The 57,671-nt window shown below is 41.7% G+C and carries 55 protein-coding genes and 5 pseudogenes (1 of these 60 running past the window's edge); 24 read left to right on the plus strand and 36 right to left on the minus strand.

Translation table 11 applies throughout. The annotated features are described in order from the left end of the window. The first annotated feature begins 85 nt into the window (after window positions 1-85). Complete coding sequence (locus D7V92_RS02910) at window positions 86-2,161, plus strand: BT4734/BF3469 family protein (protein ID WP_087346596.1); 2,076 nt, start codon at window positions 86-88, stop codon at window positions 2,159-2,161. Window positions 2,162-2,346: 185 nt separating this feature from the next. On the opposite strand, the gene D7V92_RS02915 is transcribed toward D7V92_RS02910, so the two are convergent. Continuing rightward, complete coding sequence (locus tag D7V92_RS02915) at window positions 2,347-2,955, minus strand: type 1 glutamine amidotransferase family protein (protein WP_121772237.1); 609 nt, start codon at window positions 2,953-2,955, stop codon at window positions 2,347-2,349. Between the two features lie 317 nt (window positions 2,956-3,272). On the opposite strand from D7V92_RS02915, the gene D7V92_RS22370 reads away from it, so the two are divergent. The 6 genes and pseudogenes from D7V92_RS22370 (at window position 3,273) to D7V92_RS02945 (ending at window position 7,263) form a co-directional block, all read left to right on the plus strand. Next, window positions 3,273-3,458, plus strand: a complete 186-nt coding sequence (locus D7V92_RS22370) for a hypothetical protein (protein WP_233572781.1) — start codon at window positions 3,273-3,275, stop codon at window positions 3,456-3,458. A gap of 109 nt (window positions 3,459-3,567) precedes the next feature. After that, on the plus strand, window positions 3,568-3,804 hold the full coding sequence (locus tag D7V92_RS02925) for a hypothetical protein (protein WP_233572778.1): 237 nt from the start codon (window positions 3,568-3,570) through the stop codon (window positions 3,802-3,804). A gap of 36 nt (window positions 3,805-3,840) precedes the next feature. Further along, window positions 3,841-4,000 (plus strand): annotated as a pseudogene (locus tag D7V92_RS02930) (ATP/GTP-binding protein); the annotation flags it as partial. A gap of 487 nt (window positions 4,001-4,487) precedes the next feature. Further along, window positions 4,488-5,066: a metallophosphoesterase gene (locus tag D7V92_RS02935; protein ID WP_121772239.1), complete on the plus strand. Its 579-nt coding sequence runs from the start codon at window positions 4,488-4,490 to the stop codon at window positions 5,064-5,066. A gap of 384 nt (window positions 5,067-5,450) precedes the next feature. Beyond that, window positions 5,451-5,771 (plus strand): helix-turn-helix domain-containing protein, encoded by a 321-nt coding sequence (locus D7V92_RS02940; protein ID WP_036617556.1) that lies wholly within the window; start codon window positions 5,451-5,453, stop codon window positions 5,769-5,771. Between the two features lie 118 nt (window positions 5,772-5,889). Next, the gene (locus tag D7V92_RS02945) at window positions 5,890-7,263 is read left to right on the plus strand and encodes an ATP-binding protein (protein WP_008778614.1); all 1,374 of its coding nucleotides are present in this window, start codon (window positions 5,890-5,892) and stop codon (window positions 7,261-7,263) included. 61 nt (window positions 7,264-7,324) lie between these two features. Here D7V92_RS02945 and D7V92_RS02950 read toward each other — a convergent pair. The 3 genes and pseudogenes from D7V92_RS02950 to D7V92_RS02960 form a co-directional block, all read right to left on the minus strand. Next, window positions 7,325-7,498: pseudogene (locus tag D7V92_RS02950) on the minus strand (site-specific integrase); the annotation flags it as partial. A 117-nt stretch (window positions 7,499-7,615) separates the two neighbouring features. Then, complete coding sequence (locus tag D7V92_RS02955) at window positions 7,616-8,494, minus strand: helix-turn-helix domain-containing protein (protein WP_121772240.1); 879 nt, start codon at window positions 8,492-8,494, stop codon at window positions 7,616-7,618. Between the two features lie 385 nt (window positions 8,495-8,879). Next, on the minus strand, window positions 8,880-9,479 hold the full coding sequence (locus D7V92_RS02960) for a hypothetical protein (protein ID WP_036633165.1): 600 nt from the start codon (window positions 9,477-9,479) through the stop codon (window positions 8,880-8,882). Window positions 9,480-10,209: 730 nt separating this feature from the next. Here D7V92_RS02960 and D7V92_RS22660 point away from each other — a divergent pair. From D7V92_RS22660 to D7V92_RS02980, 4 genes and pseudogenes are all read left to right on the plus strand, one after another. After that, window positions 10,210-10,587 (plus strand): annotated as a pseudogene (locus tag D7V92_RS22660) (AAA family ATPase); the annotation flags it as partial. Further along, a complete protein-coding gene (locus D7V92_RS22665; protein WP_370035848.1) occupies window positions 10,561-11,502 on the plus strand; it encodes an ATP-binding protein in 942 nt (313 codons plus the stop codon). The pseudogene D7V92_RS22660 and the gene D7V92_RS22665, both read left to right, overlap by 27 nt. 17 nt (window positions 11,503-11,519) lie before the next feature. Next, a complete protein-coding gene (locus D7V92_RS02975) occupies window positions 11,520-12,137 on the plus strand; it encodes a hypothetical protein (protein WP_032539502.1) in 618 nt (205 codons plus the stop codon). Between the two features lie 97 nt (window positions 12,138-12,234). Continuing rightward, window positions 12,235-12,510, plus strand: a complete 276-nt coding sequence (locus D7V92_RS02980) for a hypothetical protein (RefSeq protein ID WP_032539556.1) — start codon at window positions 12,235-12,237, stop codon at window positions 12,508-12,510. A gap of 132 nt (window positions 12,511-12,642) precedes the next feature. Here D7V92_RS02980 and D7V92_RS02985 read toward each other — a convergent pair whose 3' ends face one another. The 4 genes from D7V92_RS02985 to D7V92_RS03000 all read right to left on the minus strand — a co-directional run bounded on the left by D7V92_RS02985 (window position 12,643) and on the right by D7V92_RS03000 (window position 18,350). After that, complete coding sequence (locus D7V92_RS02985) at window positions 12,643-16,068, minus strand: hypothetical protein (RefSeq protein WP_121772241.1); 3,426 nt, start codon at window positions 16,066-16,068, stop codon at window positions 12,643-12,645. A gap of 19 nt (window positions 16,069-16,087) precedes the next feature. Further along, window positions 16,088-16,765: a hypothetical protein gene (locus tag D7V92_RS02990; RefSeq protein WP_032539499.1), complete on the minus strand. Its 678-nt coding sequence runs from the start codon at window positions 16,763-16,765 to the stop codon at window positions 16,088-16,090. 5 nt (window positions 16,766-16,770) lie between these two features. After that, complete coding sequence (locus D7V92_RS02995; RefSeq protein WP_032539497.1) at window positions 16,771-17,811, minus strand: CHC2 zinc finger domain-containing protein; 1,041 nt, start codon at window positions 17,809-17,811, stop codon at window positions 16,771-16,773. A 317-nt stretch (window positions 17,812-18,128) separates the two neighbouring features. After that, a complete protein-coding gene (locus tag D7V92_RS03000; protein ID WP_121772242.1) occupies window positions 18,129-18,350 on the minus strand; it encodes an antitoxin VbhA family protein in 222 nt (73 codons plus the stop codon). 124 nt (window positions 18,351-18,474) lie between these two features. Here D7V92_RS03000 and D7V92_RS03005 point away from each other — a divergent pair, with 124 nt between their 5' ends. From D7V92_RS03005 to D7V92_RS03025, 5 genes are all read left to right on the plus strand, one after another. Continuing rightward, a complete protein-coding gene (locus D7V92_RS03005; RefSeq protein ID WP_032539496.1) occupies window positions 18,475-18,678 on the plus strand; it encodes a helix-turn-helix domain-containing protein in 204 nt (67 codons plus the stop codon). 1 nt (window position 18,679) lies between these two features. Further along, window positions 18,680-21,910, plus strand: a complete 3,231-nt coding sequence (locus D7V92_RS03010) for a type I restriction endonuclease subunit R (RefSeq protein WP_121772243.1) — start codon at window positions 18,680-18,682, stop codon at window positions 21,908-21,910. A gap of 5 nt (window positions 21,911-21,915) precedes the next feature. Beyond that, window positions 21,916-23,574, plus strand: a complete 1,659-nt coding sequence (locus D7V92_RS03015) for a class I SAM-dependent DNA methyltransferase (RefSeq protein ID WP_121772244.1) — start codon at window positions 21,916-21,918, stop codon at window positions 23,572-23,574. 94 nt (window positions 23,575-23,668) lie between these two features. Beyond that, the gene (locus tag D7V92_RS03020; protein WP_121772245.1) at window positions 23,669-24,670 is read left to right on the plus strand and encodes a virulence RhuM family protein; all 1,002 of its coding nucleotides are present in this window, start codon (window positions 23,669-23,671) and stop codon (window positions 24,668-24,670) included. 127 nt (window positions 24,671-24,797) lie between these two features. After that, window positions 24,798-25,385 (plus strand): restriction endonuclease subunit S, encoded by a 588-nt coding sequence (locus D7V92_RS03025; RefSeq protein WP_233572780.1) that lies wholly within the window; start codon window positions 24,798-24,800, stop codon window positions 25,383-25,385. Here D7V92_RS03025 and D7V92_RS03030 read toward each other — a convergent pair. The 3 genes from D7V92_RS03030 to xerA are packed head-to-tail and all read right to left on the minus strand — an operon-like array spanning window position 25,365 to window position 28,345. Further along, window positions 25,365-26,135, minus strand: a complete 771-nt coding sequence (locus D7V92_RS03030) for a DUF2971 domain-containing protein (RefSeq protein WP_121772246.1) — start codon at window positions 26,133-26,135, stop codon at window positions 25,365-25,367. The genes D7V92_RS03025 and D7V92_RS03030 overlap by 21 nt on opposite strands. A 2-nt stretch (window positions 26,136-26,137) precedes the next feature. Beyond that, a complete protein-coding gene (locus D7V92_RS03035; protein ID WP_121772247.1) occupies window positions 26,138-27,304 on the minus strand; it encodes a restriction endonuclease subunit S in 1,167 nt (388 codons plus the stop codon). 48 nt (window positions 27,305-27,352) lie between these two features. Further along, window positions 27,353-28,345 carry a site-specific tyrosine recombinase/integron integrase gene (gene xerA, locus D7V92_RS03040; RefSeq protein WP_121772248.1) on the minus strand — a complete coding sequence of 331 codons (993 nt, stop codon included), beginning with the start codon at window positions 28,343-28,345 and terminating at the stop codon, window positions 27,353-27,355. Window positions 28,346-28,494: 149 nt separating this feature from the next. On the opposite strand from xerA, the pseudogene D7V92_RS22375 reads away from it, so the two are divergent. Then, a pseudogene (locus D7V92_RS22375) lies at window positions 28,495-28,953 on the plus strand (restriction endonuclease subunit S); the annotation flags it as partial. A 226-nt stretch (window positions 28,954-29,179) separates the two neighbouring features. On the opposite strand, the gene D7V92_RS03050 reads toward D7V92_RS22375, so the two are convergent. The 6 genes from D7V92_RS03050 to D7V92_RS03075 form a co-directional block, all read right to left on the minus strand. After that, a complete protein-coding gene (locus D7V92_RS03050; RefSeq protein ID WP_036928685.1) occupies window positions 29,180-29,578 on the minus strand; it encodes a hypothetical protein in 399 nt (132 codons plus the stop codon). A 34-nt stretch (window positions 29,579-29,612) separates the two neighbouring features. After that, on the minus strand, window positions 29,613-30,554 hold the full coding sequence (locus D7V92_RS03055) for a relaxase/mobilization nuclease domain-containing protein (RefSeq protein WP_121772249.1): 942 nt from the start codon (window positions 30,552-30,554) through the stop codon (window positions 29,613-29,615). Further along, window positions 30,544-30,852: a MobC family plasmid mobilization relaxosome protein gene (locus D7V92_RS03060; protein ID WP_049703211.1), complete on the minus strand. Its 309-nt coding sequence runs from the start codon at window positions 30,850-30,852 to the stop codon at window positions 30,544-30,546. Before D7V92_RS03060 ends, D7V92_RS03055 begins: the two co-directional genes overlap by 11 nt. A 139-nt stretch (window positions 30,853-30,991) precedes the next feature. Further along, window positions 30,992-32,077 carry a DUF6371 domain-containing protein gene (locus D7V92_RS03065; protein ID WP_036928694.1) on the minus strand — a complete coding sequence of 362 codons (1,086 nt, stop codon included), beginning with the start codon at window positions 32,075-32,077 and terminating at the stop codon, window positions 30,992-30,994. Between the two features lie 77 nt (window positions 32,078-32,154). Next, on the minus strand, window positions 32,155-33,531 hold the full coding sequence (locus D7V92_RS03070; RefSeq protein WP_121772274.1) for a DUF3987 domain-containing protein: 1,377 nt from the start codon (window positions 33,529-33,531) through the stop codon (window positions 32,155-32,157). Between the two features lie 11 nt (window positions 33,532-33,542). Further along, window positions 33,543-33,908, minus strand: coding sequence for a helix-turn-helix domain-containing protein (locus D7V92_RS03075; protein WP_121772250.1), 366 nt, complete (start codon window positions 33,906-33,908; stop codon window positions 33,543-33,545). Window positions 33,909-34,014: 106 nt separating this feature from the next. Here D7V92_RS03075 and D7V92_RS03080 point away from each other — a divergent pair, with 106 nt between their 5' ends. Beyond that, entirely contained in the window at window positions 34,015-34,800 is a 786-nt protein-coding gene (locus D7V92_RS03080) for an HNH endonuclease (RefSeq protein ID WP_121772251.1), read from the plus strand. Between the two features lie 2 nt (window positions 34,801-34,802). On the opposite strand, the gene D7V92_RS03085 is transcribed toward D7V92_RS03080, so the two are convergent. From D7V92_RS03085 to D7V92_RS03110, 6 genes are all read right to left on the minus strand, one after another. Then, window positions 34,803-35,684, minus strand: coding sequence for a mobilization protein (locus D7V92_RS03085; RefSeq protein WP_121772252.1), 882 nt, complete (start codon window positions 35,682-35,684; stop codon window positions 34,803-34,805). Between the two features lie 182 nt (window positions 35,685-35,866). Next, a complete protein-coding gene (locus D7V92_RS03090) occupies window positions 35,867-36,229 on the minus strand; it encodes a lipofamily protein (protein WP_121772253.1) in 363 nt (120 codons plus the stop codon). Window positions 36,230-36,237: 8 nt separating this feature from the next. Continuing rightward, complete coding sequence (locus tag D7V92_RS03095) at window positions 36,238-37,344, minus strand: site-specific integrase (RefSeq protein ID WP_121772254.1); 1,107 nt, start codon at window positions 37,342-37,344, stop codon at window positions 36,238-36,240. 84 nt (window positions 37,345-37,428) lie between these two features. Beyond that, window positions 37,429-38,331, minus strand: a complete 903-nt coding sequence (locus tag D7V92_RS03100; protein WP_121772255.1) for a helix-turn-helix domain-containing protein — start codon at window positions 38,329-38,331, stop codon at window positions 37,429-37,431. A 248-nt stretch (window positions 38,332-38,579) separates the two neighbouring features. Further along, window positions 38,580-39,965: a tRNA uridine-5-carboxymethylaminomethyl(34) synthesis GTPase MnmE gene (mnmE, locus tag D7V92_RS03105; protein ID WP_121772256.1), complete on the minus strand. Its 1,386-nt coding sequence runs from the start codon at window positions 39,963-39,965 to the stop codon at window positions 38,580-38,582. An 8-nt stretch (window positions 39,966-39,973) separates the two neighbouring features. Continuing rightward, complete coding sequence (locus D7V92_RS03110; RefSeq protein WP_008780034.1) at window positions 39,974-41,092, minus strand: DUF362 domain-containing protein; 1,119 nt, start codon at window positions 41,090-41,092, stop codon at window positions 39,974-39,976. 77 nt (window positions 41,093-41,169) lie between these two features. On the opposite strand from D7V92_RS03110, the gene D7V92_RS03115 reads away from it, so the two are divergent. Next, window positions 41,170-42,354, plus strand: a complete 1,185-nt coding sequence (locus D7V92_RS03115; protein ID WP_121772275.1) for an AAA family ATPase — start codon at window positions 41,170-41,172, stop codon at window positions 42,352-42,354. Between the two features lie 21 nt (window positions 42,355-42,375). Beyond that, window positions 42,376-43,122: a nitroreductase family protein gene (locus D7V92_RS03120; RefSeq protein ID WP_005854358.1), complete on the plus strand. Its 747-nt coding sequence runs from the start codon at window positions 42,376-42,378 to the stop codon at window positions 43,120-43,122. On the opposite strand, the gene rpiA is transcribed toward D7V92_RS03120, so the two are convergent. From rpiA to D7V92_RS03145, 5 genes are all read right to left on the minus strand, one after another. Then, window positions 43,112-43,816 (minus strand): ribose 5-phosphate isomerase A, encoded by a 705-nt coding sequence (gene rpiA / locus D7V92_RS03125; protein WP_008773560.1) that lies wholly within the window; start codon window positions 43,814-43,816, stop codon window positions 43,112-43,114. The genes D7V92_RS03120 and rpiA overlap by 11 nt on opposite strands. A 13-nt stretch (window positions 43,817-43,829) precedes the next feature. Further along, complete coding sequence (locus D7V92_RS03130) at window positions 43,830-44,699, minus strand: nucleoside phosphorylase (RefSeq protein WP_005864339.1); 870 nt, start codon at window positions 44,697-44,699, stop codon at window positions 43,830-43,832. A gap of 88 nt (window positions 44,700-44,787) precedes the next feature. Then, the gene (gene floA, locus D7V92_RS03135; protein ID WP_005854361.1) at window positions 44,788-45,780 is read right to left on the minus strand and encodes a flotillin-like protein FloA; all 993 of its coding nucleotides are present in this window, start codon (window positions 45,778-45,780) and stop codon (window positions 44,788-44,790) included. Window positions 45,781-45,790: 10 nt separating this feature from the next. Next, window positions 45,791-46,279: an NfeD family protein gene (locus D7V92_RS03140; RefSeq protein ID WP_009275728.1), complete on the minus strand. Its 489-nt coding sequence runs from the start codon at window positions 46,277-46,279 to the stop codon at window positions 45,791-45,793. 8 nt (window positions 46,280-46,287) lie between these two features. Continuing rightward, window positions 46,288-47,736 carry a tetratricopeptide repeat protein gene (locus D7V92_RS03145; protein WP_121772257.1) on the minus strand — a complete coding sequence of 483 codons (1,449 nt, stop codon included), beginning with the start codon at window positions 47,734-47,736 and terminating at the stop codon, window positions 46,288-46,290. A 111-nt stretch (window positions 47,737-47,847) separates the two neighbouring features. On the opposite strand from D7V92_RS03145, the gene D7V92_RS03150 reads away from it, so the two are divergent. Together D7V92_RS03150 and D7V92_RS03155 are read left to right on the plus strand one after the other, a co-directional pair. Next, window positions 47,848-48,594: a tRNA 2-thiocytidine biosynthesis TtcA family protein gene (locus D7V92_RS03150; protein WP_008773556.1), complete on the plus strand. Its 747-nt coding sequence runs from the start codon at window positions 47,848-47,850 to the stop codon at window positions 48,592-48,594. Between the two features lies 1 nt (window position 48,595). Further along, a complete protein-coding gene (locus D7V92_RS03155; protein ID WP_005854365.1) occupies window positions 48,596-48,967 on the plus strand; it encodes a DMT family protein in 372 nt (123 codons plus the stop codon). Between the two features lie 127 nt (window positions 48,968-49,094). Here the strand turns inward: D7V92_RS03155 and miaA are convergent, their stop codons facing one another. Both miaA and D7V92_RS03165 read right to left on the minus strand, forming a co-directional pair. Next, entirely contained in the window at window positions 49,095-49,994 is a 900-nt protein-coding gene (miaA, locus tag D7V92_RS03160) for a tRNA (adenosine(37)-N6)-dimethylallyltransferase MiaA (RefSeq protein ID WP_011966695.1), read from the minus strand. Beyond that, window positions 49,994-50,554 carry a hypothetical protein gene (locus D7V92_RS03165; RefSeq protein ID WP_005854369.1) on the minus strand — a complete coding sequence of 187 codons (561 nt, stop codon included), beginning with the start codon at window positions 50,552-50,554 and terminating at the stop codon, window positions 49,994-49,996. Before D7V92_RS03165 ends, miaA begins: the two co-directional genes overlap by 1 nt. Before the next feature lie 72 nt (window positions 50,555-50,626). On the opposite strand from D7V92_RS03165, the gene D7V92_RS22595 reads away from it, so the two are divergent. Together D7V92_RS22595 and D7V92_RS03170 are read left to right on the plus strand one after the other, a co-directional pair. After that, entirely contained in the window at window positions 50,627-50,752 is a 126-nt protein-coding gene (locus D7V92_RS22595; RefSeq protein WP_255202305.1) for a hypothetical protein, read from the plus strand. Between the two features lie 121 nt (window positions 50,753-50,873). Beyond that, window positions 50,874-51,806, plus strand: a pseudogene (locus tag D7V92_RS03170) (Rpn family recombination-promoting nuclease/putative transposase). Window positions 51,807-51,907: 101 nt separating this feature from the next. Here the strand turns inward: D7V92_RS03170 and lpxA are convergent. The 6 genes from lpxA to D7V92_RS03200 form a co-directional block, all read right to left on the minus strand. Next, window positions 51,908-52,693 (minus strand): acyl-ACP--UDP-N-acetylglucosamine O-acyltransferase, encoded by a 786-nt coding sequence (lpxA, locus tag D7V92_RS03175; RefSeq protein ID WP_008773552.1) that lies wholly within the window; start codon window positions 52,691-52,693, stop codon window positions 51,908-51,910. Between the two features lie 17 nt (window positions 52,694-52,710). After that, the gene (locus D7V92_RS03180; protein ID WP_005864349.1) at window positions 52,711-54,096 is read right to left on the minus strand and encodes a bifunctional UDP-3-O-[3-hydroxymyristoyl] N-acetylglucosamine deacetylase/3-hydroxyacyl-ACP dehydratase; all 1,386 of its coding nucleotides are present in this window, start codon (window positions 54,094-54,096) and stop codon (window positions 52,711-52,713) included. 6 nt (window positions 54,097-54,102) lie between these two features. Beyond that, entirely contained in the window at window positions 54,103-55,146 is a 1,044-nt protein-coding gene (lpxD, locus tag D7V92_RS03185) for a UDP-3-O-(3-hydroxymyristoyl)glucosamine N-acyltransferase (protein ID WP_121772258.1), read from the minus strand. Between the two features lie 89 nt (window positions 55,147-55,235). Next, the gene (pyrF, locus tag D7V92_RS03190) at window positions 55,236-56,078 is read right to left on the minus strand and encodes an orotidine-5'-phosphate decarboxylase (protein WP_005864353.1); all 843 of its coding nucleotides are present in this window, start codon (window positions 56,076-56,078) and stop codon (window positions 55,236-55,238) included. A 32-nt stretch (window positions 56,079-56,110) separates the two neighbouring features. Further along, a complete protein-coding gene (prfA, locus tag D7V92_RS03195) occupies window positions 56,111-57,220 on the minus strand; it encodes a peptide chain release factor 1 (protein ID WP_121772259.1) in 1,110 nt (369 codons plus the stop codon). Between the two features lie 9 nt (window positions 57,221-57,229). After that, window positions 57,230-57,671, minus strand: the final stretch of a protein-coding gene (locus D7V92_RS03200) for an AIR synthase related protein (RefSeq protein WP_005864354.1). Its footprint extends 725 nt past the window's final position; only the last 442 of its 1,167 coding nucleotides appear in the window; its start codon lies beyond the right edge, outside the window — the gene reads right to left on this strand; its stop codon occupies window positions 57,230-57,232.

Raw genomic sequence — 57,671 nt, forward strand, 5'->3', positions numbered from 1 at the left:
ATGCTCATGTTTTTTGCGCATAATAATTACACATTTTATTGTTATTGAATGTGTCTACCTATATCAGTATAAGACAATATTAGACATGAAAATAACCAAGCAAACAGCCTATCGACATACCGTCGCACAACGGGCGATGCGTATGGAGGAGATCGTGGCATGGGTAAAGGATGAGCGGACGAGGGATAAGCTTGCGCTCTTTCGAGAGAAATTAAGGCGGGCTTATCCCGACAAACGGTATCCGTTTACCCGGAAATTACCTCAGTTGCTCTTTGCCGGAACTTTTCGAAAAGGCGAGTTGAAGGAGTATAATGGCTGGATTTTGCTGGAGATCAATCGATTGAAGAGCATAGAAGAGGCTTTGTCCTTGAAACAAAAAATAGTGGAATATCCGCAGACACTGTTCGCTATGATCGGCTCTAGCGGACGGAGCGTGAAGTTCGTGGTGGCTTATACCTATCCCGACGGGTCGCTTCCCCGTTCGTGTACGGATGCCGAGGTTTTTCATGCGCACGCTTACCGACATGCGCTCAAGACGTATGAGCCTCGCCTTTCTTATCCCATCGAGCTGAAACGTCCGGTGCTGGAGATGGGTTGCCGCCTCAGTTATGATGCCGATGTGTATTACAATCCGGATGCCCTTTCCATTCATTTGGAGCAGCCTGTGGCTATGCCCGACGAAAGCGCCTACCAGGAACGGTTCGAAAAACGGGTGCCGGTACCGGTAGAGAGTGCCGGACAGACGCTTTATGACCAATACCGTTACGTTGCCATCCAATATGAATTCGCTTTGCAGCGGGCTTTGGAGGAACATGGAAGTTTGAGCATAAAGGTGGACTTCAAACCTTTGTTGGTCACTCTTGGAAGACTTTGTTTCGCGGCGGGGGTAGAAGAGGAGGATTGTGTGAAGTGGACGATGCTCTATCTGGGGAATCTGATCTCGGAAGTGGAGATCCGGGAGACCTTGAGGCAGTCTTACCGCTTAGCTTCCGATTCTGATTTTGGCAGTACGTCCCTTTACAAGCCGGAGCAGCTACAGAGCTTGAAAATGGAGGAGTTTATGAACCGTCGTTACGATTTCCGGTACAATCTGATGTCCGGCGGACCGGAATATCGGGAGAAAAACACCTTCTGTTTTGACTATCGCCCCGTGACGGATCGTGTGCTGAACAGTATCGCCCTAAATGCCCAGAAAGAAGGATTGCAGCTATGGGACAGGGATGTACGGCGTTTTGTCTTTTCAGATCGCATCCCGGACTATGCGCCTATCGAGGACTATTTGACCCGCTTGCCCGTGTGGGATGGCAAGGATCGCATCCGTCCGCTGGCCGCACGCATCCCTTGCGACAACGTACGGTGGGAACAGTTGTTTTACACTTGGTTCCTGTCGATGGTAGCGCACTGGCAGGGACGTGACAAACAGCATGGCAACAGCCTTTCCCCGCTCTTGGTGGGCGGGCAGGGGTGCGGGAAGTCCACGTTCTGCTTCAACCTGTTGCCACCGGACTTGAATAAGTATTACACGGACAGCATCGATTTCAGCAAGAAGCGGGATGCCGAGCTGTATCTTACCCGTTTCGGATTGATCAATATTGATGAGTTCGACCAAGTGAGCGCGAGGCATCAAGGCTTCTTGAAGCATCTGTTGCAGAAGCCGGTCGTAAATGTACGCAAGCCTCATGCTACGCAGGTGGAATCGGTGAAACGTTACGCTTCCTTTATCGCTACGAGCAACCATACGGATTTGCTGGGCGATCCTTCCGGCAGCCGCCGTTTCATTTGTATCGAGGTGAAAGGGATGATAGACAATGCCCAGCCTATCGATTATCTCCAGCTCTATGCGCAAGCGGTTGCCGCCTTGAATAATAACGAGCGTTATTGGCTGACGCATGAGGAAGAGGTCTCGCAGATGCAAGCGAACGAGGCGTTTCAACAACGTCCTTTGTTCGAGGATCTGTTTTTTCAATATTATCGTCCTGCTTCGCATAAGGAGGAAGGTTTGAAGATCTCTGCCGGAGAGATCTACCTATCGCTGCAAAAAAAGAGCGGCGTAAAACTTCCGATGAGCAATGTCTCCGTCTTTGGTCGCTTCTTGAAAAAGATAGGGCTTAAGACGCAGTTAGCGAGTAGGGGACGGTTGTATTTAGTGGTCGAAAAGTAGTAAATGGTGGTAGATGTAAGTTGTTGGTGGTAGATGTTTATTATCTACCACCATTAGATAAGTGATTTATAGCAAGGAACTTTTAAGGGCAATGGTAGATGTGGTAGATGATTTCGTATTATTTAAATTCATACACATCTTATGGGATACATCCCCGGCTTTCAGCTATAAACCGCGATAATAATTTATCCCACTTCTGGATCTTCCCAAACACCTGTTTTGTTCATTCGATAGCTTCTCTCTATCTTTTGGGAAGAGTCTGCCTCCAGCGCATAGAGTATTTCACGACAGAACTCCAGAGTGGCAAATCCGTTGGCGGTAATAATGTTCCCGGCTCTGACGGCTGGTTCATTTATATAAAGACTTTCACCTGTATAATTTGTCCCAGCGAATTGTTTGAGGTAATCCAATCCGTTACTGGTATGATTTACATGGTTCAAGAAACCGTGCCTGCCAAGAAAGACGGAGGCGTTACAAATTCCGGCTACCAGCCTCTTCTTCTCTATGGCCTCTTTAACCAGAGGGACAATGGTTTCGGCTTCCGGAGTGAACCAGCTCATGCCACCTATTAATACGATCCCTGCATAATCGGCCGGAATGTCATGGATCCCATAGTCGGGGAGCACCTTGAACCCTCCGATCGATACAACCGGCTCTTTCCTGACAGATACGGTTTTAACTATATATTTGCTTTCACTTCCGGGCTCAACACCTAAATTGAGGTTGGGAGCGATATAAGCCCCTTCCCAATCGGCAAAGTCTTTTAACAAGACGAATAGAATTTCTTTTTTCATTATTTATTGTATTTATCGAAGTTATACTTCTTTCTAATCTCGTTTTGCTCGTCAGGCGAAAGAGATTTGAAATATCCTTTCCAGCCTGGGCAGAAGTTTATGTGCCAACGCCAAAAGCGTCCCATTAATGACTGAGGGCTTTTATCGTATTTTTTCCTTAGGGGGCAGTTGTTGCAGTTACTTTTTTGCATGGATGTTACAGAATGCTTGTTGTTTACAAAGGTAATGCTTTTATTGGAATTGCTTTATTTCAATCTTTGTTTATTATGATAATATACCCCATCTGATATAATTGCCAATATTTATCGTAATTTTGCATTATTCGTGCAGATGGTAGTTGTTATGAGCATCCTCATTGGTTTGAATTGGCAAAGGATAAATGGGCGCAGGTTTATAAAACTACGGGAACTCCATGTAGTTGTTGGATGTGTAGAGGGGAGGAGTACGACCGCAAAGGATATAAGCAAGAGACTTTGCGTATTATCAAAGAATCAGAATATTAGATGTTTAATGAAAAGGAAGAAAAGATGTTGAAAGGTAAAACAATTCTTGATGGTTTGTAAGTGTTTAATAGAGCCGTACACCGTTATAGGCTCAAAAATCTTACAAACAATGAGTAGAAGTAGAAAGAAAACTCCTGCCAGTACCATTGCGTGCTGTAAATCACAAAAGAAAGACAAACAAATGTGCAATCGTCTTTTCCGTAGTAAGTCCAAGCAATATATTCGTGTAGGTAAGGACCCCCCTTGCAGGCTTCGTGAAGTGATGAATGTTTGGAACTTTGCCGGTGACGGTAAAGTTTACTGGGGATATGATTGGCAAGGAGTTGAGAAATTGATGAGAAAGTAATTAAACATCTTCCCCTTTGCGCTTTCGTACAGAGGGGAAGATTTGCTTAGAAAAGATAATATCTGGTTTACGGAATAAGAATACAGATGGATCAAGTGTGCTTTATCCTCTGACAGATTTCAAAGGATTGAATAGAATCAGTTCTCTCCAAAAAGCATACAAGTTCGGTAAATTTGGTGCAGTTCCTAACCTATAATCAGTAACCTTATGAGAAAAGTTCGAAAGAATACAGCAACTAGACAGGTCATTCAAAAAGTTAGCGAATAGTTAATTGGTTCTCAAGAAAATTCAGTATTTTTGCACTCACAATTGAATAAAAACAATTAGCAAATTACAATGCTGCAGAATAGAGTGAACATATTAGTAAACACATTATGTCGAAGCACAGTATGCTTTGAGCGTATGTCGTATGTTCATACTTTAGGCATTGGGTCATTCGGTAAATTCAAAAACACTTTCCAGCGAACGTTTTATAGACAGGTAGGAGTACATTAGATGCAGGTATTCCTATTAAAAAGATAAATTGAAGCCGTTGAAAAGTCCTTACTAAATTTTTCAACGGCTTTGTTTTTGCCCATTGGTGACGTTCGCATTATGCGCTCTACTCCGTCATTTCCGTCCATGGGTATTGAAAACTTCAGTTTTATTAACCAGCGCAGTGATGTGCATAAAAAAAGAAGATTATGGATTACAAATTCAACGGAAGCGGGGTGTTCTTTACATCCGATACCCACTTCAATCATACCAATATCATCAGGTTCTGTAGCAGACCATTCAAGGATGTAGAACACATGAATGAAACACTTATTGCCAACTGGAACCGTGTGGTCGGTCCGGATAATATCGTATTTCATCTTGGCGACTTCTGTCTTGGTGGCTCTGCTGAATGGACAAAGATACTCAAAAGGTTGAATGGGAAAATCTATCTCATAGCCGGTAATCATGACATGAAGAACTTGAGGCAGAATTATACAAAATATTTCGAACTGATCACGATGCAGATGTACATCGAGGTGGATAAACAGAAGATTTATCTGAATCATTGCCCGTTCCTTTGCTATAGCGGCTCATACGATGATACCTGGCAGCTTTTCGGCCATGTGCATACAAGCAGGAATAACACCGGAAAAGATAAGCCTCGCCTTCAAATGCTTTTCTATACACAATATGATGTGGGAGTTGACAATAACGACTTCACTCCGGTTTCATTCGCACGGGTAAAGGCAATCATAGAGAAACAGGTTGAACTATCAAAGAAATGAGAATACAATACATGAGTGATCTGCACCTATGCCCACTTTTCAGGTAGTTGCACCTTGTCACAAAGATTTGGTGCTGAACAGTGCCTTTGCGAGTGACTATGGGGACTTGATAAGCAACAACCGGATTGATGTCTGGATATTCTTTTCTTCCCTTTTTTAGATTAAACAGACACTGTAAGGAGAGTTAGTTTACATCTATTGATAAATAGTATTTTATTTGTCAATAGATGTATACGTTGCTTACGAATAATATGATGGCATTTAATTTTAAGATTCTGTTCCAAATGGCTATGTCTATGACCGATTATTTGGCTTTGATGCGATTTTTCATATACAATAAATAAATAAAAAGTAATATTTTTACATATTATATGATGTGTTGATATGGCAAAGAATACAATGGGGACTAAATTACCTCGAAAATTAGAGCAAAAGATGTCAGTAGTGGTAGAGCAGATAAAATTGGCTCGCTTGCGTAGGAACCTAAGCGTGGCTCAGGTGGCAGAACGTGCTACCTGTTCTCCGTTGACTGTATCACGAATAGAGAAAGGTGCGCCGATAGTGGCAATCGGAATATATTTGCGTGTGTTGTATGCTTTACAGCTTGACGATGATATTCTGTGGTTGGCCAAAGAAGACAAACTAGGGAAAACATTACAGGATTTGATTTTGAAGACAAGGAAAAGAGCCTCGAAAAAGGGATAAAACTCACTTTTTCCTGCATATAAGTCGATAATGACTCTATCAGGATAAAAAATACAGCTTAAAATTTTGTATTATGCTACAGAAACATTATGTTTGTAATGCATAATAAATAAGGTGTATGAAATTCGTTGATAGAATAGATGAAGCAGCACGACTGAAGGATGCTCTTGTGAGGGAGAAGTCCTCGTTAGTCGTGATGTACGGTCGTAGACGACTGGGTAAATCAACGCTTATTAAAAGGGTGTTGTCGGACAATGATGTTTATTTTCTCGCTGATCGTTCTGAAGGGCAACATCAGAGAGCATTGCTTGCAAAAGTAATAGCACAAGTGTTTCCAGATTTCGACAAACTGACATATCCAGATTGGGAATCTATGTTTCGTGCAGTCAATTATCGAACAGACAAGCATTTTACTTTATGCTTGGATGAGTTTCCGTATCTTGTAGAGCAATCTTCTGAACTGCCATCTGTGCTGCAAAAGCTGGTTGATGAAAAGCAGTTGAAGTATAATCTTGTGCTTTGTGGTTCATCGCAGAATATGATGTATGGGTTGTTTCTTGATTCTACTGCACCTCTCTATGGCCGTGCTGATGAGATCATGAAACTTGCACCGATACGTTTGCCATATATTCAAGAGGCTTTGAGCTTTGATGCGATGAATACCATTGAAGAATATGCTGTTTGGGGAGGTGTGCCGCGTTATTGGGAACTAAGGGAAAACCAAAATTCACTTAATGATGCCTTGTGGCACAATATCCTTTCTGTAAATGGAACTCTTTACGAAGAACCTATAAAACTTTTTCAGGACGATGTAAAGGATATTGTTAAGACTTCGACGATAATGTCTTATATCGGTACTGGCGCAAACCGGCTTTCTGAGATTGCCGCAAGATGCAATGAGCCTGCAACCAACCTATCGCGTCCATTGAAGAAACTCATTGATCTCGGATTTTTGGAGAAAGATGTTCCGTTCGGGATTGATGAAAAGAATGCGAAAAAGAGTCTTTACAAGATAGCCGATCCGTTTATGGCATTTTATTATCAGTTTGTCGTTCCTAATCGTTCATTCATAGAGCTTGGTCGTCGTTTGCCAATAGAACAGGCTTTGACTGCTCATTTCTCGGAGTATGTGAGTATGCAATGGGAAAAATTATGTAGGGATGCTGTGACAGGAAATCTTGTCAATAGAGTGGTTTATGGCAAGGCAAAACGCTGGTGGGGTTCTGTTCTCAATGAGGATAAGAAACCTGAACAGGTCGAATTCGATGTAATGGCTGAATCGCTTGATAAAAAGTATCTGCTGGTTGGCGAATGTAAATGGACAACACAAGAGAATGGCAAACAACTGACAGCTGAACTTCTCCGCAAAGCTAATCTGTTACCATTTGCCAAGAATTACACCATCGTTCCAATGCTGTTCCTTAAGAACGCTCCGAAAGATGATGCTGGGAATGCAATGCTTCCTGAAAATGTTGTCGAGTTAATGAAATAGAGGGGTAATCACTATTTGATAGAGTTATTAGATGGCAAAAAAAATGATAAATAAAGAACTTACTCTGTTCCCGTTTGTTTCTCGGATTGGCATAGACATAGATACCAAGCGATTCATGACGAATAACTTTCATTGTCTCTTTGTCTCGATACCTAGGATAATAATCTAGATAGAAAGACATCATCCTGCCTTTTAGCGGACGTGTCCTTAATGTCACGGTCTTACATTCATGCATAATGTTATATTTTTATGGTTATTATTAATTCGTTGGCGAAACTCTGTAATGTAATCATGCAGATTACCTACAGCAGAGATTAATTTTTGAATAATTAATGGATAGCGACAAATTAGATTATTTGTGAACACCCATAACCCTGTCAAACTCTACTTTTAGGAATCGGACGAACCGTCCGTTCTTCTCGCAGTTGATCTGATGGAATTGCAGAATGCCGTAAACAGAGTCACGGGAGAGTTTGAATTTTTCCATAGCCTCCTTGACGGTACAGTATTCCGCTTTGCTTTCTTGTTCCGATGTTTTAGATAGGTCGAAATGGAGCTTGGAATAATAGATTTGTCCGTGTTCTTTCTTGGATGGGATATTGTTCCGATACACCTGCGAACGGATGGCGACGCATGTCATGCCGTACTTCCCCTGAATATCTTCCAGTGTGTACCATTCGGTCAGGTCGGAATCCACCTCGTATTTGGCAAAGGCAGCATCGATATGTTTTTTGCTATAATAGTTGAACTGGCGGATTCGTACCTTCGGAACTTTGTGCTGCCGTGTATAAGTCCACACCCATTTGGCGTTGACCTTATATTTCTCTGCAATTTCTTCAGCAGTGTAATACTCGGTGATGTCGAAGTCCTCTTCAGGCATGATGCGCTCATATGGTTTGGTTTTCATCATTAGTTCGATGTCAGCACGACGAATGAGCGACTTCTTACCACTGATGCGTGAAGCCCGAAGTTTGGATTCCTTTACCAATTTATATATATATTGTCTGGTTACGCCCATCAACTTTGCTGCTTGGGCAAAAGAGAAGAAATCCTGTCCCTCGGCGGCTTGCCGAGGTTGTAGCAACTCTTGCGAGCGTTTCAACTGCCGCTTGCATTCCCGGATGCATTCTTTGTAGCCAAGATTGGAGCACTGATGACTACAATAGCAAGTCGTTGTCTTTTGAGCTATAAATGGCTTTCCACACCATTGGCAAATCTTTCTTACTTCCATATTTTCCTCGTTTACATTGGCGGTAATTTCGCCTTATTTCTCCCGATTTTTGTCAACACACGTCAACTAATGCGTTACTGTGACATTCGGGCTAACCGTGAATTTCCGTCGCGATAGAAATATGATAGAAAAATATGGATAAAAACCGTTACTTCCAAATACGGATCGGAAAGTGTTAAAATATAAAAGTCGCTGTAATACAGATACTTTGTTCTAAATGATTATAGTTGGTTACGGCTATTTCCAAGCCATCATTTCCCGATGCAAGATTTGAAAATTTTATAGCTATATTACTGTGTAATAAACTGTTATTGCGTAAATGTGCTTTCTTGAGCAACAAACCAGCAACAAAAAAATGTGCCTATTTTAAGTAATCTCTACAAAGTTATTTTCTAGCTACCCAAATTGTTACTATTACAGACAGAATAGCGACTAATACAGATGCAATAGTTGCTGCGAGCATTAATTTCGACATTCTATCTGCCTTTTTGTTTAGTTGGTAGGTTTGATAGTTGAAAAATGATGAGGTTGCTAATGTTTGGAATGTGTGTTCTTGATATGCTTTTATGCCATCATCTGTAATCTTAAAATTAGGAGCATATTTATTATCTGTTTCGATGGCTTCAACTAATCCTAATCTAATCATTTTTGAAATAACAAGATTTATTCGGGCTACGGATATATCCCAGATGAATCCTTTGGGAACATAGTTAACAATGGTTTCATTAAGTTCTTTAAATGAAATCTCATTCTTAAAGAAAAAAGCCTCCAATATAGCAGACATGATAAAATGTTCTTGATAAAAACGCTCTGATAATGTGCTTGCAGTATTTTTTAGGACAGGCTCGATATTACTATATGGCTCACATGATTTTACCAATTCTTTGAACGATTCGAACAACTTTGCCATACCCTCTTTTTCTTCTTCAGTCATACTTTCAGGGTTATTGAATATTTCCATTAGCGTCCTTTTCTTTGTTCCCATATAGCGTGTTTTGATAAAATTATGCTTTTAGTTTTATATAAAATTTGTTGCTCTTGTTGCTCAAATATTTCCGAGCAACAAAATAGCAACAAAAATGGAGTTATATATTATTGTTTAATGTTGTTAATGTGCTGATTAAAAGCATTTTATTGTATACATCTTCTTTGTGGCTCTATTTGTAATAAATTGATTATCAGTGATTTGTGTATCCTATTTCCCGATACAGCATATTTACATCATTGATTATCAGTGACCATTCATTTTAATCGGTACAACCTCTGTTTTGACAAATACACAGAATGTGGGAACAAATGCAAACCGTTGTATTTCACGGTTTTGTATATACGTGTTGTACCGCCTCTTTTCAGCCCTTTTGTGGATGTCCGCTATCAGATACAAGGAACTGAATGATAGGACATTTCCTCAGGTATGTTACAGAACGCTTGTTGTATGCAAAGGTAGTGGTTTTCTTGGGATTTCTGTGGTTTACACCAGATTTTTGCACAAAAAAATGTGATTGACTTGAAAAAATGTAGCTATATATGATTTATTCGTTTGAAAAAATGTACTATTTTGAAGGTTATTCACTTGAAAAAGTGTAACTTTGCCATTGGAAGAATATGATTGCGCTATGCTTAAAAGGAAAATAGAAACATAGTTAGCTAAGTGGAAAGAGTCTGAGGACAGAAAGCCCCTTGTAATAAAAGGTATCCGCTAATGTGGAAAGACATACATTGTCCAAAAGTTCGCAAGAGAGAATTATGAGAGTGTGGTCTATATGAACTTCATACTTGAACCGGATAAGAAGTCTGCTTTTACGGGCAATATAGATGTTGATACCATTATTCTCAACCTCTCTGCTTTAATTCAAGGTAGTCGTTTCATTGAGGGGAAAACCTGCATTATCCTTGATGAGATTCAGGAGTGCAAGGAGGCAAAGACTGCCTTGAAGTCATTTCATATAGACGGGCGTTTCGATGTTATTGTTACAGGTTCTCTTTTGGGAGTGAAAGACTACGGCAAAAGCAAGAAGAAAAACGAAGAAGAGGGGCAAGATTCTGTTCCTGTCGGATATGAAACCGTGATAGATATGTATCCGTTGGACTTTGAGGAATTTCTATGGGCAAATGGAATTAGCGACGCGGTTATTGATGCGGTCAAATCATGCTTTGAAAACGAAAAGGCTGTTCCCGATGGAATTCACAAGGCAATGATGGAGCTGTTGTATAGGTATGTCATAGTCGGAGGTCTGCCGGAAGTGGTGAACTGCTTTCTTGAAACCAAGAATATCGAACTTATATATAAGGCGCAGCGCAATCTTATTGCCGAGTACGAAGAGGATATGGTTAAATATGCGGATGATGCGGACAAACCTAACATCCGAGAATGTTTTGAATCTATTCCGAAACAATTAGCCAAAGAGAACAAGAAATTCCAGTATTCCATCGTCAAGAAGGGTGGAAGGGCTTCGCAATACATCGGTAGCATCCAATGGTTGGAGGATGCCGGGATAGTCCGTAGATGCTATAACACGCAGATTACAGAACTGCCGTTAGAAGGTAATTCTATTAAAGAGTGTTTCAAGGTATATACTACCGATATAGGTATCCTTATGGCAATGCTTGATTATGGAATACAGGCAGATATTTTGAAGGGGAATCTTCTTGGATACAAAGGAGCTATCTTTGAGAATCTGATGGCTGATTTCTTATGCAAGTCCGGGCAAAAGCTATACTACTTCCATAAAGATAGCGGGCTTGAGTTGGACTTTTTGGTAAAATTCAAAGGTGAATGCGTTATCCTTGAAGTCAAGGCAAAGTCGGGAAAGGCAAAAAGTATGACTACGGTTCTGAAGAACAAGGATGTGTATCATGTCAAGAATGCAATTAAGTTGGGACAATATAATGTAGGATGTGAGGGAGATATACTCACCATTCCGCTTTATATGGGATTCCTTATTGAGGATAAGCTTGCGGATGTTATCATTCCTGATGTTGATTTAAGTTTATTGACTACCATTTAATTATAAATAAAGACATTATGGCAAAGCAGATATTAGTTGGAATTAAAGAGCAAGATTTGAACGAGGTTGCTCACTACCTTATGATATACCTCCCATACAAAGAGGATTTGTGTAGTTATACCGATAATTGGTTGGGTGAACTTTATGAAAACAAGTACCCTTTGGTATCTAAGGGGATGTGGTCAGCTATAATTGACTTGAAAACGCATAAGCTCTTGAATTGGAAGCAAGAGTATGGAAGTTTGTATTTTCAAGCCAAGATATGCGATAGCGGAACCTATTTCTTGCTTGATAAAGACAAAAAGGTGGTATGTAAAATTGCCGATTATGTGCCTAATGGTTTAATACCGGAAGCGGATGATTGTGGGGATTATATACGCCTAAGAATCAACTATGACGGCACGATAGAAAATTGGCCTGAGGAGCCAGACTTTTCCGATTTTATAGAGGGGGCTGGAATCGTTGAGAAAATTGATACGAGCATTGAAGAAGAACCTATATTTGATACCAAAGTTGAGTTTACTTATAGCCAGCTGATGACAAAGTTACTTCGTCTTCCTAAATATTTACAGATGGAGATAGGAAAAGCACTGATTGCTAATGCGTCAGAAGGGTTTGAGGAGGAAGAAGAATAGTATTGACTGAACATATTTTATAAGACAATTATTATGGATACATTAAATCTAACCAAAATAGCATCATTGTTCATCCTAACTTTAATAGAAAGAGATGATGGACAAAAGAAACAAATTTTGGAGACGCCAACAAATGGCTCGTGTGTTTAAGGCTCGCATGGTTCTTTATGCCGCTTATGGGCATTGTATTATTCGTGAGGATGGAAGCTATTATGAACACCCTCATTGGTTTGAGTTGGCAAAAGACAAATGGGCACAAGTATACAAAACGACAGGTACTCCGTGTAGCTGTTGGATGTGTAGAGGATTTGAATATGATCGCAAGGAGTATAAGAAAGAAACTTTGCGGATTATTCGGGAATCAATGGAGTAGTTTAATGAGGACTGAATCTATACATGAATGATATAGGTTCAGTCCCTGATTTCATAACTTATTGACTAAGCTCCTTGATTACGAAACAGCTTCTGCTTCAAACACGAAGATTTGCAATAAACTTCGATAACCTTATCTACTCAGATAATTCTTAACATCGTCAAAAAACTCAGAGTCAAGTTTGTGGGTATTATTATAGAAAAATCTAACTGAAATATCTGATTTTATCAGTTTTGAATTGACGGAATTCAGATAATGTTTGAGTTTGCCAAGCTCAGAGAATAACCACCAATGCTTGTCGCTCATCCATAGACAAATGAATGGGCAACTATGAGAATCTCCATTTCGTTTGCACATATTTGAACAGCAGGGTTCATCATCTTTCCCTACCTTAAATTCTAGGCATTTATATTCTGTATCGTTCTTTGGAATCTTATTTTTTCTACGTTTGGTAAGTTCTGCTTGAAATCCTCTGCAACACTCTTTATGCACTTCTATATTTGCAAGAATCTCTGCATTTAAGAAAATATCAAGATGTATCAGTTCTTGGATAGGTTGATCTGTTAGTTCCTTTTCATTAATGATTTCGTAATCAACATCCAATTCATATCGCTCAGTTATCAGATGGGAAATCCAATGGTATCGTGAAACCGGACTCATCTGCGAACGATTTTGCTTCAGTAAGAAATAATCTATTCTATCATTTGCCAAGTCGAGCAAGTCTGCCAAACGTATGAGAATCATCATGTACTTCAAGCTGATTAACTCTTCCTTCGCTGAAGATTTCATTTCATATACATCTGTTGTATTCCATCCATGACTATCGGATATTGTAGCTATTGTTTCAGCTTCAAGCTCTGATAGGAAAGACAACATATCTTCTTGCCAATGACGGATAAACATAGCACTTTCATATGCGTGAGGTGCACGCACACGGTTCTCAAAGAAGTCAAAAATATCTTGAAATACCTCAATCAAAGACAATCCCATCTCTTTCCTAATCCGATGAATCTCGTCCATTGCGAATTTGTTTGATTTATAGGCATTGTCAACTTTTTTGTTAAATGTCAACATACGATTAAGCCACTTACTGATTAATTGTTCAGACTTGACATTAGAATCGTTAAACGAGGATACACTCGGATGTATAACCATGCTTATATCATGTAGATAACACGCATTAAATAGCAAGAAGAAATCATTAGCCTTCAAATTCAAAAAATCCACATTATTCACGAGCCTAACTACATTCTTTATTAGATTGATAGCGTGTTCGTGATTGTGTAATGTATAAGCATTCAAGAATTTGGAACCATTGTGCCAAAGGCTTTTAACAAGTCTATGTGTTTGGATTAATCGGTCAATCTTTTCAGGATCTTGAATCTTTTGCCGGTATATACCGAGCCCTTCAAGAATTCCGAGATCTATATCCATCCTCTCGTTCAAATCTTTTGGATCAAGAGATCTCACAAACTCAAAGAAATCGCAAATTTTCAAACGATAATTCCTGAGCATTGAAATAATTCTTAACTCATAGTATTTTATTGGCTTAATGTCAGACCTCAAAATTGATAGATTATCTCCAGATTGAATGTTGCAAGCGAATGAGAAACAGCAATTCAAAATTTTACGTCTGAAGTTCTCTGAATTTCTGAAAACAAACTCGCACCAAGAAGGAAATCCTGTTTTTGAATTAAGACATGGATTTCCGGAATCAGACACTCCTGTGATTGAATTTAGGAATGGGAACAATTCCCACACATCATTGGCATTATAAGATGTATTCTTTATAGCCTCAACAAATCTTTCAGAGTTACGGAAAGGACGTACACTTCGCACAACACGCGAAAGGGATTCATATTCGTCCACAGTGGCAACATCTGCACTGCATAACATCGAACTGATTCTATGGTAATACAAGTATTTATCAGACCTATGAGTGCTGCAATTATATTTTGACAGAGCGATATCATATTGTTGAATTTTGGCGCAGAAACCTTTTTTTTCACTGAAAGGCATATCTCTTAGAATCAACTCAAATTCAGATTTGAATATTTCTTCCTCAAAGACCTCAAATAAAGCATTAATTAGTTCTTTTGAAGTCTTGTCCTGAGATGTAACATCGTCAATTTTGAATGTTTCGTAGAACTTCGCTTTTAGCTCCTTATCATATTTCCCATTCAAAAGAATTTGCAGTTTTCTTTGTCTAAATAGAAAATATCGTTTGTGTCGTCTGAGCCACTTAAGTCGTTCTTCACCATAAGAATTATCTCCAAGTTTAGTTCTTTTCGAACGGAGTTTATTTATCTCAAGATTAACGACATCCTGTAAAGCCGTTAGCTTTTTCAAGGCAACGTTATCGTCAACTTCATCAATATTTCCCTTTATCCATCCGCCCATTGACACAGGTCGTTGAACTAGAAACAGACCATCCATACCTTTAAAAGAGTCATTTATATCACAAATTGTACTCTTTCCATTAGGATGAAACTGTATGTTATAATTTATATCCATTGCTTGTGACAGTAAATCCTGACCTATAACTGGATATTCCTCCCAATCTTTTTTGGCTTCAGTAACCGAATTATTGAGTCTTTGGATTAATTCTCCAAATAAATCCGAATTAATGTTTTTGGCAAATACGACTGAATCATCCACATAGAAATACGAGTCTGAATCCATTAATTTATCGACATGACTCATACAATCAGCGACTTCTATCATGCATAAATTACCAAAAAAGTATGATTGTGGTAGTCCTTGCGCTATTCCCCGGACAGGATAGAAACCGTTAACCGATTTTACATTATTATGTTGTTCCTTATAATATACATCTTTCCATTCCCGGAGGTTCTCCTCGGAAATTTTAAAATATAGAAGTTTAGATATAATGGTCTTCAGACACTTTTTATCAGTATCGTTTTTATATTTACTCGAAACAGCATTCCAAATAAAATTCAGAATCTTCAAAGGATTGATAGATGGGAAAAAGTCTTTAAGGTCAAAACTTATTTCTTTATCATATTCGCGTGTCTTGGAATATTCCCGACAGCGAGTCGTTACTATTTGAGAATATTGGCGGTATTTCTCTGTCCAATTCATAAAGATACTACCTATATTACAACTTGGAATATTACCATAGAAATTATGAGGTAGCATACGTGATAATTCCGATAGATTCCGTTTCCCATTAGAATCGTCAAACATTAAAGGCATAAGCATTGATGCCATACAAATCTGATTGACGAGGCTAGCCGTGTGCAATGGGCGATACTCCACAACTGTATTTCCTTCGGAACTCAGTTTCTTGATTTTAAAGAAAACATTGACTTCTAGCAATTCATTTTCATCGTCAAGTAATTGGGTTAGAGTTTTCTTACATTTTTCAATAGTATCAGAAACAATGCCATTAAAGTCATATTTATCCCTTAGCCGAAGAAATGTATCCAGATCTTCGGGGCTAAGCAAATCACGCTCTGATATATATGACTCCATAGCAAAAATTGCCTTATAGATATTCTCCTCTGATAGTATTTGTTCTCTTAATTTGGTGCTCATAATTCTATGTGTACTAATTTTATTTTGACGATAATGTCTGTATTAATCGATTAAGCTCTGAGAATGCCTTATATAAGTCGCTCTGTAGTCCGCTCCCATCGCTTTTGCCACACTCAAATGTACCCTTATCAACTCTTATACAAAAGTCGTATTTTGGGGGCATTTCTCTAAATAACCTATCAAAGTTATCCATGTTAATATTCACATTGTAAATAACATCCTTTGATAACGTAATATTAAGAATTTCTCCAAATTCAACAGCGATCTGCTGGTCCAGTTTGATAATAGGAAGAACCTTGATGTCTGATATAACTGCGTTCAGGAATTTACACCATTGCCCAAGCATATTATCAAATGATTGTATGTTGTCTTTAAAATATCCAAACCCATATTTGAAATGATGATTCGAAGCAATGTATAGAAGAAGGCCGTTCATATAATCATACTTGGCGTTTTTCCTTCGCTCTATCTGATTTTCCAAATCATAATCCATCAATAAATTCAAGAATAATAGCTTCTCTACTCTATGTCTTACCTCTCTCTCTTTAGGCGATGACTGTACTTCTTCATCAATCATACCTATCTCATCTACATTCATTGATTGGGCATTACTATTGATGAACAATTTGTATAACACCTCTCTATTCAAGTCCTTAAATAAAACTTGTTCGAGATTGCTGGGGTATATGTTTTCCATATTGTTTAATCCTTTGTAGTCTTTAGATAATAATCGCAAAAATCTTTAACACCGCTTGGAAGTTTAATTCTTTTTACTTCGCACCCGAATCTGAGCATAAGTCGATATAACTTTATGAAAGCATCATTTCCTGCCTTATCTTGGTCAGCTATCATATAAAGATTATAGCTTTTTAGTTTGGTAAGGTCTTCAGTTGGTAACGAAGTCGCACTAGGAAGTGCTACACTATTATAACCTACTGATAACATGGCTAAACAGTCAGTTATGCCCTCAGTAATAAAAAGTCTTGCACCATGTTGCATTGATTTCAAAATAGGGAGGTTATATAATCTAATTGATGAGCCACATATTCTTTTAAATCTTGGTATGTGAAAATCTGGATTATCTTTTCCCAAATATCGAGTCTGCAAACTTATTAGATTATTACTCTCATCATAGTAAGGAATGATTAATGAGGGTGCATCAATAGTTAGATATTTTCCATTTGATGTTAAAATCTTCGCTGTTTTTAATCGATCTATTCCGAATCGAACTTGTATTATATCTTTTAAACTATTCACGCCATCAATAGAATGAATCTTGGAGAACTCAATTACATCACTTTTAATGTTTCTCTGACTTCGTAAAAAATTAATTCCGGCCTTTGTCAGGGTTGTGTGTTCCATTATAAATTCAGCAACCTCTCGATCGAAAAGAGGTGAAACGTCATTAGTTGATTCCCTTCGTGGTAGATTTATAACAGAATCTTTCCATTTTGCAGACCGTCTTTCAACAGAAGGGATGTGAACACCATATTCATTAGCCAGAATTATACAAGCCTCAACGAAAGATACTGAAAATTTTTCTTGAATAAAAGTTATTGCGTCTCCACCTATATCGCATGAAAAGCATTTCCAATGATTATTTCTAAAGCCAAGACTTGCAATACGGTCATTATGCTTAAAACAATGAGCCATATGTTTTTTGACATCAAGTCCAAAGCGTTTGGCAGCATCTTCACAGTTAATTTCGTGAAGTTGTCTAATTATTTCATCCGGTATTCTCATTTTGATATTTATTTAAATTTTTAGATACCTATTCGGGAATAGATGAGCTAACCAATATTTATACTTTTCTCGGTATCTGTTTGTGCATCTCGACGCAAGAGCAAGGGAGGAGATCCTTCGACTGCGCTCAGGATGACAGATAGTCTGTCAACTCAATGAATGCACAAATTCATCCCGATTGAAGTATAAACTAAACTATTATGAGGGTTATTACTTATTCGGTGTAACTTTTTACTATATCAGTGTGATGATTCTGATCTTTTAGCCATTCGAAAATATCGAATAACTGAAATGCAACAATATTGTATGTGAGCATTTTAGTCATTTCTTAGTCGTTTTTGTGCGTAATGCTCTTCTATCATTTTATTGACTTCATCCATTGATATTTCTCCCTCTATATGTTTACGTGCCATTTCAATAAGGAAGCCTGAAACCGTGAGATTATCAACAGCCTGTAAACCAATAGATGTTCGCCAAAGTTTGGCACGTTCACGTTTATCTACGTTTTCATCATTTAAGTATTCGTCAAATATATGCATGATCTTATTTGTTCTTTTTGAGTTTTATGCCCAAAATTGAGCTACGTATGATACAAAAGTACAAAAACGATCCCGATTATCGAATATAATTCGCTATATTTGCTCTACAAAATTAAATTAAAGAATGAAACTGAATAGAATAAAGGCTGTCCTTTTGGAAAAAGGTATTTCTCAAACATGGTTGGCGAAGAAACTTGATAAGAGTTTCAGTATGGTAAATGCCTATGCATGTAATCGGATTCAGCCTAATTTGGAGACCTTACAAGAGATAGCAGAGATACTACAAGTGGATTTAAAGGATTTGATAACCGACAAAAAGGATAGGTGACATGAAGCAATTCTCGGAGGCTACACGGGTACAGATGCCTGCAATGGTTCATCTTACTCGAATAGGATATACTTACTTCGGTAAGTTGAGCGAAGATAAGAATAGCACTGTATATGACGGTGATACGAATATTCTATTGCCAATTTTTGAGCAGCAGTTCAAAAGACTGAATCCTGAACATGAGGGTGAGTATCTTCAAGTCTTGAAAGATATTCGTAAGGAACTGAATGATGATGACCTCGGTCGTGGGTTTTATAACCGTCTGAAAGCCGTATCTCCTGTAAAGTTGATTGACTTCGACAATATCGGAAACAATACCTTTCATTTCACAGCCGAATTTACTTGTAAGAACGGACAAGATGAGTTTCGACCTGATATTACTTTGTTTGTGAATGGCTTGCCACTTTGCTTTGTAGAAGTGAAGAAGCCCAACAATCAGGGTGGAATGTTGGCGGAGAGCGCACGAATGAACAAAGAGCGTTTTCCAAATAAGAAGTTCCGTCGTTTCATTAATATCACGCAGTTAATGATATTTAGCAACAATATGGAATATGATGCACTTGGTGGCATTGTACCCATACAAGGGGCTTTCTATTGTACTGGAGCACGCTCATATTCTCCCTTTAACTGTTTCCGTGAAGAAAATCTGTCTGCACAAAAGATTGCACCTTTCCATCGTGATTATCCATATAAGGACATTGACAAGACAGCGGAAAAACAGATATTATCAGATTATAATTGTCAAGTCATTCATACAAGCCCAGAATATCAAACCAATCTCGATTTCAATACGCCTACTAATAGGATGCTGACTTCCATGTGTTCACCGGAACGTTTACTGTATATTATTAAATACGGTATAGCATATGTTAGAATGGAACGAGAGGTAGATGGAAAGATTGAATCTACCGACCAAAAACATATCATGCGTTACCAACAATTGTTTGCATCATTGGCTATTCGCAAGAAACTGGCCGAGGGTGTAAAATCTGGTGTGGTATGGCATACACAAGGTAGTGGAAAAACGGCCCTGTCTTATTACTTGACATTTATTCTCAACGATTTCTATTCTAAACAGAACAAGGTGGCTAAATTCTATTTCATAGTTGACCGCCTCGATTTGTTAGAACAAGCTACACAAGAGTTTGAAGCTCGTGGATTGGTAGTATCGACTGCTAATTCAAGGGCTGAATTGATGGCGCAATTCCGTAGTAATCAAGCACAGCAGGGGGTAAGTGGTCAGGCTGAAATAACGGTAGTAAATATACAACGCTTTGCGGAGGATAAAGAAAAAGTACGTATCAACGACTATGCTACCAACCTTCAACGTATCTTTATTCTTGACGAAGCACATCGTGGGTATAAACCCGGTGGCTGTTTCCTTGCCAATCTGTTTGATGCGGACACTGATGCAATAAAAATTGCACTTACAGGTACTCCGCTATTGAAGGAAGAACGTGCCAGTTGTAAAGTGTTCGGAAACTATCTGCACACTTATTATTACGATAAATCCATTGCGGATGGTTATACGCTGAAAATCATTCGTGAAGATATTGAAACATCATATAAGGAACGTCTTTCGGATGTGTACGACAAACTAGAGACATTAGTACAGAAGAAAGACATCCGCAAATCGGAAATCATAGAGCATCCGAGTTATGTAAACGAGTTGGCTCGTTATATCATGACGGATTTGAAAGAATTCCGAAAAATACAAGGGGATGACACTTTAGGCGGTATGGTTATCTGCGAAACTAGCGAGCAGGCTCGACGACTTTATGATGTATTCCAAGAGGAATGGCAAAAATACCAACCGAAGCCCATCAAGATTAAACTTCCTGATGGTTCGTTTATCGTGGGTGAACCTGAGGTGGATTACAAATCAAAGTATAGACCGCTGAAAGCCGGAATCATTCTTCATGATACAGATGACAAAGAAACGAGGAAGCAAATAGTCAAGGACTTTAAGAAGAATATGACGGTGGATATTCTCATTGTCTTCAATATGCTTCTGACTGGTTTTGATGCACCTCGTTTGAAGCGTTTATACTTTGGTCGTAAATTGAAAGACCATAATTTGCTTCAAGCTATTACTCGTGTAAACCGTCCTTATCCGGGGATGCGTTACGGTTTTGTCATTGATTTTGCCGATATTAAACGTAATTTTCAAGAAACGAATGAAGCGTATTTGCAAGAGTTGAATCGGTTTAACGATGTGGATGAAACAGGAGAAGAAGCTGTTACCGATACCTTTACCCAAGTCATAGAGGACAAAGAAGAGATTTTAAAGCAAATGAAACAGGTGCGTCAGACTCTGTTTGATTATTCCTATGACAATGCAGAGGAGTTTTCTTCTGAAATTTCAACAGAAGAAGATAAGGCTGTACTGCTTGACTTAAAACAGGCGTTAGAGGCAGCTAAGAACATGGCTAATATCGTGCGTACTTTTGGCGACGAGGAAATGAAAGAGCAATTTGCCAAACTTGAAATTACCAAGCTGCCACAATTGCTATCTGAAGTGCAAAGGCGCATTGGTATTATCAATCAAAAGGAAGCGTTTAGCGTAGGAGAAGAAACAAAAACGCTAATCAATGAAGCAATGATGGATATTGAGTTTACTTTTTCCAAAATAGGACAAGAAGAAATGCACCTTATATCAGGAGGAATAGAACTCAAAGAAAAATGGCAGCGTACCATTACTTCATTCACGCAGAATTTCGACCAAGACGATCCAGAGTTCATTTCGTTGCGTGATGCTTTTATGGAGCGGTTTAAAGAACATGGATTTGTGATTGATTCCATTGCTAAGTTTAGTGAGGAAACCCAAGCGTTGGATGAGATTATCGTTCGTTTGCAAGACCTACAAAAAAGGAATAATGCGTTAATGAAAAAGTATAAGGGCGATGAAAAATTTGCCCGTGTACACAAGCGCATACGAGAAGTAAATAAACAGAGAGAGGAAAAAGGACAAAAGCCGATGTTTTCTTTTCTGGACGAAGAGATTGCAGCCATTCTCAATATTATAAAAGAGGATGTGGATGCCAAAGTCTACGACCGTAACGACATTCTAAAAAAGGATGCTTATTTTAATCGTACGGTGATGGCTCTTATCAACGGATGCTTGTATCATTTCCCACAGATTAAGCCAGAGATGGACGATTATAAGTTTATCCAAACACGTATTTCACAACAGTATATCAACCAATATAACGCCACTTACGGCATTGCATAAAGATTATGTCAGACATTAAAGAAAAAACATTAAAGCTAATCGATGGTCTTAAAGCCACCTGCCAGTCATACGGTATGGGTAACGATGGCAACGAATATAAAATTATCACTCAGGTATTTCTCTATAAATTTCTGAATGATAAGTTTGGTTATGAACTGAAAAATGCGAAGAGTGAGATTGCCAAGAAATTGACGGGAGATGTAAAATGGGAGACAGCATACGAGAATCTTTCTGATGATGAACGTATGCTTATTCAGAGTGCCATTTCTCCGGATGTTCCGATGCTTGAACCTTACCACTTGATAGCCAATCTTTGGAATCAACAGGGGAAAGGGGATTTTGATACCATCTTTGATTCCACTATGACAGACATAGCGGAACAAAATGCGGATATATTTTCAACACAGACTACTGCCAACACAAAAATTCCTTTGTTCGAGGCTTTGACTCCATTTGTGACCGATACGGCACAACGTGCGCCATTTGCTCGTGCATTGGTGGATAAGTTGGTGAACTTCTCTTTCGAAGAGGCGTTTGCGCAAAACTACGACTTCTTCTCCAGTATCTTTGAGTATTTGATTAAGGACTATAATACCGCTGGAGGTGGAAAATATGCGGAGTATTATACGCCTCATGCCATAGCAACGATTATGGCTCGTCTGTTAGTGGGGGATAATGCTGATTTGCATAGCATGGAATGTTATGACCCTTCGGCAGGAACAGGTACACTTCTGATGGCACTTAGTCATCAAATAGGAGAAGAACGCTGTACCATCTTTTCGCAAGATATTTCCCAACGAAGTAACAAAATGTTGAAACTTAATCTGCTACTTAACGGACTTGTGTCTTCGCTTGATAATGCTATTCAAGGTGATACACTTGTAAGTCCATATCATAAGAGTGATGACGGACAACAGTTACGTCAATTTGATTTTGTGGTAAGTAATCCGCCTTTCAAAATGGATTTTTCCGATACTAGAGAGAAAATAGCTGCTATGCCTGCTCGTTTTTGGGCTGGAGTCCCCAATGTGCCAGCTAAAAAGAAAGAGTCAATGGCGATATACACCTGTTTTATTCAGCACGTTATCAATTCGTTGAAAAAAACAGGAAAGGGGGCGATTGTTATCCCGACAGGTTTTATTACGGCTAAAAGTGGTATTGAGAACAAAATTCTTCATAAGATAGTAGATGACAAAGTTGTATTCGGTTGTGTTTCCATGCCAAGCAATGTATTTGCCAATACAGGCACAAATGTCAGTGTGTTGTTCTTTGATAAATCAGCCACTACCGAAAAGGTGATTTTAATTGATGCCAGCAAATTGGGCGAAGAATACAAGGATGCTAATGGATTGAAAAAGGTGCGTCTGAACGATGATGAGATTGAGAAGATTGTCGGCACATTCCAACGAAAGGAAGCTGTGGAAGACTTCTCTGTTTCCGTTACATACGATGAGATTAAGGAAAAGGGATATTCTCTTTCTGCCGGACAATATTTCGACATCAAGATTGATTATGTAGATATAACCGAAGAAGAGTTTAATTCCCGAATGGCAAACTACAAGCAAACCCTTTCCGAACAATTTGCAGAAAGTCATCGTTTGGAAGATGAAATAATGAAACAGTTGGATGCTTTACATTTTAACGCAAACGTAGGTAACGAATAAACGAGGTATTTATATTTTGTCCCACGAAATGTGGGACAATTAAAAAATTGCCACAATTGTTTGCCAATTATAAAAATAAGAAATTGAACTAACAATGAGTAACGAAATACAGTTTTTACTATATAACCTCCCTGATGAAGAGGGGAAGGTACAGGTCATTATAAAAGACGAGACTATTTGGTGTACGCAAAAGGCTATGGCAGAGCTTTTCGGTATTGACAAATCGGGTATTAGTCGGCATATAGCCAATATCTTCAAGGATGAAGAACTACAGCAAGACACGACAGTTGCAAAAATTGCAACTGTCGTAAACCGAGGTATAAGAGGCGAGGTGGAAGATTTAGTCGATTTCTATAATCTTGATATGATTATTGCAGTTGGCTACCGTGTTTCTTCCCCAAAGGCTACAAAGTTTCGTCAGTGGGCAACCAAGATTCTCAATGAGTACATCAAAAAAGGGTTTGTGCTTGACGATGAACGCTTAAAGCAGGGAACGGCAGTATTCGGAAAAGATTATTTTCGTGAATTGCTGGAAAGGGTACGCTCTATTCGTGCCAGTGAGCGACGTATCTGGCAACAGATTACCGATATATATGCAGAATGTAGTATAGACTATGATAAGAATTCACCTACGACTCGCGATTTCTATGCCATGATACAGAACCGTTTCCATTATGCTATCACTGGACAAACGGCAGCAGAGATTATTTATACAAAGGCAGACCATAACAAAGAACACATGGGGTTGACTACATGGAAGAACGCACCTGATGGACGTATCTTGAAATCGGATGTGTCAATAGCTAAGAACTATTTGCAGGAAAAGGAAATTCGTCAGTTGGAACGTACGGTCACAGGTTTCTTTGATTATATAGAAGATCTTATCGAGCGTGAAAATACATTCAATATGTCTCAATTTTCTGAAAGTGTCAATGAATTCCTTACATTCCGCCGTTATCAGATTTTACCGGACAAAGGACGTATTTCTGCCTCGCAAGCCAAAGCAAAGGCAGAAAGTGAATACGATATTTTTAATAGAACCCAACGGATTGATTCTGACTTCGACAAACAGATTAAAGGGATGTTGGATAAGTAATTCTTCCGCAAGTTGTGGAAAATTTATTTATTCAATGTCTACATTTACTCCCCAACTTGGGGAGTAAACACGATTATTATAGAAGAGAATGAAGCTAAGTTGGGTAAGGAGTAAAACGAAAAAAGTGATGGAATTGAGAAAATATAATGCAAATCGCACTCTAGTTCTGAAAATAAATCAAATTGTGCGTACAGTTTCAGAAACTCACAAATTTGATAAAGACAAACTCATTGCCATAAATACATCTGATGTAGAAAATGGTGTAATGGGTAGCGGTACGCTAACTTCTGTAGATGAGCTAAAAGGTCAATTTAAGAAGACCATAGTAAAGGATGATATTTTGTTCAGTGAAATACGTCCCGCTAACAGAAGATTTGCTAAAGTTACAACAGAAGATACTAAAGACTATGTTGTATCAACTAAATTAATGGTATTGCGAAAATATAATGAAGATGTTGATTTAGAGTATTTCTATTATTGTTTGACCAATCAACCTTTTCTTGATATACTCCAACGAAGAGCCGAAAATCGGATAGGTTCATTTCCACAGATTACATTCGATTTGCTTTCGGAATACGCATTCCCAATACCACCAATCAGCGAACAGAAAAGAATATCAAGTGTAATATCTACGTTAGACAAAAAAATAGCTCTTAACCGTGCGATAAATCAGAATTTACCGATACTTGACCGTTCATATAATTACAGGTCGTAATCTAAAAGCACTTTCATCTACTTCCATTTGGTACAACCTAATTTGCGGATTTAGTTCCTTGCGAACATATTGGATTATTTTTTCTTTCTCAGTTTGTTCTATATTGACACCAAAATAGATAGACTCAAAGCATTCGCCTTTCAGTGGCATATAGTGGTGTATTTCACGCCAATCCCATATTTCTTTATCCTGCTTAGCTTGTTGTGGAGTAAATGCTGCGTACATAGGACTTGGTTTTGGTATGACTAATCTTACCTCCTGTTCATATTCCCAATCCTTTGCTTTTGTTCCCCATTGGTAGCTGCATCTATCATTTGCACTATTATATGCGTTTGGACGTTCTATTATATCCTGATATTGAACATCTATGACAAGTGGTTCAAGATATAGTGTACCAAACATCGGTGGAACAGATTCCATCACTTTGTCTACATCAAGTCCTATACAAACACCTTTATGATTATAACAATAATGACTCCACATGAGTAAAGAATCATTGATTTTTGATAAACTACATAGCCATGTATCATTGCGCAAATTGAGTGCATTATTTTCCTCTTTCTCTATACACCAATCTTTTGGTATCCATCCTTGAAGTTTTGTGCCCGGTACATTTGAGTAGTCAATTAATTTAGGATGACAATCAAAAGGGTCATTCAGTTGAGACGCATTGGTGAATTGGAGATTCTGGTTTCCAATCATGCACTTTGCGCCAACTATATCTAAATATTTGTAGAGTATGCGAGGCATTTTTATTCTATTGTTATTTGTCCATTCATTAAAAGTGGTAAAAGTTCGTCACGCTGCTTGATAAGATTTGATATTTCCTCTTGCAACTTCACTATCTGCTTAAAGATTGGTGATATAAGTTCCTCAAATTTATCCGCAATATCTTTGTTATCAGGTATGGCGATTGTGCTTTGTTGTAAATGGTCTTGCGTAATATGTCCCATCGTTGTTTTCCTTGCTTCTGCCATTTTCTTGAATACATCGACATAATCCAAAAGTTGAAAATAGTAGAATGACTTCGGGAAATCATTTGCAGATGTAACCTTAAAGATGTGCTGATTAAGTCCTCCAAGCCCATAAGCCCAGAGCATAACTTCCAGTGATGCCGACCATGAAAATAGCACATCACCATTATACACCTTTACTGATTCTGGTATATTTGACGTTACCTCTTCAGTGTCAACAGAAATACCATCGTGCATTTCTCGTATCTTGATGACAGGTAATGGCACTTCATCATCCTTTGGTCTGAATTTCTGACAAGCCAAACCATTTGTAAAAACAGCAATTTCAAAAAGGTTCCCACAATGCCAGCCAACAGGAATGTTGCGTTTCAGCTTATCATTCCAAAGCATTCCACCCCCACTTGATTTATACGGCTTGCCCTCCTCGTTGGGAAAATCAAACTGTACAAACCAATAATCATAGAATTGCCTTGCCATCGCCTCTAAATTCTGATTTATCTGGCGATTGACAGCTATTTTCTTGTCAAGTGTTTGAAGAACTCGTGCAATCATTGTTTGTTTTTCAATACTTGGCAAGAATATCTTTAATCCATAGTAGTTGTCAAATGTCATACTCGGAACTCCTGTACCTGAATCTAAATTACTTAAATCCAGTAATGACAAATATCTATACAAATAATAAGGATTTGCTAACTCTGTATTTACTTTTGTATAATACAGAGTATCTACAGTCCAGAAGGGGACATCGCAATATTGAATATTATCTAATGTACCCTTACGGGGTAACAGAACACTTGGTTTGTTATATAGAAAATTATCAACATAGCGCATAATGCCCCCACTTCCAAGAACAGGGTATTTCCCGTTTGAAAGCATCTTATGGTCTTTGCCATTTTTTATTTTTACTATATCTGAAAGCCTGTAAGATTGCATATCCTTTTCCATTTAATCCGGCAAAGTTACGCATTTTCAGGCAGAATCCTGCATGATTACTTATCCCAAGTACTTCTTGTGAGCCAATTTTACATTGTTTTGGTTCACAATAGCATAATGCAGTGTTGTGTCAATACGTACATGTCCAAGTAAGCGTTGTACCTGTTCAATGGGCATACCTTTGTCGATAGCCATTGTTGCAAGGGTACGACGGAACTTGTGAGGATGAACCTTAGGTATAGAAAGTGCTTGTCCCAATTTCCGAATTCTTACTTCTACGCCACTGATTGTTAATCGTGTGTGAGGCGAATGGAGCGAGACGAATAAAGCCGGATTGTCATCTGTACGCCCATTAAGGTATTGTTGCAAATGCAGTTTGGTTCGGGCATTGAAATAAACAACACGTTCCTTATTTCCCTTTCCGAATACCACACACTGTCGCTCGTGAAAGTCTATATCTTCACGGTTCAGTTTTACCAATTCACCCACACGAATGCCTGTAGATGAAAGAAAGTCTATAATGGCAAGGTCTCGTTTGTTGGTGCAGCTATCTCGAAGTTGTTCCAACTGTTCGTCAGAAAGTACCTCTTTTACAAGTGAATCTGTTTTAACCTTGTGGATGCGTCTGACTGGGCTTTTTGCGATGCAGTCTTCATCTTCTAACCATGCAAAGAAACTAGAAAAGATACGTCGCATATTATCAATGGTAACTTTGCTGGATTGATGTTCTTCTTGATAATCGGATAGATAGGTACGAATGTCGGATGTGGTAATATGACAGATAGCCATTGAAAGCGTAACTAATAGCCGTTCAATGGTATTACGATAGTACGCTAATGTCTTATCCGAACACCCCTCTATTTTCTTTGCTGATATAAAGGAATTTAGGAATTGTTCGTTTTCTTGTGTTTGCAAGTACACACACTCCTCTTTTTCGATAATCTCAACGTTATGCAGTTCTGATGTAAGCACAGCTTTAAGCTGCGCCATTTGTCGGCAATCTAAGTCACGCTGCATCTTCGCAACTATCGCCTGAATGATGTTTTCTTTCATAATTCTGATATTTACGTCTTTATATATAATATAAGAGACCGCTAAATCAGAATTTAGAGGCGATGGCGAAGCAACTTTATGACTATTGGTTTGTGCAGTTTGATTTTCCCAATGAAGAGGGCAAACCATATAAGTCAAGTGGCGGCAAAATGGTTTGGAATGAAAAATTGAAGCGTGATATTCCTGCATTATGGGAAACCAAGACGATAGAGGATGTTGCTGACGTTTACAATGGTGCAACACCGTCAACTGTTAATGACCAAAATTATGGAGGAGATATTGTTTGGATTACTCCGAAAGATTTATCTGACCAAAAGCAAAAATTTGTCTATCAAGGAGAACGCAATATTTCACAAGCAGGATATAATTCTTGCAGTACTCATTTATTGCCTTCAAACACAATATTAATGTCAAGCCGTGCGCCAATAGGTCTGTTGGCTATTGCTAAAACAGAGTTGTGTACCAATCAGGGATTTAAGAGCTTTGTTCCAAAAGAAGAAAACATAGAAACCTATTTGTACTATTATCTGCAAATTCACATCAAGCTAATAGAACAACTTGGTACAGGCACAACCTTTAAGGAAGTGTCACGTGATGACATATTGAAATTTCCAATTCTAAAGCCACAAGGCGATGTATTAAACAAATGGAGTAAAATTGAAACTGGTATCAATGATAGGCAATTGAGATTACAAAAAGAAAATGAGAATCTGACTAAGCAGCGAGACGAACTCTTACCACTTCTGATGAATGGTCAAGTGTCGGTAAATTCTGATTTATCGGTATATAAGAGAAGGAGAGGAAAATTCCCCTCCTTAACTCTAAAACCATGTATCAGACATTCAAATCTTTCAGTGCTAGTGCATAATTGGGACAAAAACCGTCCATTATACACTTCAAACCAAGTGTCTGATAGTACTTGTGGTCATCATCTTCGGTGCAGAGGTATTTGTAACCGTAGCGTGGCATGTACTCCTTGAAGAAGCGAGCCAAGTCTTTCAGGCTTTCTTCTTGGCTCTTCTTGAAGTTGCTGCGCACAATGATGATAGACCAGTCGGGGAAGTTGCCTCTTCCACAGCTATATTCCCAGAAGCGGATATAGCAGTCTAAATCACGTTCACGGATGTCCACACAAAAGCCGTTGGCATGTGACATCACGCTACAACTTTCTCTGTAGCCAAACTTCTCGCACAAGTAGAGATTGAAATCAAGAATTAAATCTTTTTGAACCATAAATAATTGAACTTAAAATGTTAATAAAAATTGATTATAAATGAAAGCCTCGCTTGCGCTTAGCCTTTTTCTTTTTCATCAGGCGATTGAACTCTGCTTCTTCTGCGGCAGTGGCATCGTAGGATGAGTTTCCGTTTAGTAAACCGAGATTGAAGCCGAAGCTATCATCGGAATGAGAAACGTTTTGCTGCACCTCTTCTTTCTGCTGTTTGGGCTCTTGCTTGGCTGACTCCAACAAGGATGCACAAGCATTCTCTTCCAGTCGGTTGTCGATATTCAGGTAACTGAATTCTCGGCTGACCTTTGAGCCGGAAAAAGAAAAGCCGTTATATTCAAACTTGACTCCCTGTATTTCTCGTGTAGTCCGGCAGACCTTGAATTTCATATCAATGTCCCGGTCGGCAAGCGCATCTTTCAAATCATCCCAACTATGAGCTTTGGGCAGTTCTTCTTTCAACGCCTTGTATATCTCGTGCTTTGCCTTGTCGTAGGGGCGCAAGCGTTCCTCTTTGATATGGTCTTTACCATTGGCAAAGTGCAAGCGATATTTGGCGGTCAACATTTTGCAAACTTTCTCATTCCTGCGAAAATCATTCTTGTCGCTAATCGTCTTGCCATCATTGTCCACTCGGTTGAAAACGATATGGCAATGTGGATGCTCACGGTCGATATGCCGAGCAATGATGTATTGCGTGTTTTCAATACCTATCAATTTCATATAGTCGTGCGCTATGTTCAGCATCAGAGCATCATCGGACTTTAATCTTGCACTGTCTTCCGGTGAGAAGTTGAGTGAAGTGTGTCCGATAATATTTTTTACCTTGTCGTTGAGTAATGCCTGCAACTCAAATTGCTCTGCCATCTGTTCGGGTGTCCCCTCTACTCCGACTGCTTCCAATAGTTTAGATTTTTCCTCTTTGAGGACATAGCGGACACAACCACCGAACGAAGTTCCTTTAGTCTGCTTACCTATCATCTTTCAGTCGTTTTATAAGTTGATTAATGTGTTGAGCCATTTCTTCGCATCTATCCGCAACGGCAAAGAAACCGTAGGTGTTTGCCTGTCTTGCCAACTGGTTAAGATTGGTGCTTTCACCAATCAGTTGCCGGATGATGTGGATATGCTCTTGCGTAATTCGTTCACGTACCGAACCGTTCTCGATGAGCGAACGGATGACTTCGCTTTGAGTCTGCTTACTCCGTCTGCAAAGCGCACCAAGCCATGCGTATTGCTGATATGACAGACGGAGTGTTACTGTATATTTCTTTTCCATTTGAATCTGTTTTTAAGTAAATAAATTGTGACCATCGGGAGCCGCCTCCTCAGACTTTTTGAGGAGCAAGTGGTCGGGAAATGTAATACACCGACATTAACTTGCTACAGTAAAAAAGTCTCGATTTCTCTCCCTGTTTTCAAAGTCTGAATCCTCGTTTCTTGGGTGGTGAAACCTTCGGTCGTGGAGTGCCTTGTTGTACGCTGACGAGCTTCAAATCGAATGTCTCTATCAGTGTTTTTAAGACAGGATTTCTCTTAATCATCTGCTGAAGGATGGCTTCGTCAGGCTTCACTTTGAGCAGATAATCGGCTATGTCGTACCCCTCTTTTCGCTCGTTTTCGGTAGCGTTGGCTTCCAGATAATCAAACATCTGCACCTCTATTCCGTAGCTTTTCATCAGACCTATTTTGCTTTGCCAATAGTCGGTTGCTCCCAAATCGGGAAATAATACAACGCTTCTTCCAGCCAGAACGGATAGGCTGTTGGCATTGAAGCAACCGTTCTTTCCACCCGATGCTATCCATAGGAATTGCGGTAGATAGTAGGAGGCAACGAGTGCCGTTTTCTCGCTTTCGACCAGTGCAACAGGACAGCTTTTGTCTTCAGAAAGCAGATGCTCACCGAAGAAGCATTGCCTCAAATTGTAATCGCCTTTGTGCAGTACGGAGTGTACCCATGTGACATGATTGTATGGCTCTTTTATCCGTTTGCCTGTTTCGGGATTGTAAAGCATTATTTTACCAGTACGGACTTTGTTCTGATTGTCCGTTTGCCAGAATACAGTTGCACCGTCCCAATACTTGGATGTGCCAACCTTGTATCTCTTCATTAGCTTCAATGTTTCTGTTTCTCCGAACTGAGCCGATAGAAATTGAAACAACTTGTTCGTAGGATAGCCACGCAATGATTGGTTGACTATATCCAAATCAATGTAGGACGTGACTATTGGTTGTACCTTTTTTATAGGAACATAGCTTCTGAAACTATTCTCTTTCTCCGCAAACTTGTCTTTCTCAGACGGGTTCTGCTCAAAGTAATCACGGGGCGTGAAGTGATAACCGCATTTCTGCTCATGGTCACAACGTCCCACGTATTTTGGGAACTGGATTTGCTTCTCAGTATCGATGTACTTTGAAAAGCATCTTGGGCGGTGACAGTTCGGGCAAGTATGCCGAGTGCTGACACCTTTGTAGGGTTCTAATATGAATCTATGTGTACTCATTGTATGTTTCTTTTTGGTGTGTCACTTTTGTCGTTATTGTCGTTTTCGCTTGGAAAGTGTCAAAACCGATAAAAATGTCACGGGTTAATCTTTGAATATTCTCCATGTTTCTCTTTGCGGAACAATGTCCCGATATTGTCATTGAGAAAGCGTTGAAATGTGCGTTCCTTCATTCCGTTCTGCTCGGCTATCTGTATAGCTTGGGCAGTTGTAAAGGCTGGAGGAAGCAGATTGACTATCGCCTGTTGTTGGCTGTTGAGCGCATTTTCATTGAGTATGTTTTGAACGCTCAATGCGGATTCCTTGAAATACTCCGTCAGTTTGATGGCTCGTTCTACAGTCAACAGGTCGATGTGGGTTTTATCACATTCTCCGCAAGTCCATCGGGCTAATTGGATAATCAGGCAGAAACGGATGATGTATATCTCCAGCTTACAATAGATACTCACGATAGTGTCGTTTGTCTCTCGGTCGCACAACTCTGAGAAGTGGTGCTGCCATTCGTAAAGCCGTCTCTTGGCATCCTCCGTGAAGAGAAGAATATGCGGTTCTATCTCTCCAAATTCATTGAGGGCATACTCCTGTTGTATCAGCTTATCAATAATGGCATTCCATTCTTGTTCGATATTCTCCGGCAGCTCCTTGTCATTCCAACGTGCTTTCTGTTGCAGATTGGGCATCACGAATAGAATACGGTCGATGAATCCATTATTGGAACGTTCCCCCTTTGCCAATTCGCTAAGAATCTTCTTTTGGATAGTGCCGATAACAGAGATATACGGTCGCTTGATGAAGATGGAACTCTTGGCATTCTTACGGTCGGATATAGTGGTCTTGGCACTGAAAACAGATAACCAAAATTGTTCTTCCGAACCGTTGTTATAGCGGTTGAAGTTCTTGAACCAAGCGGACAATTCATCAGCCCATAAGCATAAACCACGTTTGTTTTGCGCATGAATAAGGCTCAATCCCTCTGGTGTTACATCCGAAATCAAGAAGCGTTTACGGACTGGTTCCTGTGGAAATTGCTCTTCACCATTTTCTGTGCGTTCTTTGCGGCTCATACTCATCAACTCATCATATTTGGCAAGTGCTTTTTCAAATACCTGATTTTGTTGATAGTCGTAATCAAGAAACGGTTTCATTGCAAAACTAAGCGGATGGCTTTTGTTTGCTCCCGGTCGTCCAATCAATGCCACATATAGAATAGGGCTTTCTATCCAGCCTTGTTTGATTTGGGCAAGGTGGGTATTACCGATGCCGACTGCTATTGCCGTAAGGATAGCTGCGGCAATGTAGTCGGTAGGGTAGTTATGGCATTCGTGTACCTCGCTGATGATGCGTTGGATTTTTGTCGGGAATATGCTGATAGGAAAATCAGTACCCGTCAGTCGCATACTTAAATCAACCGCTTCGTCAATGATGGATGCCGGATTAATAGAATATGTATCCATAGCCGCAACCATTAAAGTTTCACGGATGATTTGGGCTTATGACGGACACAGCCTTGCATATTGGCAAGCATCTCCTCGTATGTTTGCTCGGAAGTTTTTCTTCGACCGTTCTCAATCCAAGCCAGAAGCTCGTCCTCGTAGAAATAGAGCTTCTTCCCTTTCTTATAGGCAGGAAGCAACCCCTTGCGAACCAATGTATAAATGGTAGGCTTGGCTTTTCTAATGATACGGCAAGCATCCTCAATCTCAACCAACACATGTTTGTCTGATGCTGGCGGTTGAAGTTCCGACACCATTCTTTTCAACTCGATGACCTGTTCGGTCAGATAACCTACCGCTTCGGGCAGCTTATCAAATGTTACTGTTTCTTTTTGCATACGTCGCTCGTTTTTAATTGTTCGACGGCAAAGGAAATAGGTGTTTCAATGGTGGAATCATTCACCAAAACATAACTGATGAATAACTTTTTGATGGTAATAAGTGATGATTACAAGAGATTTAGCTACCTTTGTGCTCTATAGCGCAAAAAATATTATGAGAAAATTAGGCAGAATTATCAGAGATATATCAGAACTTATGAATAACCTGTGTCAAGTTGACACGTATCTGAATGATGATAATGAGGAAAACTACAAAAATATAGTTCGTCTTATTGCTAATGGTACAAATTTCGTTGTATATAAGTCTGATGGACAATATCATTTTGCACCAAGTCGATTTGTCGGGTATCTAAATAATGATTTGTTGACACATCTGGTAAAAAAGAATGGGAAGAACGGTAGAGAAACATCTCCTGCTATTGATAGTATTATTGGGCACACAAGGGCTTTTAATCAGGCATTAGAAGATGAATATTTAGGATTTTGTGATAGGTTGGGCATTACTCCTAAACATATGGTTAATACTCAAAGAAAATACTGGTTATTAGACAATAAACAGAACAAAATATACACAGAGGAATATTATGAGGGTTCTTTGCAACAAGCATTAGTCAATAGATACGAGCGTAATCCTATTGCTCGTAAAAAATGCATTGAAAAACACGGATGTATATGCCAAGTTTGTGGAATGGACTTTAGCAAAGTGTATGGAGAATTGGGTAATGGATTTATTCATGTACACCACATTGTTCCCATTTCGGCACTGAAAGGGGAAGCGCATAAAATAGAACCTGAAAATGGCCTTGTTCCTGTATGCCCTAATTGCCATGCAATGTTGCATAAAGGCAAACTTAGCATAGAGGAACTTAGAAAGATATTAGGCAAGTGATATTAAGCAATCTTCTTGTCTAATTTAATTCTGCATTCTGATTCCGTATGCGACATTTTGCGCTCAATGGTGGATATTTCCGAATCACGGAGAGTATGAGCAAATACTCTTTTTATGAATGTGGCAGTCTGTAGGCGTGGTTTGCCGAATGCCTTGCCGATATTCCAACCAAAGTGCATGATGTCAATGGTTTTTAATTGAGCATCTACCTTTATCTGCTCAACTTTAGGCAGGGAATCTGAGAAGTAGTATTCTGTGATATATCCACATAGACGATTAAGGTCAGTTTCGCTAAGATAGAGAACTAAGTGTTGTTTCGTATATGAGAGAACCTTATCTAACTTTTCTTGCGATGCCCGTTCCTTTTCGGCCATAGCATTGGCACGGAATATCTCGGATTCTGTCGGTTGCTTGGATTCTTCGATAGATATATTATTGATAGTAGAAGGTGTGGCTTCTTCCTTTGGAAGTTCTGCCACGTCTTCATTAAGTTCAAGACACGAAGGAGTAGAAACTTCTTCTGTTGTGTCAGATGTAGTTTCGACTTCGGGTTCTGGTTCAGAAATGATAGGTTCTGAATTTATAGTACTTTCGGCAAGTCCCGTGTGTGCCACTGGAGATTCTACCGCTATAGCCTTATTGCGGTAACACTCAAATCTCATAAAGCACTTCTCTATTGTCGGTGAAAGAAGTTGGCTGAATACCATTTGTAGATTGAGATAGATAGCTCCTATGACAATGGAGCATACCACCAAAATAAGGTAGCCGCTGAACTCATCCCAACCATAGTGCAATGCGGTCTGACGGGCTAAAACACCAATGATGACGATTGTTCCGAAAACAATCAGATTCAAAGTAATATGTTCTGTCTTTTTCTGCTCCATAATGATATATGTTAATCGTTTATGTGCAAATATATATCATTTGCAAGATGTGTAGATACATTTCCCGAGAAGTGGTAGCTTTTGGCACCGATAGGTAGCATTTTTCTATGCCACCTGTACCACAATAGCAAAGGAAAGTCCGACATGGGACTAGCCTACATCGGACTTTTAAGTTGTGGGTATTAGCAATTGTAAGTGTTAGCTGACCTTATTGGAATAAATAGTGATATGTTCTTCTGCTTGGAGGCAACTTTATTGATAACCCATTTCCTGAATTCAGCTGAATGTCCAGTATTTATTTGGTAGGATAGGGCTATAATCATGTTGAGATTATACACGTCGGCATAATTCCCATTCTTTAATCTTATACATTGGCAGACTTCATACTCCTTTAAGATATTGGCTTTCAATATCGTTTTTATGCGAAGATTGATAGCTCCAACCGTTGTATAAAACAAGTCGGCAATCTCCCAAGAGGTCATCCATACTTCGCTATCAGAAATATGGATGCCTTGCCCGTTGTTTGTTATGATTCCTCGTTTCATAGGTGTATTTATTTCAGTGAAATCTTATTGGCTGTCTCCCGTTTTTTCACATTAACCAAATCTGCATAGATTTGAGTGGTGGAAACGTTTTTGTGGGTTAGCATCTTTGAAACCGTATAAATATCTGTACCTAAAGAGATTTGGATAACTGCGTAGGAGTGACGAAATCCGTGGAAGGTTATCGGCTTCGTTATTCCTGCCTTTTTGAGCCAATTTTTCAGAGGATAGTTAATCATGCTTCGCTTCAGTCCCTTGAATACTTTGCCTGTATCGGGCGTACCGCACAGTTCGTAGGCTTCGTAACTGATAGGAAGTGTCGCTTCCGTTTGGGTTTTCTGTGTTCTGATACGCAAACAATAGCCTTGATCAGGAGCAATGGCGAAGTCTTCCCATTGAAGGTTGAGAATATCGCTGATGCGTAGTCCTGTCAGACAAGCAAACAAAGAGGCTGCTTTTAGAACTGGGATGTCGCAAGGAGTGACGGCAAGTTGTTTCACCTCGTCCAGTGTCAGATACTCTTTCTTCACATCTTGTGGCTCAATCTTATCAAGGTAGTCATTGATGTTTTCTCGAAACCATTTATCTCGGTAGGCAATCTTCAACAATCCTCTGAAAGTGGAGTAGTAGCCGGATGCTGAATTGAGAGATATGGGGCGATTGCTGTGTTTAAGCTGCTTGGCGTTCAACAGATATTCACGGAACTTTTTGCACAAATCCACATTCACCTCGCCAAAGGTACATTGCCCTTTTACAAAGTTGTAGAAATGTTGATAAACGAATTGCCATTTCTGATCTTTGCTTCGGCACATCTTCTTGAAGTAGGCGAGGAAGTCAGCTTTCTGCTTGCTCTTATCTAAGAAGCCGAACTCTTCATTGATGAGCGATTGCACTCTGATGCAACGGATAGCTTCTGCCTTGTTCAACATATCGTTGTTGAACTCCCGTTCCATTTCGTTTTTAGGGTGGGCATAGATGTATATGCCGAGGTATTCCCGACGGCTCATCTGCATGGTTTCGGGGTTACGGACTGCCGGATAATAATCCAGATACAAGGAGATGCGATTGTTCCGAATCGCTCTCTGACGAACTGTTACTTTTGTACACGTGTGTGTCATACTGATTAATATTTAGAGTTTTACATTTGTTTGGTGCAAAGGAATAAGGTGATTCAATGGTGGGTACATTCACCGAAAAATAACTTATTCAATCTTTGGGGCTGCAAGTAACTTATCCAGTTCAGGCTTGGAGATAAGTGTGTATTTGCCCTTCTTGACCTTTGGGATATTATGATACTTCGCATAATGATAGAGCTGGTCACGAGTAAGATTGAACTTCTCCATTGCTTCGGCTACTGTATAATACTGCGGTTCTTCGGGTGCTGCCACACCTTTCGCTATATCCACGTGCTTCTTGGAATAGAACACCATGATGCCTTCTTTCTTCTTTGGGATGGCGTTCTTGGAAACGAAAGTGTAGATGGCTGATAAGGTCATACCGAACTTCTCTTGCATTTCCTGAGTGCTATACCATTCGGTAATGTCGGGGTTTGGGGTTTTCTTGGCGAAGTAAGCGTCCATGTGCTTCTTGCTCCAGTAGGTCTTGCCACGATTGAAAGTCCGAGGTATGTTATTCTTCTTGGCTATCAATAATATCCATGACTCGTTTACATGGTATTTCTCTTTGACTTCGGCAGTAGTGTAGAAGTTGGTGATAGGGGCTTTCTCTTTTGGTTGTTTGTCCTCTGTTTCTTGAACAATAAAGTCTGTCATATCTTCTATGTCAGCTCTGCGAACAAGGGTTTTCCTTTCAAATCGGATTACCTTGATTACTCCATTGCGGATATAACGATATATGGAAGTGCGCCCGATATTTAATAATTCGGCTACTTCTGATGGGGTAAGATATTCTTTGTTTAAGTTGGGAGGTGTCTTGATACTTTTCCCAAGTTCATGTTGTAGACTTTCTATGCGTTGTTTTCTAACCCTGTCTTTGTAGGCAAGGTTGGCACATCGGTGTGAACAATACTCTGTGGTCGTCTTATGAGCTGTGAAAACAGCGTTGCACCACTTACATCTTTTCTGAATGTCAATTGTACTACTCATTTTATTTATCCGTTTATTTCGCCAAATCTGTTTCATCGCGTACCACCACGTACCATGACGTACCAGTGTATCCACGACCTTTCCGACCTAAAATCGGAGAGCAACAAGCGAGCAACAAATACGGTACAAAAATGAGCTGAAAAAGCCCTATAAACGATAACTATCGCTTATAAGGTTAAAAAGAAAGGCGCTCAAAATGAACGCCTTAATAATTTTGATGATATATGCTAATCGCTGGTAATCACCACTTACTTGCCGACGCAAAAATGCCGAAATATATTCCCCAACACCTGATCCGTCGTAACCTCTCCTACGATATCCGATAAATGGAATATACACTCCCGTAAATCTTGCGAGATGAAATCCCCGGAAAGGCTGGAGTTCAAACCTTCTTGTACCCTATGTATAGCTTCCAGCGCATGCGTAAGCGCCTCGAAGTGGCGGGCATTCGTTACGATGATGTCGCTTTGGTGGAGGGTGGGGATGGAAGAGACTTCCGTGAGGAGTTGTTGTAGCTCTGCGATATGCAGCTTGCCTTTGGCGGAAATAGCGATTTGATGCCAGCCTTCGGTGGGGAAAGAGAAGGTCGGGAGAGAGGATGCGGGTAATACATCGCATTTGTTCATCGCTAAGATAACAGACTTATTCGTTAATCTCGGAGCTATTTCTTGATAGAAAGCCTCGAAATCTTTGAGGTCACGGGTTAAGTCGTACATGAGGATGACGATTTGCGCTTGGTCTAGAGCCTTGAAACTACGTTCAATACCGAGAGCTTCGATCGCATCGCTTGTTTCACGGATACCGGCGGTGTCGATGAAACGGAAGAGCTGGCCGTTGATATTGATCGTATCCTCGATAACGTCACGGGTCGTTCCGTGGATGTCGCTGACGATCGCTTTATCCTCGTTCAACAAGGCGTTTAGTAAAGTAGATTTGCCGGCGTTCGTCTCACCGATGATGGCGACAGGAATACCGTTTTTGATAGCGTTACCTACGCTGAAAGATTGGGCGAGTTTGGAGATGACCTGTTCGATATGATCCGCAAGCGTGCGAAGCTCGCTACGATCAGCGAACTCTAATTCCTCATGGTCACTGAAATCCAGTTCCAATTCCATGAGAGAGGTGAAATGGAGCAGTTGGTTTCGAAGTTCGGCGAGTTCCCTACTGAAACCACCTCGCATCTGGCTTAGAGCCAAACGATGTTGGCCGGCCGAAGTGGAGGCGATTAAATCCGCAACGGCCTCCGCTTGGCTAAGGTCCATCTTGCCATTCATGAAAGCACGTTGCGTATATTCACCCGGTTGCGCTATACGGCATCCGCTGGAGATAAGGAATTGCAGGATTTGTTGTTGGATATACGTCGAGCCGTGGCAGGTGATTTCCACCGTATCTTCCCCCGTGAAAGAATGGGGGGCACGGAAAACAGCGGCGATCACCTCATCTATGGTTTCGTCATTGTTACCGACGATGGAACCATACGTTAAGGTATAAGCCTTTTGGGTAGATAAACTCTTACCTACCTTCTTCGGCCGGAATATCCGATCACAAATCTTGAAAGCATCCGGCCCGGAGACACGGACCACTGCGATTCCTCCTACTCCCGGAGCTGTAGATATAGCGCAAATTGTACTCATTCCGTCTATTAAACCGTTATTAATTCATATGCTTGAGAACCCAGTCCGATTTCTTCCGCATAACGTAGGCCGGCTTGCCAGTTCGTATCCGGATGAATCAAATGGAATTTATCCTCTCCCTCAAGGTGTTCGTGAGGATGAGTCTCGGCTAATTTATTACCTCCGATGATAGGAGCGTTGATAACCATATCGGCGCAAGCCTTATCCAAGGCCACCGGATCGAAAGATGCGGCGATACCCAAATCGGGGATGATGGCGGCATCGTTATGATTCCAGCAATCGCATTCCGGAGATACGTTCATGATAAAACTAATATGGAAATGGGGCTTGTCTGCTAATACGGCTTTCGTGTACTCGTCGATCTTGTAATTCAATCGCTCGGAAGTATCACCTTCGCCCATTACGGCACCGTCGTACTGGCAAAGAGCCACACATTGCCCGCAACCTACACAACGCTCGTAATCAATTTCGGCCTTTCGGTTGTTATTCAAATGGATGGCATCGTGAGCGCAGTGCTTTACACAGATGTTACAGCCTTTACAAGCCTCCGTATCAATACGAGGCTGTGAGGCACAATGTAATTCCAGTTTACCGCCTACGCTGGCGCATCCCATCCCGAGGTTTTTCAGCGCACCGCCGAAACCGGCTTGCTCGTGACCTTTGAAATGGTTCATGGAAATGATGATATCGGCGTCGGCGATAGCGGCACCTATTTTCGGGGCCTTGCAATATTGCCCGTCAATCTCGATTTCCCGGTAGTCCGTACCTTTCACGCCATCGGCGATGATAACGTTGCAACCGGCGGACATGGGATTGAACCCATTTTCCATGGCGCTTTGAAGATGATCGACAGCGTTGGAGCGGCGGCCCGAGTATAAGGTGTTGCAATCGGTAAGGAACGGTTTCGCACCTAATTCACGTAACAGGCTCACCAAGCGAGCGGCGTAATTAGGACGAATGTATGCCAAATTCCCCGGTTCGCCAAAGTGGATCTTAATGGCTACAAATTGATTTTTGAAGTCGATATTGGCGATACCGGCACGTTTTACCAGACGTTCCATCTTATCCAGCAGGTTGCTGCTGGGGGTCGTGCGTAAATTAGTAAAGTAGACTTTGGATGTATTCATCTTTTTATTGGTTTAGTGTTGACAAAGGTACGAAAAACACGGAACATTTTTTATATTCGCGTAAAACAGATTTGTATATGGACTTGCTTCAGCGGAATCATCAGCTATTGTTGAAAGGAATAAATTGTACATTCCTGCGTTATTTGCATGCACGGATAGAGTGGGAGGATCGGTTAATCGGCATCTTCGGCTCTCGAGGGGTTGGTAAGACTACCTTGTTGTTACAGCATATTAAGTTGAAATTTGAAGATTCACGGGAAGCCCTGTATGTGAATCTGGATGATTTCTGGTTTGAGACACATTCATTGACCGATGCGGTTAAGGAGTTCCTGCAAGCCGGGGGGCATTATTTGTTTTTGGATGAGATCCATTTCTATTCGGGCTGGATGGAAGAGGTCTCAACTTTATTGGATGCCAACCCCGCCTTAAAGATTGTTTTCGCTACCACTTCTTTGTACTCGCAGACAGAGGTGCGGAACGGGTTAAGGCATGAGGCTGCTTTTTATACCATGCATCCGATGTCGTTCCGTGAATTCCTTTCTTACGAAAGCATTCTGGATAAAGATCCCATTCCGTTGGAGGATATCTTAGCGAACCATCATGATTTGGTGAAGGAGATCAATGCGGAGATGAATATTGTGCCGATTTACCGGAACTATCTGGAACATGGATGTTATCCTTTTTATTGGCAAGACCCGGATACTTATTATTTCCGTCTGCAAGAATTAGTGAGAAAAGAGATTTGCCGGGATTTGCCTTCGGTGGTTTCTATTTCGATGAGTAATCTGGAACGAGCTCAAAAATATTTTATGATGGTGGCTGAGTCGGCTCCTTTACGTCCGAAATCGATTGATGTAACCCGTAAGACAAATATGCTTCGTCAGCAAAGCGATAGCCTGTTGCGTTTCTTTCATGATGTGAGGCTTATTTATTACTCGGCAGACCAACTGGGAACCACTCCGGCCAAGCAGAAAGTTTTTATGGGGGATACCAACTTGATGATCTCCTTTTTCGGAGATAAGGAGAATCGGCAATTGATGTGTGAAACCTATTTCTTAAGCCAGATGCGTTCCGTGGCGAACGTGGAATTCATGGAGAACGGAGATTTCTTGATTGGCGGTAAATATATCTTCGCCGTAGGTGATCCCTTAAGGGGATATGATCGTCTCCGCTTCGTACCCGACGCTTATGCGGCTATCTACGGGTTACCGAAAAGCGTGTTTAACCGTATGCCGGCATGGATATTAGGATTTAGTTATTGAGAATTTAAAAATAGGATTACTATGTTAGAATGCATGAAGAATAGAAGAAGTATCCGTAAATATACGGATCAGGATATCCCGGAGTCTTTGCTGAATGAATTATTGGAAGTGGCTACTCGTGCCTCGAATACAGGAAATATGCAATTGTATAGTGTCGTGGTTACCCGCGACCCTGCGAACAAAGAGAAACTGGCTCCGGCTCATTTTAACCAACCAATGATTACGGGAGCCCCGGTGGTACTTACTTTTTGTGCGGATGCGAACCGTTTCGTGAAATGGGCGGAGTGCAGGAAAGCGGAGGCCGGATTCGATAATTTACAAACGTTTATCGCTTCGACGATAGATGCGATGTTGTTCGCCCAGAGTTTCTGCAATGCCGCTGAGGAAAAAGGCTTAGGCATTTGCTATCTGGGTACGACGGCTTATAATGCGGACCAGATCATTGAGGCGCTTTCTCTTCCCCGTCTGGTTGTCCCGATCGTTACGGTTACGGTGGGTTATCCGGCAGAGCCTATACCCGCTCAAGTAGAACGTTTACCATTGGCGGCTGTGGTACAAAACGAGACTTATACGGACTTTACTCCGGCTTCCATCGATGCCTTGTATAGTGAGAAAGAGGCATTAGAGGTGAATAAGCAGTTTGTAAGGGAGAATAATAAGGAAACACTGGCGCAGGTCTTTACGGACGTACGCTATACGAAGAAAAATAGTGAACATTTCTCCGAGGTGCTCTTGAAGGTATTGAAACAACAAGGATTCATGAAGTAAGCCCTAATACTTCTACCTTATAGTTCATAAAGAGTCCACTCTCGAGTACGCCCGTAATCGACTTGAGAGTGGATTCTGTATTTTCAGGGATATAGTCCATCCATACGTCTAGGATCATATTGCCATTCTCGGTAATGATCGGTCCATCCTTACCTTGCCCCATACGAAGTTTTATCTCACCGGGGTTCAAACGCTGGAGTCTGTCCTCTACATAGGTGAGAGCTCCCGGGAAAATCTCTATCGGGATCGGGAATTTAGCTCCCAGCCTCTCCACTTTCTTGGAAGGATCGACCAGTATATAGGTCTGCGGACTGGAACTGATTAATAGCTTTTCCTTGAACATGGCGCCTCCACGCCCTTTGATCAAGTTAAAGTGGGAATCTACTTCATCAGCCCCATCGAAGGTCCAGTTCGGCTTGTGGGAAAACAGGCTGGTAACCGGAATGCCTAGCTGGGCGCAAGTCATCCGGATTTCTAATGAAGTGGGGATCGCCAAGATGGAAAGACGTTCCGTCCGGATACGTTCCGCTATGCGAATCAACGCTAGATAGGAGGTAGAACCGGAGCCAACACCTATGACTTGTCCGTTTTCGACTTTAGATGCGATAAGGTCCGCTATCTTTATTTTATCTTCCTTATGGGAGATCTGATTCCCCCATTCCAACGTATCGATTAGTGAATGATCCCACTTCATAGTCTTGATATTATTATATACGGTCTAATACAGTTTCAATCAGTTCCTCCAAAGAACCTTTATAATCCGTATTCATATGATTATCCACACGTCCGGCGATAATACAACATACGGTCATTGCCCGGTGTCCCATGAGAGCGGCCAGACCAGCTAAAGAGGAGCTCTCCATCTCGAAGTTCGTAATCTTTCGCCCGTTGTACTCGAAAGCCTCTATTTTCCGGTTCAATTCCGGATCAGTCAAGGGCAATCGGAGCTCGCGCCCTTGCGGCCCGTAGAAGCCATTGGCCGCGATAGTCGTTCCCCGGATAATATCATTACGGGTGATTTGCTCGATCAACGATGGATCTGCCGATACGACATAAGGCCATATGCCGCTAAGCCGCCAATCAAGCTGTTTTATTAATTCAGATTCCAAGTCTGCGTCACGAACGGAATTACTATTTGCGTAGAAATAAATGACTCCATCGAATCCGATCGATTTCTCCGCAGCTACGTAAGTCCCAATCGGTACAAATGGCTGTAACCCTCCGGAAGTCCCGATACGAACTAGGGAAAGTTGCTTGAATTCCGGCTTGATCGTACGGGTTGAGAAGTCAATATTAGCGAGAGCGTCCAACTCATTTAATACGATATCAATATTATCTGTACCGATGCCATGGGATACAACCGTGATACGTTTTCCCTTGTATTGGCCTGTGATGGTATGAAACTCCCGGCTGGAAACCTCACATTCCTGAGACTCAAAATAGGAAGCGACGGTTGTAACTCGTGCGGGATCACCAACAAGTACCACACGATCCGCGAGTTGTTCTGGTTTTAAATGCAGGTGGAAAACACTACCATCTGAATGGATCGCTAATTCTGAAGCGGGGATTGTTCTCATATTCGATCAGCTAATTAAGTTTACTTTTAATCATAAAAGGGCAAGGTGCGACCCTGCCCTTGGAGATAGTTCCATGTATATAACTATTTTAGTCCTTTAATGGTTTTGATGGAGTACCGGTCGGTTTAGCTATCGCTTCACGCATAGAAGTGTCCGCCTCGATGTTCTTCATCTTGTAATAGTCCATTACGCCTAGGTTTCCTGTGCGGAAAGCGTCTGCCATTGCCTTGGGAACTTCCGCTTCTGCCTCGATCACCTTGGCACGGGCTTCTTGTGCTTTCGCCTTCATCTCTTGCTCGAGGGCGACAGCCATCGCACGGCGTTCCTCGGCTTTCGCCTGAGCGATATTCTTATCCGCTTGAGCTTGATCCATTTGCAAGAAAGCGCCGATGTTCTTACCTATATCGATATCGGCGATATCGATGGAAAGGATTTCGAATGCTGTTCCGGCGTCAAGCCCTTTGCGAAGCACTAATTTCGAGATGGAATCCGGATTTTCCAATACGGTCTTATGGCTTTCGGATGAACCAATGGAAGATACGATACCTTCACCTACACGGGCTAAGATCGTCTCTTCTCCGGCACCACCCACTAATTGCTTGATATTCGCACGAACGGTGACACGTGCCTTGGCGATTAACTGGATTCCGTCTTTCGCTACCGCTGTTACCGGAGGGGTATCGATCACTTTCGGATTTACCGACATTTGTACAGCCTCGAATACGTCACGTCCGGCCAAGTCGATAGCGGTAGCCATCTGGAAAGGAAGGTCGATATTCGCTTTCGACGCGGAAACCAGCGCATGCACTACTTTCTCGACATGTCCACCCGCTAAATAGTGCGCTTCCAGCTCGTCGCGTGTAAGCGTCTTTATTCCTGCCTTATGCGCTTCGATCATCGCGCGAGTGATGATGTAGGGAGGAACCTTTCGGATACGCATCAAGAATAACTGGATCAAGGAGATATTGACTCCTGATACTTTGGCCGAGATCCATAACAGGAACGGCACATAATAGAAAAAGATTGCCAGCAGAAGTACTGCGGCCCCCAATAGGATAAGTGGCAAAAAGGTTATTTCCATATATAAAAAATTAAGCGTGAATATTTGTTTCTTCTTTAGGACGGACAATTACGTTGTAACTGTCTACCCTGATCACTACGATCGGCGTGTTCTCATCGATTAATTCGTCTTGAGATTTCGCTTCCACGTTAATACCTTTAATCCGGGCCTTGCCGATAGGGGCTAAGCGTGAGAGCGTGATCCCCTCGTCTCCGGGTTCTATTCCGAGATCCCTGCTGGATGTCAGCTTGGAATCGATATCTGTCTTTAAAGCGATCTTGTTAAAAGACCGGGAACGCAATAACCAAGCGAAGATTATTCCGAATGTAATGATTGATAAGGATAAAGTCAGATGCCCTACCCATATACCTACCGTATAAGCGAAAACGACTCCGCCGATAGCGAAAATAGCCCCGCCTATACCCGCGAGTGTTATTCCCGGAAGAAGGAATATCTCTGCCAGTATCAGTAGGATGGCCGCTACCATGAGGAAGACGATGATGGCTATGTCCAGTAGCATAGTTCTTCTTATTTATGGTTGTTTCTTAGGTATACGATCTCTGCGTTACGTGCCTTCTTCTCCCATTCGTCCGGTTGGTCGAGCAGGTTGTTTAACTTTTCTTCCGCATCAAAAATCGTAGGCTTCAGTTGCTCTCGCTTCGCCTTGTTCCCTTTGATGTAGCTGGCTCGTAAACTTTCTAGTTTCTCATTTAACTCCTTGATCTGTTTATGGATGGAAACCACTTTCTCATAGTAGTTTTTCGCTTCCGGACTTTGGATATCGTCCAAAGTGTAATAAACGATATCATTATAGATCGGGAATGTGAAATCTTTCTTTATCTCTATACGTCCATAAGGAATCTCGGTATGGGCTAAATGAATAAGCTCTTCGTAATTCGATCCGGGTTTCCATGAATCCTTGATCGAGGCAATAGAGGCCCGGGCACGTTTTAGTTCGACATCCTCGCTATCTACTCGCTCGCGGTTGTCGTTCGGGATGAATAAGTATACGCAGACTTTTCCTTCCGGTTGATAACGATCGGAAACGAACCATCCCAATTGCTTGGCTTCGTCGATCACCATCATATAATCGTTAAACGGGGAGTTATAGGGCATGCCCAATTGCTCCGGTGTAAGGTAAGTATCGGAATTGATGTTGTAACGGGTGACGAATAAATCATATCCGCCCAGAGAGCCGTTCCCTTTGGATGCGTAATAAATCGTTACGCCATCGGATAGCACGAATGGATACCCATCGTCGGCGTCACTATTGATATTCATCGGTAACTGTTTCTCGTCTCCCCATTGATCCATGAGCTTGGATTGGGTAAAAAGACAATTGTGGTTACCGTCTGTCGGGTGGGCGTAATAAATCTTATCCCCCTTCTGGTTCATGTATACCGATGAGTTGCCCGGATCGTTTGTCTGGAAGAAATCTTGGTAAGTGGTCAACGTACCGCTTTCCTCGCTTAAGGTATAGGCTGATAAGAAATCATCTTTATCAACGACCAAGCTATCGATAATCTGGACATTCTCTACCTTATCAAGCATACGGCTTGCTTTGTTCGCCAAGTCCATACGGATCTGGTAAGGTTCCACATCTTGTTTCTTTTTTGTTAGGAGGGTGATGTATTCGTCGAACATCTCCTCGGCTTCGTTAAAACGATAGGTCTGGTAGTATACTTCTCCAAGGTATCGATAAGCGTCTTGTACCCTACGCTTTACGGCGACCTTAAGATGTTTCTCCGCTCCTGCTAAATCTCCGGTCTCGAAACAGCAAACACCATACCATTGATTATAAGAGGCATTGCTTGGCGCTTGTTTCACTAGTTTCTCGAACACAGGTTTGGCTTCCGCGTATTTCCCGTCGTTATATAATTTTTTTGCCTGATCAAGACTTTGCGCATGTAGTTGCATTCCTCCGCATATGAGTGTAACTCCTAGCGTATAAAGCAGCTTTTTGGATAACCGTTTCATTTTGTCTATTCTAGATTATATAGTTATGCAGTTTCAAAGATAAGAATATTTTTGTAGAGGCATACAAATCGAAAAGATAAATATATAATTTTGCGCCCGTAAAGGAAGTATATGGCAAAATTGACAGAGGACGAACGTTTGTTTCGCAAGATAGAGGATAAGGTAAAGAGAGCGATTTTCGACTATGGCTTGATCAATGATGGCGACCGGATCTTGGTCGGGTTGTCCGGAGGAAAAGATTCCTTGGCCTTGGTGGATTTACTGGGGCGCAGGTCGAAAATCTATTGTCCTCGGTTTGAGGTCGTGGTAGCGCATATCGTGATGACGAATATCCCTTATTGTTCGGATCGGGAATATCTTAGAAGTTGCGCGGAGGAGCATGATTTGCCTTTCATTGTCCATGAGACAAGTTTCGATCCTTCTACGGACACTCGTAAATCCCCCTGCTTTTTATGCTCTTGGACTCGCCGGAAAGCTTTGTTTGAGATCGCTAAGGCTCATAAATGCAATAAGATTGCGCTAGGGCATCATCAAGATGATATCCTAGAGACACTGTTGATGAACCTGACCCACCAAGGGGCTTTCGGAACAATGCCTCCCCGGTTGAAAATGGATAAGTTTGATATGGAGATTATCCGTCCGATGTGTCTGGTGGAAGAGAGGGAGTTGATTCAGGTCGCCGCATGGAAAGGGTACCGGAAACAATTGAAGAACTGTCCTTATGAGTCGGGTTCCAGTCGTTCGGATATGAAAGAGCTGCTGAAAAGTCTGGAAGCGATCAATCCGGAGGCCCGTTACAGTCTTTGGGGGAGCATGACGAATATACAAGAAGATTATTTACCTCGAAAAATAAGATAATATGCAAAGTGTTTATACGATTTTATTGTTGATCGTGTCTAATATTTTTATGACATGCGCTTGGTATGGTCATTTGAAGATGAAGCAACAGTTTAGCTGGTTCGAGCATCTTCCTTTGTTTGGCGTAATCCTGTTTAGTTGGTTTCTCGCTTTTTTTGAGTATTGTTTCCAAGTACCGGCGAATCGCATCGGTTTCCGGGATAACGGGGGACCGTTCAACTTGATTCAATTGAAAGTGATCCAAGAGGTGATTACGTTGGTGGTATTCGTGGCCTTCAGTACCATCGCTTTTAAGGGGGAGTCGTTTAAATGGAACCATGCGCTTGCTTTCGTATTCTTGGTAGCGGCGGTTTATCTGGTTTTCAAGAAATAAAGTCGTTGCGTTTGGCTTTGATAATCAGCGGAAAACCTTGATGCCTATTTTAAGATGCTTACAATGCCTATTCAAGCATGTTTATAATGCCCATTGTAAGCACCTTATAATGGGCATTGTTAAAACGCTATATGATCTGTTGGCTCAGATGTGTAAATATAGCTTCGGTCTCATCCGGATGGAACCATGTTATTTCTGGGTCCCGTTTAAACCAAGTCATTTGCTTCCGGGCGTAGACCCGGGAGTTTCGTTTGATTTTTTCCACGGCGAGGTCTAATGTCCATTCTCCGCTGAAGTAATTGAATAATTCTTTATAACCTACCGTGTTCAAGGAATTCAAATGACGGAAGGGATAAGCCCGGCGAGCCTCTTCCAATAATCCTTCGCTCATCATTTGATCTACACGTTGGTTGATGCGGTCGCATAATTCGTCACGATCTCTATTAAGCCCTACTTTGATGATCCGGAACGGACGCTCTTTCTTAATGTTCGTGCGGAAGGAGGAGTAAGGCTTGCCTGTCATCCGGCAAATCTCTACGGCATGGATCACTCGTTTGTAATTATTCCGGTCCACTTCCTCATAATGGACAGGGTCTGCTTCTTTTAATTCAGCGAGGATAGGGGCTAGTCCCTCGGTTTCAAATTGCATGTATAGGGCATCCCGGATCTCCGGTGTAACCGTCGGGATATCGTCAATACCTTTACATACGGCGTCGATGTACATCATAGAGCCTCCGGTCATTACGACGGTCGGGATCGTTTTATGTAATTCGGATAGGAGGGAGACCACATCTTCCTCGAAGTTGCTGGCGCTGTAATAATCGGTAAGCGAGAGAGTGCCTACCATATAATGCTTGACACGTGCCATTTGTTCCGGTGTAGGGGCAGCCGTGCCGATCGGAAGGTCTTTATAGAGCTGACGGGAGTCGGAAGAGATAATCGGAGAGCCGAAACGTTCCGCCACTTGGAGGCTTAACTCGGTCTTTCCGACTCCTGTCGGCCCAAGTAATATAACGAGGGAATTCATCAAAAGCGCTCGTCGTCGTAAGGATTATCCATCGGACCTTCGCCTAAACCGTCGAAGCCGCTTTTGTCTAATTCGTCCATATCGTATTCGGAGTCACCGTAAAAATCTTCTCCTACGTCCGTGCTACCGTTTTTAGCCTCGAACTCATCGAAAGAAACTATTTGGGCGGGAGGCGTACCTACCGATTTGCTGCAAATAGGAGCATCCAAGTCTTTTCCCGGAACGATCTCACGAAGTTCCATGAAGAAGGCACGTTCGGTCATATAATCGAAAACGAAAAGTAGTTTTTGGTGCTCGTCTTCCAACAATTCTTCCAGTTGAGTATCGGCCATGACATAGCTGTCTTCCTCGGAAGAGGTATCCATCTCCACTAATGTGATCTCTGTCTTTTTACTCCAGTCATCGTCACATATGAAGAAAGAGGTCATTTGATCCTTTGTATAACCTACAGAGTCGAGGATGGCGTTTTGCAAATCCAAGAAAGTAGACTCGGAATCAATCTTGATCTCGCGCTTGAAGTCATCTGCTTCATCTGATAGGATTAGAAATCTAAATAGCATAGTTGTTTAGTTTTATTATCGCCTCAAAAGTAGTAAAAATATGGATATACCCAATATACGTCGCTATAAATAATGAAAGAGGGTGCGCGTCTGATCCCTGTATCTGAGGCGACCGTCGTAGCTTCGTCTTCAACCTTCGTCAAAGAGACGGAACCTGCGGCTGAGATATTAGCGGCAGTTGTCACCTTGAATAGGTAATTGTAATATGGGTAAATAATAAAAATCACAGTATCAGATATCAATCTTTTGCATTTCGCCCGAAATGACATATCTTTACGACACCGTCCGCTATTGGGCCGTAACTTAAAACCTATCAACTATGGATAAAAAAGAGGAGGATCAACGCATGAAAGAATTAAAAGACCGATACATACGTTTCGATTGGGCGATCAAGAGACTGCTCCGGTAAAAAGCCAACTTCGGTGTGCTGGAGGGTTTTCTCACGGTTTTTCTTGGAGAGAAGATTACCATCGTGGAGCTACTGGAGAGCGAGGGTAATCAACTGTCTGAGGATGACAAGTTCAACCGGGTGGACATCAAGGCGCTTAACGACAAGGGCGAGATCATCATCGTGAAAATACAAAATATTCGCAAGCTATATTATCTCGAACAGGTACTCTATGGCGTGGCGAAAACCATAACCGAGTACATATCACTGGGCGAGGACTACCACAAGGTTAAGAAAATATACTCAATCAACATATTCTACTTCGACATCGGACGGGGCGAGGACTACCTTTATCACGGGCAGAATCATTTCATCGGCGTACATACCAAGGATCAATTGGTAGTCAACACGAAAGAGAGGAGCGTAATTGTCTCCAAGCTATCCCCCGAGATTTTCCCCGAATATATACTCATACGGACCAATAAGTTCGATAAGATAGCCGTCACTCCCCTAGAGGAATGGATGGACTACCTTAAAAGAGGAACAATTCGTCCTGACACCATGACTCCGGGATTAGGCGAGGCTCGAGAAAAATTGAGATACTACTCCATGACCCCCGAGGATAGATACGCTTACGACGAACACCTGAATGCGGTCATGATACAAAATGACGTATTGGATTCGGTGAAGCTTGAAGGATACCTGGAAGGACTAGCGGAAAGTAGAGCGGAAAATAAGGAGAAAGGTAAGGCGAAAGGACTGGCAGAAGGCGAGACAGAAGCGAACCTCGAAAACGCCAAGAAGATGAAAGCCATGGGGATCGATCTTGAAATGATCCGGCATATCACGGGAATTACCCTATAAATAATCTTTTGGTGACATAAATAGCGAATCGGCGCAAACCCCTCATCGTAAGATGTGGATTTGCGCCGATTTGTTTTTGGTTGTCCGGATGTTTGTGTCGCTTATTCGTCGATCGAACCTCTTACGATACCCCGGCTGGATGACTTGATGAAATTGAGGATCAAATCCCGTTCCTCGCTAGGCTCGTACTCGGTCTCGATCGCTTTCAGCGCCTCCGTATTATTCAAGCCTCGGGTATACAGCGTGCGATAGATGTCTTGAATCAAGAATACCTGCTGATTCGTGAATCCCCGGCGACGTAAACCTACGATATTGATACCGCAATAAACGATCGGATCACGGCCGATCAAGGTATAAGGAGGGATATCTTTTCCGATACGAGAACCGCCTTGTACCATCACGTGCTTGGATATACGCGTGAACTGATGCACCAAGGAACCTCCGCTTACGATAGCGAAATCATCAATCTCTACCTCCCCGGCGATTTGCGAAGCGTTACCGATGATAATATGGTCTTTTAAGACGCAATCATGGGCCACGTGCGAATAAGCCATGATTAAGCAATTGCGACCTACCACGGTCTTACCTTTGGAAGCGGTACCCCGGTTGATCGTCACGCATTCGCGAAGCGTTGTGTTATCTCCGATTTCCGCCGTCGTGGTTTCCCCCGCGAATTTCATGTCTTGAGGGATACCGGCAACGACCGCTCCCGGGAAAATATTGCAATTTTTACCAATCCGTGCGCCATCCAAGATAACGGCGTGAGAATATATACGGCAATTATCACCGATTACGACATCTTTCTCAATCACGGCAAACGGATCGATAGTTACATTCTGGCCGATCTGGGCCTCTGGATGAACGACTGCTAGAGGAGATATATTCATTATCGTACTTTATCTTATTATTTGTTTTTTACAATCTGAGCCATGAACTCGGCTTCACTAACCAATTTATCACCAACGAATACATACCCTTTCATGGTAGAGATCCCGCGGCGAATCGGTGCCAATAATTCCAGACGTAAGATCAACGTATCGCCCGGAACGACTTTTTGGCGGAATTTCACGCCATCTATTTTCATGAAGTAGGTAGAATAACGCTCTGGCTCATCTACGGAATTCAAGACTAGCAAACCACCTGTTTGTGCCATAGCCTCAACCTGTAGAACTCCCGGCATGACCGGCTCCTGAGGGAAATGCCCTTGGAAGAACGGTTCGTTGGTCGTGATGTTCTTTACGCCTACGATATAGTTCCCGCCAACCTCGATAATCTTGTCAACCAATAAGAACGGATAGCGGTGCGGCAATAATTCACGGATACGGTTGATATCCATCACCGGCTCACGGTTCGGATCGTATACCGGGGCTTGCACCTCGTTCATCTTGATATCCTTGCGGATCATACGAGCTAACTGGTTATTGATCTTATGTCCCGGACGGGTAGCGATCACACGTCCGCGGATCGGCTTACCGATCAAGGCGATATCTCCGATCACGTCGATCAATTTATGACGTGCCGGTTCGTTATCGAATACAAGCGGCTTGTTATTGATATAGCCTAATTCCTGCACGTTCTTGTGAGGGATGTTCAACATATCTGCCAATTTGTCCAAAGATTCTTGCGGTATCTTCTGGTCGTAGATAACGATCGCATTGTCTAAATCGCCACCCTTGATCAAGTTGTGGTTGAGCAACATCTCCACTTCGCGTACGAATACGAACGTACGTGAAGCCGCCAATTCTGTCGGGAATTCGCTGAGATCGTTTAACGTGGCGAATTGGTTGGAAAGCACGGGCGAATCGAATGAGATCAATACGTTCACGCTGAACTTATCATCCGGAAGGATGATCAACGAAGAACCGGTTTCCTCATCTTTTACCTCGATCTTGTGCTTTACGATATAATAATCCTTCGGAGCGTTTTGCTCAACGACCCCTGTCTTTTGGATTTCCTCGGAGAAGAAGCGAGAACTTCCGTCTAGGATCGGAAACTCGGGTGCGTTTACCTCGATCAAGCAGTTATCGATCTCGTAAGCGTATAAAGCAGCCATCGCATGCTCGATCGTACTTACTTGAACGCCATTCTTGCTAAGCACCGTACCTCGCTGTGTATTAACCACGTTCTCGGCCAAGGCGTCAATCGTCGGTTGGCCTTCCATATCGACACGTTTGATCTTGTATCCATGGTTCTCGGGTGCGGGATTAAACGTAATCTCTATATCTAATCCGGTATGCAACCCTTTTCCTTTCAAGGAGAAACTTGCCGCAAGCGTTTTCTGTTTTTGCATAGGTCTTTATTGTTTATTAATTTCTTTCTTGAGTTGTTCGATTTCCCGTTGCATTTGCCCCAGCGAGCGGTATATATCCGGAAGACGGTTGAAGATCGCGCTGGAACGCATGAAGTTCTTAGCGTTGATCGCCGGCGCCCCGAGCAATGTCGTCGCTTCCTTCACGTCGCTGATAACGCCAGCCTGAGCTCCGAATACGACGTGGTCCGCCACATGGATATGTCCGGCCAGACCCGCTTGTCCCCCAAACATGCAATGCTTTCCTATTTTTACGGAACCGGCGATGCCGACTTGCGCCGCCATCACGGTATTCTCGCCTACCTCCACGTTATGAGCGATTTGTACGAGATTGTCCAGCTTAACGCCTCGGCGAATGATCGTAGAATCCATCACCGCACGGTCAATTGTCGTATTGGCTCCGATCTCTACATCATCCTCGATAATAACGTTGCCTAATTGCGGGATTTTCTTGTAAGTCTCACCTTCGGGAGCGAATCCGAAACCGTCGGCCCCGACTACGCTACCGGCATGAAGGATACAATTATTGCCGATCGTACAATTCTCGTAAACGGTGGCATGCGGATAGAATACGCAGTTATCTCCTACCGTCACGTGATCACCGATATAAGCGTGCGGGTATACCATACAGTTCTTACCCATTTTTACGCCTTCTCCGATGTAGGCGAAGTTACCGACATAACAATCGTCGCTCACGGTCGCGGAAGCGGCGATAAAAGCGGTAGGATCAACCCCCTTCTTTTTGCTCTTCGATTGCTCTACCAAATTTAATAACATCGCGAGCGCCGCATAAGCGTTCTCTACTTTTACAAGTGTGGCTCTTATCGGTTGTTCCGGTTTGAAATCATTATTCACCAAAACAATGCTTGCCTCGGTATTATAAATATGATGCGCATATTTAAGATTCGCCAAAAAGGTCAATGTACCTGGCTTTCCTTCTTCTATTTTAGAGAAGTTGCTGACTTTAACGTTCGGATCTCCTTCGATCGTTCCGTTCAGGAAGCCGGCAATTTGTTGGGCTGAAAACTCCATTACTTATTCAATTATATATGTATCTTCGTTGACTGTCCGCTGTTTATAGACAGTTAGTTTGCAAAAATGGTGAAAATTCTTTATATAGCCTATGCTTTGCAGGGAATAATTCCCTTATCGTGTAGATAACCGGCCATTTCTTTCTGTACGGCATGCGCCGCCTCGCGGGCTACGTTGGCGAAAGCCTCCGTCTTATCCGCGTAAATAATCGCACGGGAAGAATTTACCAAAAGACCGCATTGGTCGTTCATCCCGTATTGAGCTACTTCCGCCAAGCTTCCGCCTTGAGCGCCCACGCCCGGGACTAACAAGAAATGATTCGGGGCCTGTTTACGGATATCAAGGAACATCTTGCCTTGGGTAGCGCCCACTACATACATCATTTGCTCGTCGGTTGCCCACTCTTGCGATTTCTTTAATACTTTCTCGAAAAGACGTTCACCATTCGCGTCTTCCGTCATTTGAAAGTCATGTGAGCCTTTATTGGAGGTTAAGGCCAATAAGATTACCCAAGCCTCCGGGTAGATCAAGAAAGGCTTTACGCTATCCTCGCCCATATAGGGAGCGACCGTTACGGCATCTACCTTGATATGATCGAAGAAAGAACGGGCATACATCTCGGAGGTATTTCCGATATCGCCACGTTTCGCGTCGGCGATGATAAATTGATCGGGATAATTCTCCCGTAAGTAAGCCACAGTCTTCTCAAAAGCCATCATGCCCTTTGTACCGAGGCTCTCGTAAAAAGCCAGATTCGGCTTGTAAGCGACACAATAATCGGCGGTAGCGTCGATGATCGCTTTATTGAACGCGAAAATAGGATCTTCTTCCGACAATAGATGTTGCGGGATCTTTTTTATATCTGTATCTAATCCGACACAAAGGAAGGATTGTTTCTTTTTAATATTCTCGAATAGCTGTTGTTTGTTCATTTTCTTATTCAGTATGAAATGATTGGATGTGTTTACAATTCAGACTCTTTCAGTCGCTCAGCGTTCTCCGCTACGATCAGGTGATCCAAGCAATCTTGAATCTCGCCGTCCATAAAGGCTGAAAGATTATAGATCGTGTAATTGATACGGTGATCCGTGATACGCCCTTGCGGGTAATTGTACGTACGGATCTTCGCGGAACGGTCACCGGTAGATACCATGGTCTTACGCTTGCTGGCGATATCGTCTAGGTATTTCTGGTGTTCCTTGTCATAAATAAACGAACGAAGACGGGTAAGCGCCCTTTCTTTGTTCTTCGGCTGGTCTCGTGTCTCCGTACATTCGATCAAGATTTCCTCACTCACACCTGTAATGGGGTTCTTCCAGACATAACGCAGACGGACACCTGATTCCACCTTGTTTACGTTCTGACCACCAGCCCCACCGGAGCGGAAGGTATCCCATTTAATCTCCCCTTCATTAATCTCAACATCAAATTCATCCGCCTCAGGCAATACGGCGACCGTGGCGGCGGAGGTATGTACACGTCCTTGCGTCTCCGTAGCCGGTACACGCTGTACACGGTGTACACCAGACTCATACTTCAACGTTCCGTATACTTTCTCGCCCGATACCGTGAAGATGATTTCCTTAAAGCCGCCGGATGAGCCTTCGCTAAAGCTAGACACGCTTATTTTCCATCCCTTCAGTTCGCAATACTTCACGTACATACGATATAGATCACCGGCGAAAAGGGCGGCTTCGTCACCTCCCGTTCCTCCTCGTATCTCAACGATCGCGTTCTTGTCGTCTTGCGGATCAGCGGGAACGAGCAATAATTTTATCTCTTCTTCCAAAGAGGGAATACGTTCGTTGCAGGTATCCAGCTCCTCACGGGCCATTTCCCGCATCTCCGGATCTTGCTCGGACTCAAGCAAGGCTTTCGCTTCCTCGATCCCGTTCAATACTTTCACGTATTCCGAACGAGCTCCCACGATTTTCTCCAAATCACGGTACTCTTTGTTCAGTTTTACGAACCGTTTCATGTCGGCGATCACCGCCGGGTCGGTAATAAGCGTACCGACTTCCTCGAAACGGCTCACTAATCCGTCTAATTTACCAAGTAAACTATTTTCGGCCATTTATCTTTATTAATAGGTGAAGCGACCTTTCTCGCTTTCGATAATCAATTCATTTTTATCAGCTTCCTCTACGAAACCCACGATTTGCGCATCAATACCAAAGCTTTTTGAGATGCTGATTACTTCTTCCGCATGCTCGGGAGCGATGTAGATCTCCATCCGGTGTCCCATATTGAATACCTTGTACATCTCGCTCCAGTCCGTACCGCTCTGCTCCTGAATCGTGCGGAATAACGGTGGGATAGGGAAGAGATTGTCCTTGGTTACACGCTTGTTCTCTACGAAGTGCATAACTTTTGTCTGAGCCCCTCCCGAACAATGTACCATGCCATGGATTTGAGAGCGTAGTTTATCAAGCAATACCTTAATTACCGGCGCATAGGTACGTGTCGGCGAAAGCACCATCTTTCCGGCGTCTATCCCTAATTCCTCGATCTTATCCGTAAGTTTC

It is taken from the genome of Parabacteroides sp. CH2-D42-20 (assembly GCF_003670185.1).
GTDB lineage: Bacteria > Bacteroidota > Bacteroidia > Bacteroidales > Tannerellaceae > Parabacteroides > Parabacteroides distasonis.

Excerpts from the sequence above, each read along its gene's own strand:
- D7V92_RS02910 (WP_087346596.1), top strand. The coding sequence starts at position 86 with ATGAAAATAACCAAGCAAACAGCCTATCGACATACCGTCGCACAACGG.
- D7V92_RS02915 (WP_121772237.1), bottom strand. The coding sequence starts at position 2,955 with ATGAAAAAAGAAATTCTATTCGTCTTGTTAAAAGACTTTGCCGATTGG.
- D7V92_RS02925 (WP_233572778.1), top strand. The coding sequence starts at position 3,568 with ATGAGTAGAAGTAGAAAGAAAACTCCTGCCAGTACCATTGCGTGCTGT.
- D7V92_RS02935 (WP_121772239.1), top strand. The coding sequence starts at position 4,488 with ATGGATTACAAATTCAACGGAAGCGGGGTGTTCTTTACATCCGATACC.
- D7V92_RS02940 (WP_036617556.1), top strand. The coding sequence starts at position 5,451 with ATGGCAAAGAATACAATGGGGACTAAATTACCTCGAAAATTAGAGCAA.
- D7V92_RS02945 (WP_008778614.1), top strand. The coding sequence starts at position 5,890 with ATGAAATTCGTTGATAGAATAGATGAAGCAGCACGACTGAAGGATGCT.
- D7V92_RS02955 (WP_121772240.1), bottom strand. The coding sequence starts at position 8,494 with ATGGAAGTAAGAAAGATTTGCCAATGGTGTGGAAAGCCATTTATAGCT.
- D7V92_RS02960 (WP_036633165.1), bottom strand. The coding sequence starts at position 9,479 with ATGGGAACAAAGAAAAGGACGCTAATGGAAATATTCAATAACCCTGAA.
- D7V92_RS02975 (WP_032539502.1), top strand. The coding sequence starts at position 11,520 with ATGGCAAAGCAGATATTAGTTGGAATTAAAGAGCAAGATTTGAACGAG.
- D7V92_RS02980 (WP_032539556.1), top strand. The coding sequence starts at position 12,235 with ATGGACAAAAGAAACAAATTTTGGAGACGCCAACAAATGGCTCGTGTG.
- D7V92_RS02985 (WP_121772241.1), bottom strand. The coding sequence starts at position 16,068 with ATGAGCACCAAATTAAGAGAACAAATACTATCAGAGGAGAATATCTAT.
- D7V92_RS02990 (WP_032539499.1), bottom strand. The coding sequence starts at position 16,765 with ATGGAAAACATATACCCCAGCAATCTCGAACAAGTTTTATTTAAGGAC.
- D7V92_RS02995 (WP_032539497.1), bottom strand. The coding sequence starts at position 17,811 with ATGAGAATACCGGATGAAATAATTAGACAACTTCACGAAATTAACTGT.
- D7V92_RS03000 (WP_121772242.1), bottom strand. The coding sequence starts at position 18,350 with ATGCATATATTTGACGAATACTTAAATGATGAAAACGTAGATAAACGT.
- D7V92_RS03005 (WP_032539496.1), top strand. The coding sequence starts at position 18,475 with ATGAAACTGAATAGAATAAAGGCTGTCCTTTTGGAAAAAGGTATTTCT.
- D7V92_RS03010 (WP_121772243.1), top strand. The coding sequence starts at position 18,680 with ATGAAGCAATTCTCGGAGGCTACACGGGTACAGATGCCTGCAATGGTT.
- D7V92_RS03015 (WP_121772244.1), top strand. The coding sequence starts at position 21,916 with ATGTCAGACATTAAAGAAAAAACATTAAAGCTAATCGATGGTCTTAAA.
- D7V92_RS03020 (WP_121772245.1), top strand. The coding sequence starts at position 23,669 with ATGAGTAACGAAATACAGTTTTTACTATATAACCTCCCTGATGAAGAG.
- D7V92_RS03025 (WP_233572780.1), top strand. The coding sequence starts at position 24,798 with ATGGAATTGAGAAAATATAATGCAAATCGCACTCTAGTTCTGAAAATA.
- D7V92_RS03030 (WP_121772246.1), bottom strand. The coding sequence starts at position 26,135 with ATGCCTCGCATACTCTACAAATATTTAGATATAGTTGGCGCAAAGTGC.
- D7V92_RS03035 (WP_121772247.1), bottom strand. The coding sequence starts at position 27,304 with ATGGAAAAGGATATGCAATCTTACAGGCTTTCAGATATAGTAAAAATA.
- xerA (WP_121772248.1), bottom strand. The coding sequence starts at position 28,345 with ATGAAAGAAAACATCATTCAGGCGATAGTTGCGAAGATGCAGCGTGAC.
- D7V92_RS03050 (WP_036928685.1), bottom strand. The coding sequence starts at position 29,578 with ATGGTTCAAAAAGATTTAATTCTTGATTTCAATCTCTACTTGTGCGAG.
- D7V92_RS03055 (WP_121772249.1), bottom strand. The coding sequence starts at position 30,554 with ATGATAGGTAAGCAGACTAAAGGAACTTCGTTCGGTGGTTGTGTCCGC.
- D7V92_RS03060 (WP_049703211.1), bottom strand. The coding sequence starts at position 30,852 with ATGGAAAAGAAATATACAGTAACACTCCGTCTGTCATATCAGCAATAC.
- D7V92_RS03065 (WP_036928694.1), bottom strand. The coding sequence starts at position 32,077 with ATGAGTACACATAGATTCATATTAGAACCCTACAAAGGTGTCAGCACT.
- D7V92_RS03070 (WP_121772274.1), bottom strand. The coding sequence starts at position 33,531 with ATGGATACATATTCTATTAATCCGGCATCCATCATTGACGAAGCGGTT.
- D7V92_RS03075 (WP_121772250.1), bottom strand. The coding sequence starts at position 33,908 with ATGCAAAAAGAAACAGTAACATTTGATAAGCTGCCCGAAGCGGTAGGT.
- D7V92_RS03080 (WP_121772251.1), top strand. The coding sequence starts at position 34,015 with ATGATTACAAGAGATTTAGCTACCTTTGTGCTCTATAGCGCAAAAAAT.
- D7V92_RS03085 (WP_121772252.1), bottom strand. The coding sequence starts at position 35,684 with ATGGAGCAGAAAAAGACAGAACATATTACTTTGAATCTGATTGTTTTC.
- D7V92_RS03090 (WP_121772253.1), bottom strand. The coding sequence starts at position 36,229 with ATGAAACGAGGAATCATAACAAACAACGGGCAAGGCATCCATATTTCT.
- D7V92_RS03095 (WP_121772254.1), bottom strand. The coding sequence starts at position 37,344 with ATGACACACACGTGTACAAAAGTAACAGTTCGTCAGAGAGCGATTCGG.
- D7V92_RS03100 (WP_121772255.1), bottom strand. The coding sequence starts at position 38,331 with ATGAGTAGTACAATTGACATTCAGAAAAGATGTAAGTGGTGCAACGCT.
- mnmE (WP_121772256.1), bottom strand. The coding sequence starts at position 39,965 with ATGAGTACAATTTGCGCTATATCTACAGCTCCGGGAGTAGGAGGAATC.
- D7V92_RS03110 (WP_008780034.1), bottom strand. The coding sequence starts at position 41,092 with ATGAATACATCCAAAGTCTACTTTACTAATTTACGCACGACCCCCAGC.
- D7V92_RS03115 (WP_121772275.1), top strand. The coding sequence starts at position 41,170 with ATGGACTTGCTTCAGCGGAATCATCAGCTATTGTTGAAAGGAATAAAT.
- D7V92_RS03120 (WP_005854358.1), top strand. The coding sequence starts at position 42,376 with ATGTTAGAATGCATGAAGAATAGAAGAAGTATCCGTAAATATACGGAT.
- rpiA (WP_008773560.1), bottom strand. The coding sequence starts at position 43,816 with ATGAAGTGGGATCATTCACTAATCGATACGTTGGAATGGGGGAATCAG.
- D7V92_RS03130 (WP_005864339.1), bottom strand. The coding sequence starts at position 44,699 with ATGAGAACAATCCCCGCTTCAGAATTAGCGATCCATTCAGATGGTAGT.
- floA (WP_005854361.1), bottom strand. The coding sequence starts at position 45,780 with ATGGAAATAACCTTTTTGCCACTTATCCTATTGGGGGCCGCAGTACTT.
- D7V92_RS03140 (WP_009275728.1), bottom strand. The coding sequence starts at position 46,279 with ATGCTACTGGACATAGCCATCATCGTCTTCCTCATGGTAGCGGCCATC.
- D7V92_RS03145 (WP_121772257.1), bottom strand. The coding sequence starts at position 47,736 with ATGAAACGGTTATCCAAAAAGCTGCTTTATACGCTAGGAGTTACACTC.
- D7V92_RS03150 (WP_008773556.1), top strand. The coding sequence starts at position 47,848 with ATGGCAAAATTGACAGAGGACGAACGTTTGTTTCGCAAGATAGAGGAT.
- D7V92_RS03155 (WP_005854365.1), top strand. The coding sequence starts at position 48,596 with ATGCAAAGTGTTTATACGATTTTATTGTTGATCGTGTCTAATATTTTT.
- miaA (WP_011966695.1), bottom strand. The coding sequence starts at position 49,994 with ATGAATTCCCTCGTTATATTACTTGGGCCGACAGGAGTCGGAAAGACC.
- D7V92_RS03165 (WP_005854369.1), bottom strand. The coding sequence starts at position 50,554 with ATGCTATTTAGATTTCTAATCCTATCAGATGAAGCAGATGACTTCAAG.
- D7V92_RS22595 (WP_255202305.1), top strand. The coding sequence starts at position 50,627 with ATGAAAGAGGGTGCGCGTCTGATCCCTGTATCTGAGGCGACCGTCGTA.
- lpxA (WP_008773552.1), bottom strand. The coding sequence starts at position 52,693 with ATGAATATATCTCCTCTAGCAGTCGTTCATCCAGAGGCCCAGATCGGC.
- D7V92_RS03180 (WP_005864349.1), bottom strand. The coding sequence starts at position 54,096 with ATGCAAAAACAGAAAACGCTTGCGGCAAGTTTCTCCTTGAAAGGAAAA.
- lpxD (WP_121772258.1), bottom strand. The coding sequence starts at position 55,146 with ATGGAGTTTTCAGCCCAACAAATTGCCGGCTTCCTGAACGGAACGATC.
- pyrF (WP_005864353.1), bottom strand. The coding sequence starts at position 56,078 with ATGAACAAACAACAGCTATTCGAGAATATTAAAAAGAAACAATCCTTC.
- prfA (WP_121772259.1), bottom strand. The coding sequence starts at position 57,220 with ATGGCCGAAAATAGTTTACTTGGTAAATTAGACGGATTAGTGAGCCGT.